Raw genomic sequence first — 57,671 nt, 5'->3', positions numbered from 1 at the left:
GTGGATCACAGCCAGATCGTCAGGATCCCCGAGGCCATGCCGCGCGATGCCGCCTGCCTGCTGTCCTGCGGGGTGATCACCGGAGTCGGGGCGGCGGTGAACGCGGCGCAGTTGCGCGCCGGCCAGGACGTGGTGGTGATCGGCGCCGGCGGTGTCGGGCTGAACGCGATCCAGGGCGCGCGCATCGCCGGCGCCCGCCGCATCGTCGCCGTGGACATGACCGAGGAAAAACTGGAGATCGCCAAGAGCTTCGGTGCCACCGACGGCGTCCTCGCCACCGACCCCAAGCCCTGGCGCGCCGCCTACAAGGCACTGGGCGGGCGCGGCGCGGACGTGGTGATGATCACCGTGGGCGCGATCCCGGCCTATAACGATGCGCCGCGCTACCTGGGCTGGGGCGGCAAGGCGATCATGATCGGCATGCCGCATTCCGGCACCAAGGCAGAGTACGACCCCATGGGCATGTCGTTCCAGGGTCAGGGGTTGATCGGCTCCAAGATGGGCGACACGGTGATCCAGCGCGACATCCCGTGGATGATCGACCTTTACGAGCAGGGCCGTCTGAAACTGGACGAGCTGATTTCGGGCCGCTGGAGCCTGGAACAGATCAACGAGGCGATCGCCGACACCAAGACCGGCAGCGCCAAGCGCAACGTGATCCTGTTCGATCGCTGACGCAGGCCGGCCCCGGCCCGGCACCACAAATGGGAACCGCACGATGAAACTCGCCGATCTCGACATCATCGTCACGGCACCGCCGGCGCCCGGCTGGGGCGGCCGCTACTGGATCCTCGTGAAACTCACCACCGACACCGGCATCACCGGCTGGGGCGAATGCTATGCCTCTTCGGTCGGGCCCGAGGCAATGGGTCACGTGATCCGCGACGTGTTCACGCGCCACATGGAGGGCACAAACCCCGAGGATATCGAGCTGATGTTCCGCCGCGCCTATTCCAGCGGTTTCACCCAGCGCCCCGACCTCACCGTCATGGGCGCGTTTTCCGGACTCGAGATCGCCTGCTGGGACATCCTCGGCAAGGATCGCGACCGGCCGGTGCATGCCCTGATCGGCGGACGGATGAACGACCGCATCCGCGCCTATACCTATCTCTACCCGCTGAAACAGCACGATCTGGCCGAATTCTGGACCTCGCCCGAACAGGCCGCCGAGGCCGCCGCCGACTGCGTCGCGCGCGGTTTCACGGCGGTGAAGTTCGATCCGGCCGGGCCCTACACCATGCGCGGTGGGCACATGCCGGCGATGTCCGACATCTCCATGTCAGTCGCCTTTTGCAAGGCGATCCGCGGCGCGGTGGGCGACCGCGCCGACCTGCTGTTCGGCACCCACGGGCAGTTCACCACCGGCGGCGCGATTCGCCTGGGTCAGGCGCTGGAGCCCTATTCCCCGCTGTGGTTCGAGGAACCGATTCCGCCCGACAATGTGACCGAGATGGCCCACGTTGCCCAATCGGTGCGCATCCCCGTTGCCACCGGCGAACGGCTGACCACCAAGGCCGAATTCGCCGCCGTACTGCAGGCGGGGGCGGCCACCATCCTGCAACCGGCCCTGGGCCGTGCCGGCGGGATCTGGGAAATGAAGAAGGTCGCAGCCCTGGCCGAGGTCTACAACGCCCAGATGGCGCCACACCTTTACGCCGGGCCGGTGGAATGGGCCGCCAATATTCAGCTTGCCGCCTCGATCCCCAATATCCTGATGTGCGAGACCATCGAGACCCCCTATCATGATGCGCTGATCAAGGGGACGATCCGGGTCGAAAATGGCTTCATCACCCCGCCCGAAACCCCCGGCCTCGGCATCGAGGTGGACGAGGATCTGGCCCGCGCCCACCCCTTCACCGGCGACGGGTTGCACCTGCAAATGCAGGACGCGCCCTGCGATTATGTCAACGCAAACGCCTTTCAGGGCGGGGCGCCGGCAACAGAGGGATGACTTGACGGCAGGAATTGAGGCATTATGTCCCCATTAGTTAATTTGGGGTTATCCGCACCGTGACCATTCAAACCGCACAGACCGTTCAGAACCTGGCTCCGGAAACACCCGTCGACATGGCCACACAGGCCAGCGATGCCGCGTCCTTTCTCAAGACTCTGGCACATGAAGGTCGGTTGATGATCCTGTGCCACCTGGGCACCGGCGAGAAATCCGTGGGCGAACTGGAAGACCTCCTGAGCATCCGTCAGGCCGCGGTGAGCCAGATGCTCGCGCGGTTGCGCGAAGAGGGGCTGGTTGCCACCCGGCGCGACGGCAAGACGATCTATTACTCACTGGCCGACAGCAATACCGAGCAGGTGATCGCGCTGTTGTACTCGCTGTTCTGCGGCAAGGATAAAGCAGCCCCGCAAAGTTAAACCGGAGCGAAGCCTCAGTTCGAGACGTAGCCGGCAACCACCTGCAACAGCTTGAAGGCGGTCGCCGCGTCGTTCTCCACCACCGCGAGGAATTCCTCCTCTCCGATCCGCAGGCAGGTCAGCTCGGTTTCCGCCGCCATGCTCAGCGCCCGAGGCTCCTTGCGGATCAGCCCCAGCTCCCCCACCAGCGTGCCGGGACCGACCTTGGCGATCAACTGGTCCTCCTCCCCCTCCTTGGGAAGATAAAGCCCGGCCTCGCCTTCCAGGATCATATAGGCGCCATCCTTTGGCTGGTCGCCCTTGAGAAAGATCACCTCGCGCGCCGCCGCATTGTACCAGCGCGCGCCAAAGGCCAGCAGCCGCAGCTGCTTGCGGTTGAGCCCGGAAAACAGCGGTGTCTGTTCCAGCGCGCGCACCTTGCGGGCCAGATCGGCACTGGCGCCGCTGTCCTCTTCTCCCTCGGCGTCCTTGTCCTCGCTCACGATCCGGCCTTGCCGCACCTCGAGCAAGAGGTCAAAGACCTCCTCGTTCTCGAACCCGTCGTTGATGTAGATCAGCGTCGTTTCCGGCAGCAGGGTGCGCAGGTTCTTGAACACCGCCTCCTGGGTTTCCACGTCGTAGCTCGCCAGCGCCCGGTCGAGGATCAGGATGTCCGGTCGCTTGATCGTGGCCCGGCTGAACGACAAGGGCTCGGCAAAGATCGCCGGCAAGTTCTGCCCGCCCAGCGCGATCGGCACGTCATAGATCAGCTCAATCACCAGATCCTGCGCGCCATTCTCCTCCATGACCCCGGCAACCACCCGGCGCAATTCATCGCCCTTGCTGCCGGCCACCTCGGAATTCTTGCCGAACATCGCGTTCTCCAGCACCGTGAACCCGGGCGCGAAATTGCCCATGTCCAGGGGCGAGAACAGATCGCCAAGGCTGTCCTGCAACTCGCGCGCATGGCTGTTGCGCAGTTCGACGATCCGGGCCTGCAGATCCGCCGAGAACGCCGGCCCGATCTGTTCCGCCGAAATCCGGAACGGCACCGTCAAAAGCAGCGCCATGTCACCGCCGCTCAGCGCCTCCGCCCCGCCGCTGCGGGTCTTCTCCACCAGTTCCACCGCGGTCTCATAGGTTGCGGGATCGATCCCCAACTTGCGAAACAGCGGGTGATCGGTGCCGTCCAGCCCGAAGATCTGGCGCAGCATGTCGATCACGTCGCGTGTCAGGTCCAGCAGGGTCCGGTCCAGCCCGATCGCGCGCAGCTGCGCAAGAAAATCCGCCTGTTCGGCCAGCAACTCGCGGGTGATCGGCTGGCGCGGCGTGGCGAACAACAGGTTCTCGCCCACCGGCAGGGCCGGGTTGTAAAGCTCCGGCTTGCACAGGAACGCGTATTGGCGCAGCCCCGCGTCGCGCACCGCCTGCTGCACCTTGGGACGAAGTTCGACCAGCTTCTCGGCCAGTTCCGGGTGATCGGCGGGATCGAACTTCTGATCCAGCCCGCGCCGGAACAGAGCCGAGCCGGTTCCCATCCCCTGCACCAGCCGCAACCACCAGGCCCGCAGCGCCTGCGGATCGTCCAGACCGGCCAGTTTCGGGTCGAGCCATTCGGCGTCATAGGGATCGGCACTGTTGCCGGCACGCTGTGCCTCGGCGAAATGCTCCGCCTCCGACTTGTCCGTCTGCGGCCGCATCCGCAGCGGCATCATCACGTTGTCGCCAAAGGTGCCCTGGAACAGGACCGGACGCGACGACGCCCGCCCGATCCGCGCCGCGATCACCGCCTGGTGCAGCGTCGACAGGTCCCGATCCCCGATCCGGACCTTGCCGGACCCCGGCAGCAACTCGCGCGTCAGCAGATCGGAGAGCGCGCGGCGATCCTCCTCGCTGGGCGCCGCGATGCCGATCACCGATCCCCCCGGCAGCGTCGCGTTGAGATCGTCCAGCACCTGGTTGCCATCCGCATCGCTCACCGTGACCCCGTCCAGAACGATGTCCCCGTTCAGCGTCGGGGTCTCCTCGGGATCGCCGGAGAACAGGCTTTCATCGACCATTCCCGGCGGCGCGAACCGCTCGTTGATCACATCCCAGCGCAGCGCCATGTCCTGGGTCTGGTTGTAATAGGCCAGCAGTTCCTTCCACGGGCTCGACAGGTCCTTGTAGGCCGCCAGCGCCGCCACCAGCGCACCCAGCGACACCGCCCCCTGCAACACCAGGTAACCGCCGATCGAAAAGAAGAAGAACGGCGTCATCTGCCCGATGAAGTTGTTGAGGAACTTCATGAAGAATTTCTTCTGGTAGATCTCGAAGCGGATGTCGAACAGCCGGCCCAGCTGTTCGGTGACCGCCGCCATCCGGTACCGCCAGCCGCCGTTGACGCGCAGCGCGCTGGCGCCCGCCGCGCTTTCGCCGATCGACGCCGCCAGAACCCGCACCTCCTGGATGCGCTTCTTGTTCAGCAGGTTGATCTGGCGCTGCAGCTTGGGGATCAGCCAACCCTGCAACGGGATCATCGAAACCGCCGCCACCCCGAACCAGAAGCTTTGCAGAAACAGGAACCCCAGGATGGTGATCATCTGCCCGGCCTGCAACACCGGCTGGCTGATCGCATCGCCCATCAGCCCGCCCATCGGCTCGCTCTCGGCGGTGATCATCGAGACCAGTTCGCCCTGGCTCACCCGCTCGAAATAGGGCTGGGGAAACCGCAGGATGCGCGCGATCAGTTGATAGCGGAACCGGCGCAGCATCCTCTCCGACAACACCCCCTTCATGGTGTTGATGCGCATCTTCAGCAGCCCGTGGCCCAGCACCGCCAGCAGGAAGGCGGTGCACAGGACAGCCAGGAAGGTGACCTGCGCCATGTCGACGCCGTAAAAAGTGACAATCTCGGTTTGCGAGCCGATGGCGTCGTTGATGATCCTCTTGGGCAATTCCAGCGTGAGATAGAGCATCGGGAACAGCAAAGAGGTCACGGCCAGCAGAATCAGCTGATCCCGCTTCGAATACTTCCAGATGAAGCCGAAGAGCGTCTTTTCGATGGTCCCGGTCCCACTACGAATGGATGAAAACACTGGCCTTTGTGCCACGATAAGAGGCAAGGTCAAACCTGACAAGCCGCGCGATCCCAACCAGGCAATTGCAGCGTTGGGACGAAACCCCTAAGGTTTTCCTGCACGGCTATTGGAGGGCCCACCCGTGACAGCGACCGTCGGCACGCTTCTGCTCTTGTTCTGCCTCTTGCAGATCAAGCACATGTTTGCCGATTTCTACCTGCAGACCCCGCGGATGCTGACTGGCCGGGGCGAGTACTGGCACATGGGCCGGGCGCAGCATGCCGGCGTTCACGCCGTGGGATCGGTCATCGTCTTTGCCGTGATCGGCGCCCCGGCGCTGTTCATCGCGGCCGTGGTCGCGGCGGAGTGGGTGGTGCATTTCCATATCGACTACTGGAAGGGCCAGCACTGCGACCGCAAGGCGCTCGACCCGTCCAAGGCCGCGTTCTGGCGGGCCACCGGGGCCGATCAGGCGATGCACCAGCTGTCCTATGTGGCGATGGCCTGGGCCTGGGTCTATTTCGCCACCTGACCCGGCCTGAGCCGATCCCTCATACCCGGTGCGGTGCAAAGGCCGGAACCGGCGCGGCATACCCCTTGAGCGGGATCGGCTCCAGCGATTCGAAACCGATCCCCTCCAGCCGCGCCGAGGCGTCCCGCGTGGCCTCGTCGATCAGCACCTGCCCCGGCGCCGCCTTGGAACATAGCCGCGCCGAGAGGTTGACGGTCGATCCCAGCACGGTGAAATCCATCCGCGACTTGGCCCCCATCGCGCCCATCACCACCTCGCCCGAGGCGACGCCGATGCCAACATGCAGGTTGTACTCGGGGTACTCCTCCAGCAGGCGCGCCATCGCGTCGGTGATCTCCACCGAGCAGGTGACAGCCCGCTCTTCCATCGCCTCGCCCTCGAAGACCGCGACCAGCGCGTCGCCGACGAACTTGTCGATATCGCCGCCATATTTCTCGACGATGTCGCTCTGGACGTCGAAATAGCTGTTCAGCGCCTCGATCACCACCTCGGGCGGGACCCGTTCGGAAAACTCGGTATAGCCGCGGATATCGGTAAAGATGACCGAGACGCGCCGACGCTCGCCGCCCCGGTGCATGCCGTCCTCGTGGGAACTCTGGATCGCCGAAACGGTCCCGCGCGAGACGAATTTCATCAGCTCCAGCCGCTCGCCCAATTCGCCGATCATGCGGTTGAACCGCTCGGCCAGGTCGCCGATCTCGTCGCGCACGCGCACCCCCTCGACCCGGGCCGCGAAATCGCCCTCCCCGACCCGCTCGGCCACCAGGCCGATCTTGAGGATCGGCCGGGTAAGCTGACGCGCAAAGATCAGCGCACCGAGGCTGGCGATGACAAAGCCAGCAAGACCGACGATCAGGATCTGGCGGGTGATGGCGTTGACCACCGCATAGGCGCTCTCCTCGCTCAACTCCGTGATCACCGCCCAGGGAAACCAGTCCGGAAAGGCATAGGCACCCAGCATCGCGGTGCCGCCCGGGCGCACATAGGGCTCCAGCGCGTCGGCCCGCGCGCCCGCCACGATCAGCGGCATCGCCGAGGCGACGATCTGCCGGTCGCTCAGCAACTCCGACGCCCCGCCAAGAACCGAGCGCCCGGCCTGATCGACCACGCTGATCTCGCCGCGTTGCGAGAACGGATGCCGGCGCACCATCTCGCCCAGTACGGACAGGTCGATCTTGGCCGCCATGGTCACCTGCCGCCCGGCGATCGTGGTGGTCAGCGGCAACGCCAGCGTGGCGATCCAGTCGCCGGTCTCCTCCAGCCGGCTGATCACCGGCCGCCCGAACTGCCCGGTCGCCCCGATCGCCTTGATCAGGTCGGGCGGGGTCGCCAGCGTCCTCACCGGATCCAGCCCGGCCCCCGCCAGCTTGGCCGCGAACCCCTCGTTGGTGACCAGGATCGGCAGATCCGACCCCTGCACCGACAGTTGCAGCGCCACCACCTGCGGCAATTCCTCCAGTCCCAGCGTCAGCAGAGACACCTTTTGCGGCACCCCCAGCTCGTTGCTGTCGATGCCGTTGCGGATCACCATCAACGGCGTCAACCAGCGACCCTGAAACGTGTTGTCGAAGGCCCCGCGCAACTCCGTCGCGACCGTGGTCAGATCCTCGTTCGCGGCACTTTTCAACTCGTCCCGGGTCAGCCGGGTCAGGTTCTGCCCGACCAGCGCCAGCGGCGCCACTGCCAGAAGCGCGGCGAAGACGAAGAACTTAAGGCGAAGGGGAAACCGCATGCGCTGCCTACTCGTCGCGCGGGCGGGCGGTGATCACCGCCGTGTCACGCGCCACACCGCAGACCAGCCCGGTGGTATCGCGGCCCTCGACCGTCACGACATATTCGCCCGGCGCGGCGTAGCCATGCCGCACCACCGCGCCCGAGGCGCCCGCCCCGTCGCCGAACTCCCAGGTCACCTGCACCCCCTGCCCGTCCGGATCGCGCGCGCCGCTGGCGTCGAACCGCACCACGTCATGCGCCGCGCCCACCGGCACTTCGCGGTCGGGTCCGGCATCCACCATGGGCGGCGCGTTGACCAGGATACGGGCGGTATCGCTGCCGCTGTCGCAGCTTTCCGCGCCGCTGTCGTCGCGCACGGTCAACTGCACTTCCAGCGCGCCGGAGGCGTCAAAGCTGCGCTCGACCCGCGATCCTTCCAGCGTCACACCGTCGCTGAATGCCCAGCTATAGCCGGTGAGCCTCCCGTCCAGATCGGCCGAAGGGCCGGCATCGAAAACAACGGTCTCGCCGGGGCAAACCACCCGGTCGGGCCCGGCCAGCGCCGAGGGCGCGGCATTCACCCGGGCATAGACCTCTTCGCTGGAGCGGCTGCTGAGCAGCCCGGCGCCATCGTCGAGTGTGACCTGCACCGGGAACAGCCCGGGACGGCTGAAGGTATGGCGCACCTCTGTCCCCTCGGCCATGCGCCCGTCGCCGAACATCCAGCGCACCGTGGTTTCCGGTGCCGCATCCACCCGCCAGATCACCGGTTCGGCCGGGCAGACCGGCGGCGGCGCGTTGAGGCTGGCCACCGGCACCGGCCGCACGGTCACCCGCGACGTCATCACCACGACGCTGTTTCCGACGCCGGCATCGTCGCGCACGGCCAGTTTCACGTCATAGGTGCCCGGTTCGGCAAAGCTGTGGGCGGCCTGCACGCCGCTGGCGGTGCTGCCGTCGCCAAAGTCCCAGGCATAGCCGATGATCGCCCCGTCGCTGTCCATCGACAGGCTGGCGTCGAAATTCGCCTCCTGCCCGACGGCAAGCGCGACCGGCCCGTCGATCAGCGGCTCCGGCGCGGCGTTGACCACCACGCGGCGGACCGCCTCCAGCGCGCCGCAGCCCTCGCTGCCGCCGTCCAGTTCGGTGCGCAGGGTCACGGTATAGGCGCCCGGCTCGGCCCAGGCATGGTCAACCGCGGCCCCCTCGGCCGTCGAGCCGTCGCCGAAGTCCCACGAGAACCGCGTCGCCGTTCCGCCGCCGGCCTCGCTCACCATCGCGGCATAGGTGGTTGATGCCCCCGCCGCGGTCCGGTCCGGGCCATCCACCGACAGTTCCGGCGCCGGCAGAACCACCACCTCGGCGGTATCGGTGTCCAGCGGGCTGCAGGCGCCCTGCGCCTCGCCGGTGATGGTCAGCGTCACCGTGAAGGTGCCGGGCCGGGAAAAGATATGTTCCGGCGTGTCACCGCTGCCGGTGCCGCCATCGCCGAAGGTCCAGCTGAAGGCGTTGACCGCCCCGTCCGCGTCGGAAGAGCCGGACCCGTCGAAACGGACCTTGGAATTGGCGCAGACCTTCAGATCCTCGCCCGCATCCGCGATCGGCCCTTCGCGCACCAGCGCCGCGATCCGGTCCAGGTCGGTGCCGTAATCGGTGCCGGTTTCGTTGCGAACCCGCAGCGTCACCGGGTAGACACCCGGAAGTTCATAGGTTTTTGTCGGGTTGATCAGGTCGGAGCCGGAATCGTCGCCGAATTCCCAGGAATAGAGCAGCAGCCCACCATCCGGGTCGATGCTGTCAGAGGCGTCGAACAGGATCGGCTCGCCCGAGCAGACATCGCGGTTGCCGCCCGCATCGGCCATCGGCCTGGCGCGGATCTTGACCCTTGTGGCGTCGATCGCCCGCGCGTTGGCCAGCCCGGTGCCATCATCGACCCGTAGCGTCACCGGGTAGACCCCGGGAGAAGGATAGACATGGGTGGCCCGCAGGCCAAAGGCCGGGGCCGAGCCATCGCCGAAATCCCAGCGATAGATCAGCGCGTCGCCATCCGCATCCGACGAGCCGGAGCCGTCGAACTCCACGTAAAGCCGCTCGACCGTCTGCGCCGGGCCGGCCTCGGCCTGCGGCGCATGGTTGACCCGGATCGTCACGTCATCGCTGGCGTTGCCGTTGGCGACGCCGCTGTCATCGGCCACGATAAGCTGCGCCGACCACACCCCCGGCGTCACATAGGCGCGTTCCACCGTCGGCGCCTCCAGCGGGCTGCCGAGGTCGTCGAACTCCCAGCGATAGCTCACCAGCCGGCCATCGGGATCGAACGACTGGCGCGCGTCGAACACCACGCTGTCGCCCGGTGCGATCAGCATGTCGGCGCCCGCCACCGCCACCGGCGGCGCGTTGACGGTGATCATCACCTCGGAATCGTCCTGCGCCGCGCCGCCGCGGAAATTGTCGAGCACGGTCAGCCCGATCCGGTGCAGCCCCGGCGTGTCCAGCGCATGCGCCACCCGCAAACCGCTTTTCTCGCTGCCGTCGGGAAAACGCCAGCGGTACTCCGCGATCTCCCCGTCCGGATCGAGCGAGGCCCGCCCCGAAAGCACGAACTCCTCGCCCGGCGCAACCACCTGCGGCGGACCAGCGTCCGCGATCGGCGTGGCGTTCACCGTTACCCGCATGGTGTCGCGGTTCACGTTGAGCGGCGCGCCGCTGTCGTCACGCACCACCACCGCCACCTCGTAGACACCCGGCCGCTCATAGGCATGCTCCACCCGCCGCCCGGTGGCGCTCGCGCCGTCACCGAACGACCATTCCCAACTGGTCACGCTGCCGTCGGCATCCAGCGAGGCGCCGCCGTCGAACTGCACCACGCTGGCGGTCACGAACTGGTCCGGTCCGGCATCCGCCATGGGCGCCGCATCCACCCGCACCACGCGCGAGACGGTCTGCAGAGCCGAGGCGGTGCCACTGTCGTCGATCACGGTCAGCGTGACGTTGAACTCGCCCGCCTCGGTCCAGGCATAGTTCACCACCTGCCCCTCGCCGGTTGCCCCGTCGCCGAAATCCCAGATGTAGGACAGGATCTGCCCGTCCGCGTCGGACGAGGCCGACCCGTCGAGCGTGGCAAGCTCCGAAACTGAAACAGGCCGTGCAGGAATGTCAAAGCGCGGCTCCGGCGGCGCATTCACCACCACCGCCATGCGGTCGCGCGCGGTGTCATTGGCGACGCCGCTGTCGTCGGTGATCCGCAGCGTCACGGTATAGGCGCCCGAGCCGGTAAAGCGGTGGGTGACGGTCTCGCCCTCCAGCACGGTGCCGTCACCCATGTCCCAGACATAGGCGTCGATCAGCCCGTCGATGTCGTAACTCGCCCCGGCGCTGAAGATCACCTGCTGGCCCACCACGGCCTGCTGATCGGCCCCGGCCTCGGCCACGGGGGGGAAGTTGACGATCACCTTGCGCGTCTCGACCCCGAAGTTGCAGGGGTGGGCAATACCATCCTCGACCCGCAGCACCGCGCGGAACTGGCCCGGCGTGGCATAGACATGGCTGGCGCGCGCGCCCTCGGCCACCGCGCCGTCACCGAAACTCCAGCGATAGCGCGTGATCGGGCTGTCGGAGGGTTGCGAGGCGCTGCCGTCGAAACCCACCGGCTGGCCCGGCGCCACCACGATATCGGGCCCCGGCACCGCGATCGGGGCGTTGCGCACATGCACCGGAAGTTCCAGCGCCTTGCCGCGGCCGGGGCGCGTGCCGTCCTCGACCACCTCCAGCCGGGCGGTATAGCGGCCCGGCGTGCCATAGCGATAGGCGATCACCGGGTCCTGCGAGCTGTTGCCGTCGCCGAAATCCCACAGGTAGGACAGCAACGCCCCCCCGGTCGAGGCGCTGGCATCGAAGGCGACCGAGCGGCAATCGGCCAGCGGCCGGGCGCTGCCCACCGCCGTTGGCCGGGCCGGCACCGGCGCGCGTTCCGGCGGCATCTGCAGCGGTACCGGCGCGCCCTCGGCATCGAACACAGCCACGGTCACGTCATTCGGCGCCTCGAACCCGCCGAGCAGGTTGATCGCCAGATTGCTGTCGGCGGTCTCGACGCTGTCCGAGGTCCAGAAATCCTGCCCCGAGATCCGCAGCCCAAGATCCTCGAAATCGGTGACCACGCTCAGCGCGCCGTTGGCCCCGTCAAAGCTTTGCACCGTCACCGGCCCGCCGGCATGGGTGAACCGCACTCGCGTCGGCGGGTTGGCCGCCGACCAGCGCACGGTCGGGCGATAGGCAAACATCTCCAGCCCCTCGGGCGGGCGGGCGCGGTCGCGCGACAGGCTCACCCCCAGCGAATAGCTGTTGCCGTCGTTACCCTCGGTCCCCTGGATATCGAGCCGGAAATAGGCCCGCTCGCCCACCACCTCGCCCTGTCGCGCCCGCAGGGCCGTCAGCGTGACCCATTGATCGTCGGTTTCCGGCTCGTTACGCCAGCTTTTCTCCTCCAGCAGCTCACCCGGCCCGGTCACCGGGACGAAATCGGGCCGCACCGCGCGCGCGCCGTCCGTCACCGGCTCCGGCCGCTCGGCGGCGGTAAAGGCGCCCTCGCCCCCGAACAGCCGATAGGTGGTCTCCGAATCCGCGCTGCCGCCATAGGTGAAATCCCCCGCGCCGCCGGTCTCGGGATCGTAGAGCCGCAGATAGACCCGGTCCCGGAGATCGGCAGGCAGGCTGAAGAAGATCTGCTCGCGACTGTCGACGTCGCCCTCGCGGGTCGCCGCGCGGCGGCCATAGACCACCAGCAGCCCGTCTTCCACCGGCGCGGCCTGGTCCTGGGCCAGGGCGCCTCCCGCATCGGCCAGCATCGCCAGCCCCAGCAGCGCCGCTGTCCATTTCCGTGCGATCCGCATTCGTCTTCCTCCGTTACCGGTCCGCCTGCGCGACCGGCCAGTCCCTATTCAAATGCCGCGTTGCCGGCATAATCCTCGATGATCAGCTCGATCAGTTCCAACGCCCCCGGCTCGGCCGGCAGGCTGGCGCGGCACAGCCCCGCCGCGCTGTCGCAGCGCAGGAAGCCTTCGATCTCTTCCCCGTCGATGGCGATGACAAAGGGCGCGGCCTGCCGCAGCCCACTGACGTCGCGCGCCTCGGCGACAATCTCGATCGGCCCGTCCGGCCCCTGCGGCCGGCCCAACTCGACCCGCAGGATCTCCGGCGGATCGATGTCATAGAGCGACCGCAGCGGCGCCACCGCCACGTTGCCCACCGCGTCGCTGGCGGCCAGTTCAAAACCGTTCTCGCCCGGTTGCAGGGTCAGCGTCAGGTCGAACCGTCCGCCCGTCAGCGGCACCTCGGTGCCGTCCAGTTCCAGCCGCACCGCGTCGCCGGCGCTGCCGGACACCTGCACCACATCCTCGCCGGTGGCGCGCGGCGGCGGCACGTCCAGCGCAATCTCCGGCGGAATCCGGTCGCTCAGCGCGGTGAACTCCGCCGTCCCCTCGACCGCACCGCCCGGTGCCAGCACCTCGATCCGGTAGGCGCGCGGCGCCTCGTCCACCGGCACGGTGAACCCCAGCCCGCCATCGGCCCCCAGCCGGGTGCGCAGAACCTCCGCGCCGGCCTCGTCGCGCACCATCACCTCGGCGCCGGACTCGCCCGTCGCGCGGCCCAGAACCGACAGCACGTCGGACCGCGCTGCCAGCGCCCCGTCGACCCGCGGAATACTGTCGGACAGCGCGATCTCCACCGCCGCCGCCGGGCGGTAGACCACGCTCAGGCTGCGGCGGCTCTCGTTGCCGGCCGGATCGGTGGCGACGACCGAGATCCGGTTCGGCCCCGGTTGCAGCGGCAGGCCGGCGAGAAAGCTGCCATCGCCCGCCACGTCCAGCGGCGCCCCGTTCAGGCTCAGCCGCGCGTCCGGCTCCGACGCGCCCAGAACCTCGGTCTGCGGCGCGGTCAGGATGATCCCGTCGGCCGGCGACAGCAGCGTCAGGAACGGCGGGGTATCGTCCACCCGCAGGGTGAAATCGCGCGGCGTGCTCCACGCCCCGGGCAGGCCCAGCCGGTCCAGCCCCGCGACCCGCCAGTGATAGCGCCCCGGCGTGAGCCCTCCGGCCACGAACCCCGCCTCCCGGATCCCCCATTCGGAGATCTTCATCTGGTTGAACCCCGGGTCGGCCGCCACCTCCAGCCAATAGCCTTCGGCGCCCTCCAGCGCGTCCCAGTCCAGCGGCGCCGCCGCCGTGTAGAGGATCGCGCCCACCTCCGGCGCCTTCACGATCGGGCTCTCCAGCACCTGCGCCCGCTGCGCCCCGGCCCCGGTCAGCACCACCCCTTCGTTCTCGCCCACGGTCAGGGTCTCCCCGTCCCGCGCGATCTCCAGCCCCGGCGCATCGTAGTTGACGAAACGCGCGCCGCTGGCATCGTTCTTGATCCAGAAGTCCGACGAATTCGTGGTGGTCTCCACCCCCGGCACCTCGATCTCAAAGGCGGTCTTGTCCGACAGCTGGTTCAGCAGCGCATAGAAATCGCCCTCGGCCAGCGAAACCTTGGTCACCTCGCCGCCGGTCAGCGGGTCCGAGCGCATGCGCTGGATGGTGGCGTTGGAATTGGGATTGAGCCGCAACCGGCTGAGATCGCGGAAGGTGACCTGCGTCGTGGAATTCGACAGCGTGCGCAACCGCTCGAATTCCACCAGCACGTCGTTCAGATCACGGTCCGACCAAGTCGGTTCCGCCGGCGACCGCCCCTCGACCCGGCCCTGCACGTCCGACACCACTGCCTCGGCGGCACGGTCGCGCTGGGCGATGGAAATCTCCAGCGCCTCCTCGGCAAAATCCGAGGCCACCCCGGCAAAGCTGACCACCTGCCGCCATTCGCCCTGTTCCCGCTGCGACACGGCGGAATCTCGATTCTCGATGGCGCTGCCGATCTGGGCCGGGGCAAAGATCCGCGCGCCCTCGGCCGTGGCCCGCTGGATCGCCTGCAGCGAGGCCATCAGCGCGCTGTCCGCGGCAAACACCTGGCGCACCGGCAGCGACAACTCGACCCCCGGCACCAGATCGGCGGGCGAGGCGATGTTGTTCAGCGCCAGCACCACCGGCCAAAGGTCCGGATCGCTCAGATACTTGCCGACGATGCCGCGAATGGTATCTCCTTCGGCGAACAGGACCCGCTCCGGCGGGGCATCCAGCGGATCGGTCTCGGCCCGCGCATCGGGCGCAATGGCCATCACCGCCGCGCATACGACCGCAACCGCCAGCAAGCGGCGCTGCGAAAACCACGACGAGACCCCGTTGAATTTCAAGCCCTGCCCCCTAGTTGGGCCATCGGAAACCAATAACTTGCCAATTTGTCGCATCTTCATGCAACGCCCCCGGATGAGGCAAGCAAATTCGGCCGACCCGGCACGGTTGATCGGCCGACTTGTCGAAACCTCAACAACCCGCCCCGCACCTGATCGACTGTTTCGCACACGCGAACAATCCTAACGGGAAACCGGCCGGTTGCGCTTGATCGTGCGCAAAACCACGTTGGTCTGGGCGCTGTTCACTGCCGGCAGACGAAACAGGAACCCCTCCAGAAACCGGTTGTAGGCCTCCAGATCGCGGCACAGCACCCGCAGGTGATAATCGGCTTGGCCCGTGGTGGCATAGCATTCCTGCACCTCAACGCTGGCCTCGACCGCCCGGATGAACTCGACGATCCGCTCCGGGTCATGGCGGGTCAGATGCACATGCACGATCGCCTCGAACCCCAACCCCATCTCGCCGGGATCGACCACCGCGCCATAGCGTTCGATCACCCCGGCCTCTTCCAGCGCGCGTACCCGCCGCCACAGGGCCGAGGCCGACATGCCCACCGCCTCGGCCAGTTCCGCGTTCGAGCGCCTGCAATCCTCCTGCAACAGCCGCAGCAGTTTGATATCTCGCCGATCCAGATCCATACGTGGTTTCCTGTTTCGTCATTAGCCACTTCAATGAATGACTTAACCGAAATTCCGCGAAATACCACAAAATCTGAAACGTTTTTCCGCCACCAGCGGGCCATGATTGCACCGCATCACATTCGCCAGGGGGCACGCGCCATGACCAAGCAGGACACCGGGTTTCGCACCTATCAACTCGACGACCGCTACACCCATACCTCCGGCCGCGTCTTTCTAACCGGAACCCAGGCGCTGGCGCGGATCATGATGGACCAGGCCCGCCGCGACCGCGACGCCGGGCTGAACACCGCCGGGTTCGTGTCGGGCTATCGCGGCTCACCCCTCGGCGGGCTCGACCTGGAGCTGTGGCGCGCGCGCAAACGGCTGGAGGCCGACCGCATCACCTTCATGCCCGCCGTGAACGAGGATCTCGGTGCCACCGCCGTGCTCGGCGCACAGCAGGCCAGCCTTGATCCCGATTGCACCTACGACGGCGTGTTTTCCATGTGGTACGGCAAGGGGCCGGGGGTGGACCGCTCCGGCGATGCGCTGAAACACGGCAACGCCTATGGCAGCGCCCCCAGGGGCGGGGTGCTGGTGGTCGCCGGCGACGATCACGGCTGCGTCTCCTCCTCGATGCCGCACCAGTCCGACGTTGCCTTTATGGCGTGGTTCATGCCCACGCTGAACCCCGCCTCGGTCGAGGAATACCTGGAATACGGCGAATACGGGCTGACGCTGTCGCGCTATTCCGGCACCTGGGTCGGGTTCAAGGCGATCTCGGAAACCGTGGAATCCGCCCGCTCGGTCACGCTGCGGCCCGACCGCGCCTTTACCCTGCCCGCGCTCGACCTGCCCCCCGGCGGATTGCACGTGCGCGCCGCCGACCTGCCCAGCGCCGAGATCGAGACCCGCATCCAGCACAAGCTGCGCGCGGTCGAGAGCTTTGTCGAGGCAAACCCGATCGACCGCGCCCTCTACGGCATCCCCGACGCGCGGTTCGGCTTCGTCACCACCGGCAAAGGGCATCTCGACCTGATGGAGGCGCTGCGCCTTCTGGGTCTGGACGAACCCGCCTGCCGCCGCCTCGGCATCGACATCTACAAGGTCGGTATGGTCTGGCCACTGGCGCGGCGCGACGCGCTGGAATTCGTGCGCGAAAAGCACGAGGTGCTGGTGGTCGAGGAAAAGCGCGGCATCATCGAGAGCCAGTTCAAGGAATATTTCTATGACTGGCCCGGCCACAAGCCCGAGAAAATGGTCGGCAAATACGACAGCAAGGGCGCGCCGCTGATCCCCTGGACGGGCGAGCTTGATCCGCTGATGCTGGCGCCCATCGTCGCGGACCGGCTCGACCGGTTCTTTCCCGACGAGGGCCTGCCGCAAAAGGCCAAGGCGCTTACCGACACGCCGCCGACGCTGCTGAATGTCGCGGGGGCCAACCGCACACCGTACTTCTGCTCGGGCTGCCCGCACAACACCTCGACCAAAGTTCCCGAAGGCTCGCGCGCGGCCAGCGGCATCGGCTGTCATGTGATGGCCAGCTGGATGAACCGCGAAACCTATGGCTATGCCCAGATGGGCGGCGAGGGCGTGCCGCATGTCGCCGCCAGCAAGTTTACCGGCGGCAAGCATATCTTTCAGAACCTGGGCGAGGGCACCTGGTATCACTCCGGCAGCCTCGCCATCCGGCAGGCGGTCGCGGCGAAGACCAACATCACCTACAAGATCCTTTACAACGACGCCGTCGCCATGACCGGCGGCCAGCCCGTTGACGGCCCGGTCAGCGTGCATGGCATCGCCCAGACCTGCCGTGCCGAGGGGGTGCAGCGCATCGCGCTGGTCTCGGACGATATCGGCAAGTTCCGTCCCGGCGATTTTCCCACCGGCACCAGTTTCAACGACCGCGCCGAGATGGACGCGGTGCAGCGCGAACTGCGCGAGATCCCCGGCGTGACGGTGCTGATCTACGAACAGACCTGCGCCACCGAGAAACGCCGCCGGCGCAAGCGCGGCACCATGGACGACCCCAAGCGGTTCGCATGGATCAACGATCTGGTCTGCGAGGGCTGCGGTGATTGCTCGGTCGAAAGCAACTGCCTCAGCGTCGAGCCGCGCGAAACCCCGCTGGGCCGCAAGCGCAGGATCAACCTGAATTCCTGCAACAAGGATTTCTCCTGCCTCAACGGTTTTTGCCCCAGCTTTGTCACCGTCGAGGGCGCCACCCGGCGCAAGCGCGCGGCGGCCGATCTGGATTTCCTCGGGCTTGAGGGCACCCTGCCCGCCCCCGACCTGCCCGCGCTCGACGCCCCGTTCGATCTGCTGGTCACCGGCGTCGGCGGCACCGGCGTGGTGACCGTCGGCGCGCTGATCACCATGGCCGCGCATCTGGAGGGCAAGGGCAGCTCGGTCCTGGATTTCACCGGCTTCGCGCAGAAATTCGGCACCGTGCTCAGCTATATCCGACTCGGGTCCGCGCCCGAGGCGATCAACCAGGTGCGAATCGGCCCCGGCGCGGCGGATGCCGTGATCGGCTGCGACATCGTCGTCAGCTCGGCCCCCAAGGCCAGCGCCCATTACCGCAAGGGTACGAAATTCGTGCTGAACCGGGCCGAGATGCCGACCGGCGATCTGGTGCTGCACCGCGACGCACAGTTGAAACTCGACGCCCGCGAGCAGGTGATCGCCGGCGTGATCGGCGCGCAAAACCTCTCGGCCCTCGACGCCAACGCGGCGGCGGAAAAGCTGTTGGGCGATTCGGTCTTCGCGAACGTGATGATGCTGGGTTTCGCCTGGCAAAAGGGGCTGGTCCCGGTCAGCGCCGCCGCGCTGGGTCAGGCAATCCTTTTGAACGGGGTTCAGGTCGAGACCAACCGCGCCGCCTTTGCCATTGGCCGGATCATGGCCGACGCGCCGGAGCAGCTCGAGGCGGCCTATCGGGAAGAGGAGGCGCCGGAGGAAACCCTCGACCAGATGATCGACCGGCGCGCCGATTTCCTTACCGGTTACCAGGACGCCGCCTATGCCGAGCGCTACCGTACGAAATTGGCCGATTTTCGTACCAAATGCCCCGGCGCCTCCGACGATCTGCTGCGCGCTACGGCCCGGTCGCTGTTCAAGCTGATGGCCTACAAGGACGAGTTCGAGGTCGCCCGCCTGATGGTCGACCCACGTTTTGACGCCGAGCTGAACCAGCACTTCGAAGGCGATTTCAAGATCAACTACCACCTCGCCCCGCCGCTGCTGTCCCGCCGCAAGGATGCCCGGGGGCGCCCGCAAAAGCGTAAATTCGGCCCGTGGATGGGCGCCGGTTTCCGCCTGCTGGCGCGGATGAAGGGGCTGCGGAACACGCCGCTCAACCCCTTCGGCCACCACGAGGAGGCCCGCCTGCACCGCGACCTGCTGGCCTGGTACGAGGGCGCGCTGGACAGGCTCGCCACCCGCTATACCCCTGACCGCAATGAGGAATTCACCGCCGTCCTCGCCGCCCCGATGGAGATCCGCGGCTACGGTCCGCTGCGGATGGAAGCGGCGCAAAAGGTCCGGGCCGAGATTGACGCGAAACTGGATAACCTCGGCTGAACCGGCCCCTAAAGCGCCGCGCTGGGCCGCGCCTTGATCCGCTCGAACCAGTCCAGCGTGGCGCTGTTGTCCTCGGGGATGCGGGTGCGGATGACACGGGCGAAATCGACGAAGACAAAGCCGGTGATATCGGCCAGCGAGAACCGCTCCCCCGCCAGCCAGGGGCTGTGCTGCAACCGCTCCTCCAACTGATCGAAAAAGAACCCGACGCGCGCGCGGCCCCGTTCCGCCAGTTCGGGGATCTGCTCAAAATCCAGTGGGCCGGGGATGGCGCGCCCCTTCATGTGGGGGTTGGTGTTGCGCAAAACCTCGGCGATCGGCATCCCGCCCTGCTGCTCGACGATGGCGTTCCACATCATCACCAGCCCCTTTTCCTCAGGCGACACCCCCATCAAGGGCGGCTCGGGAAACGCGGCCTCCAGATAGGCGGCGATGCCAAGGTTCTCGGCAAGAACCGTGCCGTCATCGGTGACCAGCACCGGGATCGTGCCGCGCGGGTTGACCGCAAGGAACTCCTGCGAAAGCTGCTCTCCCTTCGCGATGGAGATATCGCGGGTCTCGATCTCCAAGCCCTTTTCGGCGATGAACATGCGCGCCCGGCGCGGGTTGGGCGCGGTGGAACAATCGTAAAATATCATGCGGTCTCCTCCTGTTCGGGGCAGGATAGACGCGGGGATGCCCATGCGTAAGCCTGTCTTGCGAAGGTGACGGAACGTCCCGGCGCCATGCAAATGTTGCATTCCCTGTTTCGCCCGGGCACAGGCCGGGATCTATTCCAGCGCGCGGCTCACGGCGCGGGCGATCACCCGTTCCTCGTCGGTGGGGATCACCAGAACCTCGACCGGGCCGGTGCCGATCTGCGTGGCATCCTTGTCATTCGCCCCGGCATCAAGGCCGAGCCCGAGAAACTCCATCCCCTCGATCACCCGGGCGCGGATCGGGGCGGCGTGTTCGCCGATGCCGCCGGTGAACACCACGCCATCCAGCCCGCCCAGAACGGCGGCCATCGCCCCCAGTTCGCGCCGAATCCGAAAGACATAGTAATCCACCGCCTCGGCCGCGCGCGGATCGTCGCTGCCCAGCAGCGTACGCATGTCGTGGCTGATCTCCGACAGCCCCTTGAGCCCGCTGTCATGGTAAAGGATACGCTCGATCTCCGCCGCGCCCATCCCCTGCCCCATCAGGTAGAGCAGCACGCCCGGATCAAGCTGCCCGCAGCGGGTGCCCATCGGCAAGCCATCCAGCGCCGAGAACCCCATGGTCGAGCCGACGCTGTGCCCGTCCCTGATCGCGCACATCGAGGCGCCGTTGCCCAGATGCGCCACCACGACCCGGCCCTTGGCCAGGTCCGGCCAGTCCTTGCGCAGGCAGGAGGTGATGTAATCATAGCTCAGCCCGTGAAACCCGTAGCGGCGCACGCCCTGTTCGTAGAACCGGCGCGGCAGCGCGAAGGCATCATTCACGAACGGATGCCCTCGGTGAAAGGCGGTGTCGAAACAGCCCAGTTGCAGCGCCTCGGGAAAGGCGACCTGCGCCGCGTCCACGGCGGCAAGGTTGTGCGGCTGGTGCAGCGGCGCCAGCGGCTCCAGCGTGCGCAACTGGTCGATCACCTCCGCCGTCAGCCTCACCGGGTCTCCAAAGCTCTTGCCGCCATGCACGATCCGGTGGCCGACGCCCCGCACCTCGCGCCCCTCCAGTACCGGCGCCAGCGCCTGCAGGATGGCGCGCAGCGCCACGGCGTGATCGGCCGGACCGATCTCGCGCGCAGGCTCCCCCTTGACCGTCAGCCGAGCAAGCGGGCCAAGGTTTTCCACCTGCCCCGAGGCCAGCAGCGGCGGCTCGTCGCCGGTCTCGTGCACCCCGAACTTGATCGAGGAACTGCCCGCGTTCAGTGTAAGGATCACGCTCATGAAATGTCTCCTGCGACGTGATCGGCATAGAGCGCGGCCACCGCGCAGGACGCCAGCCGCGCCTGGTCGTCATCGGCCCGGCTGGTCAGGATGATCGGGCATTTGGCGCCCATCACCACGCCGCCGGCCTCGGCATGGGCGAGAAAGGTCAGCTCCTTGGCCAGCATGTTGCCCGATTCCATATTGGGCGCGACCAGAATATTGGCCCGCCCCGCCACCAGCGAGCGGATGCCCTTGGTCGCCGCCGCGCCGATGTCGATCGCATTGTCCATTGCCAGCGGCCCGTCCACCAGCCCGCCGGTGATCTGGCCGCGCTCGGCCATCTTCGACAGCGCCGCGGCATCGAGTGTCGAGGGGATCGCGGGGTTCACCGTCTCCACCGCCGAGAGCACGCCGACCTTGGGCTCTGCCATGCCCAGCGCATGCGCCAGGTCGATGGCGTTCTGGACGATATCGGCCTTGGTCTGCAGGTCGGGGGCGATGTTGATCGCCGCGTCGGTCACCATCAGCAGGTGATCGAGCCCCGGCACATCCATCACGAAGACATGGCTCAGCCGCCGGCCGCCCCTGCGCAGCCCGCCCTCGCGCTTGACCACCTCGCTCAGCAGGATGTCGGTGTGCAGATGCCCCTTCATCAGCGCCGCCGCCTCATGCGCCAGCACCATGCGCACCGCCTCCTGCGCGGCCAGCCGGTGATCGCGCACATCGACGATGCGATAGGGGCTCAGGTCGATTCCCACTTCCGCCGCCGCCTCGGCGATGCGCTCGGCATGGCCGATCAGGATCGGGTCGATCAGCGTATGTTCCGCCGCCAGGATGGCGCCGGCCAGCGCATCGGGCTTTTCCGGGGCGACCACGGCGGTGGGGATCGCCGGCAGCGGCTCGGCCATCGCCAGCAGCCGGTCGAAATGCACATGCCGCTGCAGCGTCAGCCCGGGCAGATCCTCGGCGGCAAAGCTCAGCGGTTTCTCCGGCGCATAGACCTGCGCCTCGCCTTCGAGGATGCGGTCCCCGGCGGCGTTCTCGATCCAGGTGTCGAATGTCACCAGCCGGTCGGCGCGCTTCTCGGTCAGCAGCACCTTTACCGTCAGCGTGTCGCCCGCATGGGCCCGGCCGACGAACCGCAGCGTCTGGCTGTGATAAAGCGTGCCGGGGCCGGGCAGATCGCAACCCAGCACGGCCGAGATCAGCGAGGCCACCCACATGCCCGGCGCGATCGCCTCCGGCTTGCCGTCGCCGTCGCCGTCCTCCTCGGGCAGGTGCATCGGGTTCACGTTGCCCGAACTGCTGGCGAAGATGAACAGATCCTCGGCCCGCAGGGTGCGGGTGCGCGTCGCCTCCATGCCGATTTCGAGTTGGTCGAAGGGCACGTTGTGAATGGCTGTCGTGGGCATCTGCTCGACCTCCTGTATTGTCCTGCCACCAGCGGTAGCGCCAGTTTGCGACATGTGAGTTAAAGCGCGGGCCCGAGGCAGGGGCAAGCGCCGGAAGGTCGCGATACGGGCTTGGCTTGACGCGAAGCGGCGCCGTGCCCGATCTATTTGCGATAGATGAAACACCGCCCCGGCACCGCGCCCGCGGGCAAGGGCATCTCTTCCAGCGCGTCGAAATACATCCGGTCCGACGATACCATCAGCCCGCCTTTTGCCAGCAAAGGCTCGATCAGCGGCGAGACCCTGCGCGCAAAGGCATCGTTCTTGGCCAGGTTGTGCCCACCCAGATCGGCGTGGATCAGGCTGGCGGTGGGGCCGAATCGCTCCAGCGTCTGCGGCAGGGTCTCCATCACGTCGCCTAGAATCGTGAACGCCTCTTCCGGCGTCGAATCGGGATGCGAGGCGATGGCCCGCTCGAACACATAGATGTCGCGCCCGGCGATCTTCTCGCGCATGTGGTGATAGGTGCGCCCGTTGCCCAGGCCCAGTTCGAACACCGCCCCCGGCAGCGCGGCGGTCTCGGCAATCGCGTGATCCAGGCAGGCGCGTTGCGACACCATTCGGTCGATGAAAACATCCAGTCGGCTCATCCGGGGGCTCCTTGCGGCGATGACTGCCCCCTCATGCCAAATCCGCCGGCAGATGTGTAGCCCGGGCGCACCGGCATTTGCGACGGTCCTGCGACAAGGGGCAATTGGGGTTTGACTAATCGGGCGCCGTCACGCGATGGTGAGACCAAAAGACCTGTGGGGGTAAAGGTTTGTTTTCACCAATGATCGACGCGGCGGGAAAGACCGGATGACCCCACTGCTTTCCGTCGAGAACCTGAGCATCGGCTTTGGCCGGGACGAGGCGGTGGTCCGCGACGTCAGCTTTCGCGTGATGCCCGGCGAGACGCTGGCGCTGGTCGGCGAATCCGGCTCGGGCAAGACGGTGACCTGCCGCGCGGTGCTGCGCATCCTTCCGCGCAACGCCCAGATCCGCAGCGGAACCGTCATGCTCAACAGCGGCGGTAAGTCGCTGGACCTCACAACCATGGGCGAGCGCCGGCTGCGCGACGTGCGCGGCAACCAGGTCGCGATGATCTTCCAGGAACCGATGCGCTCGCTCTCACCGCTGCACCGGATCGGCAACCAGGTGAGCGAGGTGCTCTGGCTGCATCGCGAAGGCAGCGACAGCGACGCGAAACGCCAGGTGCTCGACACCTTCGCGCGGGTGGGCTTTCCCGACCCGGAGCGCGCCTATCGCTCCTACCCGTTCGAACTGTCCGGCGGCATGCGGCAGCGCGCGATGATCGCCATGGCGATGGTCGCCAAGCCCGATCTGCTGATCGCCGACGAACCGACGACCGCGCTCGACGTGACCACCCAGGCGCAGGTGCTGGGACTGATCAAGGAATTGCAGCGCGAAACCGGCATGGGGCTGATCCTGGTCACCCACGACCTCGGGGTGGTCGCCAACATGGCCGAGCAGGTGGTGGTGATGCATCGCGGCCGGATCATGGAGGCCGGCGCCGCCGAGCCGCTGCTGCGGTCCCCGGCGCACCCCTATACCCGTCAGCTCTTCAACGCCGCCCCGTCGATCCCGGCCGAGGCGAAACCGGCACCGCCCCTGCCCGACCAGGATCTGATCCTGCAGATGAAGGCGGTTTCCAAGACCTACACGATGCGCGCCGGCTCGGCCTGGCGGCCCGATGTGCTGATCCACGCCTGCCGGGGCATCGACCTCAAGCTGCCGCGCGGCAAGACGCTGGCCATCGTCGGCGAAAGCGGCTCGGGCAAGACCACCGCGGCGCGCATCGCGCTGGGGGCCGAACTGCCCGACCCGGGCGGCGAGGTGCTGTTCCGCCCCAAGGACGCCGACCCGATCGCCGTGCACCACATGAGCCGCTCCGAGCGCACCGCCTTTCAGCGCCAGGCCCAGATGGTGTTCCAGGATCCCTATTCCTCGCTCAGCCCGCGGATGCGGGTGCTGGATGCGCTGACCGAACCGCTGGAGATCCACCGCATCGGCACCCGGGCCGAGCGGCGCGACCGCGCCGCCGAGATGCTGCGCCAGGTCGGGCTGAACCCCGACATGCTGCAACGCTATCCGCATGCCTTCTCCGGCGGCCAGCGCCAGCGCCTGTCGATCGCGCGGGCGATGATGCTCGACCCTTCGCTGATCGTCTGCGACGAGCCGACCTCGGCGCTCGACGTCTCGGTGCAGGAACAGATCCTGACCCTGCTGGAGGACATCCGCGACCGGATGGGCCTGTCTTATCTCTTCATCAGCCACGACCTCGCCGTGGTTGCCCGCATCGCCGACGAGGTGGCGGTGATGCGTCAGGGGCTGGTGGTCGAACAGGCGCCGCCCGACACGCTGTTCTACAACCCCAAGCATCCCTATACCAAGGCGCTGATCGCTGCCCAGCCGACCCCGGACATCGACCGCCCGATCGACCTGAAACTGGTGGCGCTCGGCGCCGGTGCCCCGGAAAGCTGGCCCGACGGCTTTCGTTTTTCCGACACCGTGATACCGTCGCTCACCGAATTGGAACCCGGCCACAAGGTACGCTACCATGTTTGACCGCCGCCTGAATCGCACCCGCAACCTCGCCCGGACCGCCGCCGTCGCGCTGCTGGCCGCGCTGGCGCCGCTGGCCGCCGCCGCCCTGCCCCCGCTACAGGAAAGCGCGTTCTGGCAGGAAGAAATAGACAGCGGCGACCTGCCGCCCGTGGCCGAACGGCTCCCCGATGCGCCGCTGGTCGTCGATCTCGAGGCCAAGGGCCGCGAGATGGGCACCCCAGGCGGCACCCTGCGCACCATGGTCACCCGCAGCAAGGACATCCGCCAGATGGTCGTCTACGGCTATGCCCGGCTGATCGGCTACGACGCCGATTACAAACTGGCGCCCGACCTGCTGGAAAGCTTCGAGAACGAGAACAACCGCAGGTTCACCCTGCGCCTGCGCCCCGGTCACAAATGGTCGGACGGCCATCCCTTCACCTCGGCCGATTTCGCCTATTGGTGGGACGACGTGGCCAACAACCCCGCGCTCAGCCCCGCCGGGCCGCCGGATTTCCTGCGGATCGAGGGGGAACTGCCAAGGGTCAGCTTTCCCGACGCCACCACCGTGGTGTTCGAATGGAACGCGCCCAACCCCAGCTTTCTGCAAACGCTGGCCCAGGCGCGGCCGCCCTTCATCTACCGCCCGGCGCATTTCCTGAAACAGTACCACAAGAAATACGCCGACCCCGCCGCACTCGCCGAAGCGGTCGAGGAGGAGCGGGTGAAAAGCTGGGCCGCGCTGCACAACAAGCTCGACAACATGTACAAGTTCGACAACAGCGCGCTGCCCACCCTGCATCCCTGGATGAACGCCACCTCCGGCAAGAAGATCCGCCACCTCTTCGTGCGCAACCCGTTCTTTCATCGGATCGACGCCAACGGCGTGCAACTGCCCTATATCGACGTGGTCGAGATGGAGATCGTCGCCGGCGGGCTGGTCGCCGCCAAGGCCAACGCCGGCGAGGCCGATCTGCAGGGTCGCGGCCTCGATTTCCGCGACATCTCGATCCTGCGCAAGGGCGAGGCGGATGGCGGCAACTACCGCACCCTGCTCTGGCCCACCGGCGTCGCCTCGCAGATCGCGATCTATCCCAACCTGAACGTCAACGACCCGATCTGGCGCGAGGTGCTGCGCGACGTGCGCGTGCGCCGCGCGCTGTCGCTGGGCATCGACCGGGCGACGATCAACCGCGCGCTCTATTTCAAGCTGGCCAAGCCCGGCGCGATGACCGTGCTGCCACAAAGCCCGTTCTTCGATGAAAAACTGCGCGATTCCTGGGCCCAGTACGACCCCGATCAGGCCAACGCCCTGCTCGACGCGGCCGGGCTCGACAAGCGTCTGGGCAATGGCACCCGCCTGCTGCCCGATGGCCGGCCGATGGAATTCGTGATCGAAACCGCCGGTGAGAGGCAAGAGGTCGAGAACGCGCTGCAGATCATCACCGACACCTGGCGCGAGATCGGCGTCAAGCTGGTGATGCGCCCGCTCGACCGCGACATCCTGCGCAACCGGGTGTTCGCTGGCTCCTCCATGGCCTCGGTCTGGTACGGATGGGACAACGGCATCCCCCAGCCCTATACCTCGCCCGACTACCTTGCGCCGCGTCAGCAGGAATTTCTCGCCTGGCCGAAATGGGGCCAGTTCTACCAGACCGGCGGCGAAGCCGGCGAGCCGCCCGACATGGCGCCGGCGCAACGCCTGATGGATCTGGCCCACGACTGGGAACAGGCCAGCACCGACGACGAACGCAGCGCCGCCTGGCGCGAGATGCTGCAGATCCACGCCGACCAGGTCTTTGGCATCGGCATCCTGGCCGAGGCGCCGCAGCCCATCGTGGTGAACAAGCGGCTGCGCAACGTGCCGGAAAAGGGCCTCTGGGCCTGGGATCCGGGGGCGCATTTCGGTATTCACCGGCCGGATGAGTTCTTTTTCGCCAACGACGGCTGAGGGGAGCGCCGAATGCCAATCCTGCGCTACGCGATCTATCGGTTTGCGACCATGTTGCTCACGCTTCTGGTGGTCTCGGTGATGGTCTTCGTGATCATCAACCTGCCGCCGGGCGATTACCTGTCGAACCAGATCGCCGAACTGCGCGCCAGCGGGCAGGAGGCCGGCGTCGCCAAGGCCGAATTCCTGCGCACCGAGTACGCGCTCGACCGGCCGCTGTGGCAGCAATACATGATCTGGGTCGGCTTCATGCCCGGCCCCAACGGGTTCGCCGGGCTGGTGCAGGGCAATTTCGGCTGGTCGTTCGAATTTGACCGCCCGGTCTCGGAGATCGTCGGGGAAAGCCTCTGGCTGACGGTGCTGGTCAACCTCGCCGCCGTGCTCTTCGTCTACATGGTGGCGCTGCCGCTGGGGGTGCTGGCGGCGGCAAAATCGAAGACCTGGATCGATTACACCTCGGCCTTTGTCGGATACCTCGGGCTGGCGACACCCAACTTCCTGCTGGCGCTGATCCTGTTCTACTACGGGCACAAGTATTTCGACCTGCCGATCGGCGGGCTGATGGACCCGGCCTTCGAGGGGCAGCCGATGGGCTGGGACAAGGCCCGCTCGATCCTGATCCACCTGATCGTGCCGACCTTCGTCATCGGCACGTCGGGTGCCTCGGCGATGATGCAGCGGCTGCGGGCGAACATGCTGGACGAGCTTGGAAAACCCTATGTCGAGACCGCCATCGCCAAGGGGATGAGCCCCAGCCGCATGCTGACCAAGTACCCGCTGCGGGTGGCCTTCAACCCCTTTGTCGCCGACATCGGCAACCTGCTGCCGGCGATGGTCTCGGGCTCGGTTCTGGTCTCGGTGGTGCTGGGGCTGCAGACCATCGGCCCGACCCTGCTGACCGCGCTGAAGACACAGGATCAGTTCCTGTCGGCCTTCGTGCTGATGTTCGTCGCCCTGCTGACCCTGATGGGCACGATGATTTCCGACGTGCTGCTGGTCCTGCTCGATCCGCGCATCCGCTATGAAGGGCGCGACGCATGACCCAGCTGCCCGACGGACGCTATGTGGACGACGCCCCCTATGACCCGCAGGCCAGCATCCAGCAGTTGGAACGGCGCGATCTCGACGCGCCCAACTGGCTGCTGATCTGGCGCAAGTTCCGGCAACACAAGCTGGGGCTGTTTTCCGGGATCTTCCTGCTGATCTGCTACCTGATGCTGCCCTTTGCCGGGTTCATCGCCCCCTACACCCCAAATGAGCGACTGTCGGAGCACCTCTATGCCCCGCCGCAAAGCGTGAATTTCTTTCACGAGGGTGCATTCCAGGGCCCCTTCGTCTATCCCATCGTGGCCGAGGCGGATCTGGAAACCTTCCAATGGAAATTCGTGCCGGATGAAAGCCGCCCGATGCCGCTGGAGTTCTTTTGCCCGGGCGGATCCTATCGCCTTGCCGGCCTGATCAAGAGCGACCGGCACCTGTTCTGTGCGCCCGAGGGCGCGACGCTGTTCCTCTGGGGCTCCGACCGGCTGGGACGCGACGTGTTCAGCCGCATCCTCTACGGCGCGCAACTGTCGCTGACCGTGGGGCTGATCGGGATCTCGGTCTCGTTCCTGCTGGGCATCAGCTTCGGCTCTGTCGCGGGCTATTTCGGCGGCAGGATCGACTGGGTAATCAACCGGGTGATCGAGATTCTGCGCTCCCTGCCGGAACTGCCGCTGTGGCTGGCGCTCTCGGCAGCGGTGCCGTCGAACTGGGGGCCGGTCTCGGTGTTCTTCATCATCTCGGTGATCCTCGGGATTCTCGACTGGCCGGGGTTGGCCCGTTCGGTGCGCGCCAAATTCCTCAGCCTGCGCGAAGAGGAATACGTGCGCGCGGCGGAAATGATGGGGGCAAGCTCGGGCCGGGTGATCCGCAAGCACCTGCTGCCCAACTTCATGTCCCACCTGATCGCCAGCGCCACGTTGTCGATCCCGGCGATGATCCTGGGCGAAACCGCGCTCAGCTTCCTCGGGCTCGGGCTGCGCGCCCCGGCGGTAAGCTGGGGGGTGATGCTGAACGACGCGCAGAACCTCGCCTCGATCGAGATCTATCCCTGGACCGCGATCCCGATGCTGCCGATCATCGTCATCGTTCTGGCCTTCAACTTCCTCGGCGACGGGCTGCGGGATTCGCTGGACCCATACGAAAGCTGACGGAGGCCGCGGGGGCGCCATGAGCAAGAGGTATTCCGCCCTGAGCCTGCTGCGCGAGGGGCTGCACGGCCATCGCGGCTGGGCCCCGGCCTGGCGCACGCCGGATCCGAAACCGCGCTATGACGTGATCGTCATCGGCGGCGGCGGGCACGGGCTGGCCACCGCATACTATCTTGCGAAGAACCACGGTCTGAAAAACGTGGCCGTGCTGGAAAAGGGCTGGCTCGGCGGCGGTAACACCGGGCGCAACACCACGGTGATCCGCTCGAACTACTATTACCCGGCGAGCACGGATCTGTACGATCTGTCGGTCAGATTGTACGAAACCCTGTCGCGTCAGCTGAACTTCAATATCATGTTCTCGCAGCGCGGCATGCTGGTGCTGGCCCATTCCGAACCGGAAATGGAACTGGCCGCGCGCCAGGTCAACGCGATGCAGCTCAACGGCGCCGATGCCGAGCTGCTGAGCGCCGACGAGGTCCGCAAGCGCGCGCCGCTGCTGAACTTCGCTCCCGATGCCCGCTACCCGATCCACGGCGCCACCTGGCAGGGCCGCGCCGGCACCGCGCGGCACGATGCGGTGGCCTGGGGGCTGGCGCGGGCCGCCGACAGGCTTGGCGTCGACATCATCCAGAACTGCGAGGTCACCGATGTCATCACCGAGGCCGGCCGCGCCGTGGGCGTCGCTACCACGAAGGGTGAAATCCGCGCGGATCGCATCGGCGCGGCGGTGGCGGGCCATTCCTCGGTGCTGGCAAATCTGGCGGGCTACAGCCTGCCGATCCAGTCCTATGCGCTGCAGGCCTTCGTCACCGAGCCACTGAAACCGGTGATCGACACGGTCGCCTTTTCGCCCGCCTGCGGCACCTATTTCAGCCAGTCGGACAAGGGCGGGCTGGTGATCGGCGGCGGGCTCGACCGGGTGCCCTCCTATGGCCAGCGCGGCAATATGCCGATGCAGGAGGCGGTGCTGGGCGGCTTGTGCGAGATGGCACCGATGCTGGCCAAGGTCAAACTGCTGCGCCACTGGGCCGGGATCGTCGATGTCACGCCCGACAGTTCGCCCATCATCGGACCCTCGGGCGTCGACGGCCTTTATGTCAACTGCGGCTGGGGCACCGGCGGGTTCAAGGCGATCCCGGCGGGCGGTTACCTGTTCGCCCATCTGCTCGCCACCGGCCAGCACCACGAGATTTCGCGCCTCTTCGACAAGGGCCGCTTCACCACCGGGCACCTGATCGACGAGGGCGCGGCCTCGGGCATCGCGCATTAGAAAGGACCGGTCATGCAGCTGTTCCCCTGCCCCTTCTGCGGCGCGCGCGACGAGCGGGAGTTTCATTTCATGGGCGAGGCCGGCAAGACGCGGCCCGACACCCAGCAGCCGGTCAGCGACGCGGACTGGGCCGCATACCTTTACGACCAGCGCAACGACAAGGGCCGGGTGCGCGAGGTCTGGATGCACCTGCCCTGCCGCGAGGTCTTCGGGATGCAGCGCGACAGCGTGACGATGCAGGTGCTTGGCACCACCGCGTTCAGAAAGGCGGGCGCATGAGCGGTACACGAACCGAGACCGGCGGGCTGATCGACCGCACGAAGACCCTGCGCTTTCGCTTTGACGGGCGCGGTTACGCGGGCCATCCCGGCGATACGCTGGCCTCGGCGCTGCTGGCGAACGGGGTGCGGGTGCTCGGGCGCAGCTTCAAGTATCACCGCCCGCGCGGGGTTTGGGGCGGCTGGTTCGACGATCCCAATGCGATCCTTGACGTCGGCCTTGATGGGAACGCGATCCCCAATTGCCAGGCCACCACAACGCCGCTGCTGGATGGCATGGAGAGCCGCGCCGTTAACGCCTGGCCCAGCGCCGCGCGCGATGTGAAAGGCGGGCTGGACCTGCTGCACCGCTGGCTCGGGGCCGGGTTCTACTACAAGACCTTCATCTGGCCTGACTGGCACCTGTTCGAACCGACGATCCGGCGCATGGCGGGGTTGGGCGCGGTGGATGGCAAGACGATCCCGGACTATGTGGCCGATCAGATCCATGACTCCTGCGACCTGCTGGTGGTGGGCGGCGGCGCGGCCGGGCTGGCGGCGGCGCGCGCGGCGGCCGAGGCCGGGCAGGACGTGGTCCTGGTCGAGGATCATGCAGACCTGGGCGGCGGTCTCTACCGGCGCGGCGGCGAGGTCGAGGGACGCTCCCCGGCAGACTGGTTGGCCGAACAGCGCGCAGCCATCGAAACCGCCGGCGGGTGCATTCTGAGCAGCACCACGGCCTTTGGCGTCTACGATCACGGACTGGTCGGGCTGGCCACCGATCGCGGTTTCGCCCGCGCGCCGCGGCTCACCCGGATGCGGGCGCGGCGCACCCTCATGGCGACCGGCGCGCTGGACCGCCCCCTTACCTTTGCCGACAACGACCGCCCCGGCGTGATGTCGCTGCAGGCGGCGGCGGAGTACCTGGGCCGATACGGCGTGTTGGTGGGCCGGCGCATCGTGGTCCTGTCCAACAACAGCGCCGGGCAATCCGCCGTTGCGGCGCTGCGTGCGGCCGGGGCCGAGGTGGTGGAGGCCGATCCGGCAGACGGCCCGATCCGCGCCCTCGGCGGCGCGCGGTTGAACGGCGTGCAGGTCGGCGACAGGCAGCTTGCATGCGACAGTCTGCTGGTCTCCGGTGGCCTCACCCCGGTGGTGCATCTGTGGCGCCATGCCGGCGGCAAGCTGGACTGGAGCGAGACCGCCAACGCCTTCCTCCCCGGTGCGGCCCCGGAGGGGATGGCGGCCATCGGCGCGGCGAACGGGACCTTCAACCTGCAAGCGGCGCTGGAAGAGGCCCGCGCGGTGGCTTTGGGCAAACCACCCGCCCCCTCCGCCAGCAGTTACACGATCCGCCCGCTCTGGCCGGAGCCCGGGGCAAAGGGGCGGCAATGGATCGATTTCCAGCATGACGTCACGCTCAAGGACATCGAACTGGCGGCGCGGGAAAACTATGTCTCGGTCGAGCATCTGAAACGCTACACCACGCTGGGCATGGCGGCGGATCAGGGCAAGACCTCCAACATGGCCGGCCTCGCCGCCATGGCCGCGATCCAGGGCAGGCCGATCCCGGAGGTGGGCACGACAACCTTTCGCCCGCCCTTCGTTCCAGTACCGCTGGAGCTGTATCACGGGGCGCGGCGCGGCCAGCTTCTGAACCCGCTGAAACGGCTGGCGCTGGAGCCGCAGCACCGGCAGGCCGGTGCGGCGCTGGGCGAATACGGCGGCTGGCTTCGGCCGGGCTGGTACGGCGGAAAACCCGCCCGCGACGCGATCCGCGACGAGGTGCAAATGGCACGCAGCAGCGCGGGGATCTTCGACGGCTCCCCCCTGGGCAAGATCGAGGTGATGGGGCCGGACGCCGCCGCCTTTGTTGATTTCGTCTATTACAACACCGTCGCCACGCTGAAGCCGGGCCATATCCGGTACGGTTTCATGCTGACCGAAAGCGGCGCGGTCTACGACGACGGGGTGATCGCGCGGCTGGGGTCGGAGCATTTCGTGATCTCCTGCTCCTCCTCCCATGTCGATGGGGTCGAGACGATGCTGGAAAGCTGGCGGCAGGATGGCAACGATCCCGACCGTATCTTCGTCCATGACGCCACGCAGCACTGGGCCACGCTGGCCGTCACCGGCCCCAAGGCGCGGGAAATCCTCGGCGCGCTGGTTCTGGACCTCAACCTTTCGCGTGACGTCTTCCCGCATATGAGCTTTCGCGAGACCATCTTCGCCGGGACGCCGTTGCGCATTGCGCGAGTGAGCTTCACCGGCGACGTGAGTTTCGAGCTGTCGCTGCGCACCGCGAAGGCCGCCGATCTCTGGGCCGCGCTGACCATGGCCGGGGCGGAACACGGTGCCGGGCCGATCGGGATCGAGGCGCTCTCGGTGCTGCGGGCGGAGAAGGGATTCATCATCATCGGCAAGGACACCGACGGCGAGACCATGCCGCACGACCTGGGCTTCGGCGGGCCGCGGCAGAAAAAGAAAACCGCTTTCGTCGGTGACCGGGGATTGCACAGCGAGGCGGCCAATGCGCCCGACCGGCGGCAACTGGTGGGGCTTTCGGTGCCCGAAGGCTCCCCGGCGCTGCCCACCGGCGCGCACCTGGTGACCGGCGACAAACCGCGCTCCGAGGGGATCGTGACGTCGAGTTATATCAGCCCGACGCTGGATCGCCCGATCGCGCTGGCGCTGCTGGCGCGCGGCGCGGCGCGGCACGGCGAGGTGCTGCGCGTCTGGCACATGGGACAGGTCCGCGCCGCCACTGTCACCCCGCCCTGCGCGCTTGACCCGAAGGGGGCGCGGCTCGATGCGTGACGATGGCCGGAAATGGGATGCGCCGCCAGAGTACAGCCAGCCGCTGACCGGCGCGGGCGTGCGCGCGGCACGGGTGTGGCCGCAGCGACAAGTTCTGATCAGCGCCCCGGACGTGCTGGCGCGGATCGAGGCCGCAGGCTGGCCCGGCGTGGTACGCGGCGATTCCTATGCCCTGTCCCTGCGCCGCGACCGGGTGCTGGAGGTCGACGGCCCGCCCCGGGACGAGGGCTGGGATGGCCGCCAGGCGGTGACCGAGGTAACGGACGCTTACGCCGTGATCCAGATCGAGGGGCCGCAGGCGCTGGCGCTCTGCCGGCGGGGAACCGAACTGTCGCTGTCGCACCCCTCGCGCTCGGTTGCCCGGCAGATGTTCGGCCTGCCGGTGTTCCTCTACCGCTGGCAGACCGAGGATCGGTTTCGCCTCCATACGCCCCGCGGTTACGGACAGGCGCTGTGGCAAACCCTGGCGGCGCATATGCGGCAGATGCGACCCTAACGGTCGTCGCCGCCCAGGTCGCCCCCGCCGCCCCCGTCCAGCATGTCCTCGTCGATGGCCGCCTGCACCGCACCCAAGGCCGCCTTTTTCTGCAGCGGCGTCGCCGTATCGTCCTGATCTCCGGCCAGCCGCACGGTGACCTCGCGGTGGGCGAACTTGACTCCCTCCCGCGCGAACAGCTCGCGGATCTCCTCGAAGACCTTCTTGCGCACCAGCCACTGGTCGCCCGGCTTGGTCATGAACTTGACCCGGATAATCATGGCGCTGTCCTGCATCTCGATCACGCCCTGGGATTTCAGCGGCTGGATGAAATTCTCGCCGATCACCGGATCGGACAGCAATTCCTGCCCCAGCTTCTTGATCAGCTTGCGCACCTTTTCCACGTCGGTGTCATAGGTCACCCGCAGCGGCAATTTCATGATCACCCAGTCGCGGGAATAGTTGCTGAGCGTTTTGATCTCGCCAAAGGGGATGGTGTGCAGCGCGCCCAGGTGGTGGCGCAACTGGAACGACCGGACCGAGATCTTTTCGACCGTGCCCTTCACCTCGCCCAGGTCGATGTATTCGCCCTTGCGAAAGGCGTCGTCGAACAGGAAGAACGCGCCGGAGAAGATGTCGCGCACCAGCGTTTGCGCGCCAAAGCCCACGGCCAGCCCGACCACCCCTGCACCGGCGAACAAGGGGCTGACGTTGACCCCCAGTTCCAGCAGCGCGATCAGCGCGACCGAGACCACCACCACCGCCAGGATCGCGCCGCGGAACAGCGGCAGCAGCGTGGCAAGACGGGTCGCGCCGGTGGCGCCCCCCTCATCGCCCAGTTCGCCCGCCTCTTCATCGCCGGTCTCCTCGGCGATGCGGCTGTCGATCCAGATCCGGAACAGGTGATAGACGATGTAGCCGATGAACAGGATCACGGTGACGTCCAGCGCGCTGCCCACCACCGAGTTGGACATCAGCCGGTTGTCGGTGCCCCAGATCAGCGCCAGCGCATAGATCCCGGCGACAAAGGCCAGGACGCCCGAGACCCGCCGCGCCAGCGCCTCATAGGTGGTGATGGCATGGCGGGGGCGCGTCGGCGCCGGCTCTCCCCTCTCGGTCTCGCGCGCCTCGGCCTCGGCCATCTCCTCGTTCAGCGCATCGCGACTGCGGGTTCGGGCGAAATACTGCTCGATCGCGTAGTTGATGACGCCATAGACCACGATGATGGCGACGAAACTGGAGTAGGCCGCCGCGATCGGCGGGATGCCGATCGGACGTTCGAGCACCAGCGCGAACGCCAGCCGCAGCCAGCCGTAGATGAAATAGCCGATCATCACCGGCGCCCAGGCGTAGGACACCACGCGCGTCAGCCAGGGCACATCGACGGCCGCGCGCCCGCTCCGGATCGCATCGGTGATCGCGCGCCCGTTCCAGACCAGCATGACGATGTTGGCGATTGTCGCAACCAGAGTGAGCGTCCCGTGCAGAAGCGCGTAGACGTTGTAGTTCAGCCCGAAGTCCGCGATCCAGGTGCTGAACACGATCGAGACCACGTTGAAGGCGATCAGCACCGACGCCCAGTAATACAGCCGCTGCGCGTCCCGGTCCGAGAAATGCGGCATCCGGTACTGACCGAGGAACGGCGACAGGATCATCCGCCACAGGTCGGACACTGTGCGCGCGATGAAGAAGGTGGCAAAGATCGCCGTCACCGTGAACTGGATCGACAGGTCATCGGGATACTGCGCCACCAGGGCGCCCAGGATCAGGGCGGTCAGCAGAACCAGCAGCGTCCCGACGACGCCGGCGGAAAACCGGAAGACGAGGAAGGGCATCTTTTCCAGATACCCCTGCGGATTCTCCTTCACCCGCGGAATGACGAACCGGCCGGCGATCTTGGGTCCGTAGATGAAGCGCGCGAAGAGAAAGCCCACGAACAGGAACGCGATGTTCCACAACAGCACCTCGACATAGGTCATGATGCGCCCGTCTGGGCTGGTGGCCCGAAGGATGAAACGCACCTCGTTCAGCGAGTTCGGCAGCGCGTCGAGCCGCTGGCGCAGGGTCTCGCGAAAGGTCTCGACCTGCGCCTGCGCCTTCATCAGGGCCGAGGCCCCCTCCATCATCGGGTCCTCTTGGGCGGTCTCATTGCTGTCGGTGCGTTTGCCCGAGGCGGTTCCGATCAGGTTGCCGGCGTCGTCCAGAACCACGACGCTGACGCCGGCCTCGGCGGCCTGTTTCAGCGCCTCGGCCATGTCTCCGGCGGTGTCGACCGAGGCGGGCTCCGACCCGCCCAAAGACAGCAACGATTGAGCCTGCACCGCCACGGGCGCCAGGACGAACAGCCACAGGGCCAGCGCCAGGCGAAACAGAGTCTTTGTCATTTTTTTGCCGCCCCGAGCGAATGGATCGGACGCAGGCTACAAGAGCGTCATGGGCAAGGCAAACCCGCAGATTCCGCCCGTGGCGTTGCGCCGGTGATTTCCCGCGCGGCAGAAACCTGTTTGCATTCGGGTCTGATTTCACTAGTAGGGGCTTGTCCGGATTGGCGACAAGGCACTTGCGGACCGGCGGCCCGCGCGGGTGCACGAAACAGAGACGGGCGATGACCAGGCAAGGCATTCAGGACAGGATCGCGGTGCTGGGTCTCGGCTATGTCGGGCTGCCGCTGGCGGTGGCGCTGGCGCGCGGCGGATACGATACGCTGGGCTTTGACACCGACACCGCCCATATCGCGGCCCTGCGCGACGGGCAGGATCGCAACGGCGAAGTCTCGGCGCAATCGCTGGCCGCCGCTGGCGCCCGGTTCTCGGACGATGCCGGCGACCTGGCCGGCTGCACGGTGTTCATCGTCGCCGTGCCCACCCCGGTCACCGATGCCAAGACCCCGGACCTGGAGCCCCTGCGCGCCGCCTGCCGCACCATCGCGCCGCATCTCGTGCCCGGGGCAATGGTCGTGGTCGAATCCACCGTCTATCCCGGCGTCACCGAAGAGGTTTGCGGCCCGGTGCTGGCGGCGGGCAGCGGCCTGACTCTTTTCGACGAGATCAAGCTGGCCTATTCGCCCGAACGGGTGAACCCCGGGGATGCGGAACATTCGCTGGAAAACGTGGTCAAGATCATCTCGGCCCAGGACAAAGACACGCTGGACCGGGTCGCGGCGCTTTATGCGCCGGTGGTCAGGTCCGGGCTGCACCGGGCCAGCTCGATCAAGACCGCCGAGGCCGCCAAGGTGATCGAAAACACCCAGCGCGACCTGAACATCGCGCTGGTGAACGAGTTTTCGCTGATCTTCTCGCGGCTTGGCCTCGACACGCTGGAAGTGCTGGAGGCTGCCGGGACCAAGTGGAACTTCCTGCCGTTCCGGCCCGGCCTGGTCGGCGGGCACTGCATCGGCGTCGATCCCTATTACCTGACCTACCGCGCCGAACAGCTGGGCTATCACCCCGAGGTGATCCTGGCCGGGCGCCGGATCAACGACCAGATGGGCAAGCATGTCACCCACGAGCTGATCAAGGCGCTGTTGGCGCGCGGCACCGACCTTGCCGGGGCGCGGGTGCTGGTGATGGGCTTTACCTTCAAGGAAAACTGCGCCGACACCCGCAACACGCGGGTGGCCGATATCGTGTCGGAACTCAGCGCCTATTCGATGAAGCCGGATGTCTACGACCCCTGGGTCGATGCTGCGGCGGTGCGGTCAGAATACGGTATCGCCCCGGTGGCGTCGCCCGAGGCCGGGGCCTATGATGCCATCATCGTGGCCGTGGCGCACAGGGAATTCGTCGATATGGGGTCTGCGGCCATTCGAACCTTGGGCAAACCGGCGGCGGTTCTGTACGATATCAAGGGTATTTTCGGCAAATCGGGCGCGGACCTGAGGCTTTAGCGATATGATGAGCGGCGCGACATTCTCTGGCAAGGCGCAGCGCATGGACCGTGCGCCCCGTGTCATGCTCTACAGCCACGACACCTTCGGGCTGGGTCACCTGCGCCGGTCGCGGGCGCTGGCGGGGGCGATCACCCGGGCCGACCCCACCGCCTCGGCGCTGATCCTCACCGGATCGCCTGTGGCCGGGCGCTTTGCGTTTCCGCGCCGGGTCGATCATATCCGCCTGCCCGGCGTGACCAAGCGCAGCGACGGCTCCTATGTGGCACAGACATTGGGCATGGACATCGAGGAAATCACCGAGCTGCGCGCTGCGCTGATCGAAACCTCCGCGCGGCAATACGACCCCGACATCCTGATCGTCGACAAGGAACCCTCCGGCTTTCGCGGCGAGCTGCTGCCGACGCTGCAGTGCCTGCTCGAAGGCGGCCGGGCGCGGCTGGTGCTGGGGCTGCGCGACGTGCTCGACGACCCCGACCTGCTGGCCGTCGAATGGGCGCGCAAGGGCGCGGTCGAGGCGATGCGCAGCTATTACGACGAGATCTGGGTCTACGGGCAGCACGATTTCTACGACCCGGTCGCGGGTCTCGAGCTTGGCCCCGAGGTGCGCGCGCGGATGCACTGGACCGGCTATCTGCGGCGCGAGCTTGGCCCCTCCGAACCCCCGGCCGAGGACAGTCCCTATATCCTGATCACGCCGGGCGGCGGCGGCGACGGCGAATTCATGGTCGATCTCGTGCTTTCCGCCTATGAGCGCGACCCGGCGCTGGCGCCGCGCGCGGTGATCGTCTACGGCCCGTTCCTGTCGGGCGAGACCCGCGCCGATTTCGAGGCGCGCGTCGCCCGGCTGGAGGGCCGCGTCACCACCGTCGGCTTCGAATCGCAGATCGAGCCGCTGTTCGCCCATGCTCAGGGCGTGGTCTGCATGGGCGGCTACAACACCTTTTGCGAGGTACTGTCGTTCGACCAGCGCGCGGTGATCGTGCCGCGCACCGTGCCCCGGCTGGAACAGTGGATCCGCGCCAGCCGCGCCGAGGAACTGGGGTTGGTGCGCATGCTGGAGAACGGCCGCGACGGGCTGACGCCCGAGGCGATGATCCGCGCCATCCGGAACCTGCCCAACCAGCCGCTGCCGTCTCAGGCGATGCACGACGAGCTGCTGGGCGGGCTCGACTACGTCACGCGGCGGGTCGGCATCCTTCTGGCCGAACGGCGCGGACAGGCCGCGGAATGAGCGCGACATCGCCGCTGGCCGTTCTGGTCAAGGGCTGGCCGCGTCTGTCGGAGACCTTCATCGCGCAGGAACTGGTGGCTTTGGAGCAGGCCGGGCTGCGCTTTGACATCTGGTCGCTGCGCCACCCCACCGACACCAAGCGCCACCCGCTGCACGACCGGCTGCGCGCAAGGGTGCGCTACCTGCCCGAATACCTGTTCGACGAACCCGGTCGCGTGGCCCGCGCCCGCGACGCCGCCCGCGCCCTGCCCGGCTATGGCGCGGCCTATGAGGTCTGGCGCGCCGATCTGCGCCGCGATTCCACCCGCAACCGGGTGCGCCGCTTTGGCCAGGCCTGCGTGCTGGCGACCGAACTGCCCGAGGACACGCGCGGCCTCTATTCGCATTTCCTGCACGCCCCCTCCTCGGTGGCGCGCTATGCCGCGATCATGCGCGGGCTGCCGTGGAGCTATGCGGCCCATGCCAAGGACATCTGGACCTCGCCCGAGTGGGAAAAGCGCGAAAAGCTCGCCGGTCCCCATGCCGCCGCCTTCGGGGTCACCTGCACCGCCTATGGCGCGCGGCACCTGCGCGACCTGGCGGGCGACGCGGGCAAGGTCGACCTGATCTATCACGGGCTGGACCTGTCGCGGTTCCCCGATCCCCCGGCGCGGCCCCTGCGGGCCACCGGCGGCCCGCTGCATCTGCTCTCGGTGGGGCGGTTGGTGGAGAAAAAGGGATTCGACCGGCTAATCGCCGCGCTGGCGCTGCTGCCCGGAGACCTCGATTGGCGCTGGACCCATATCGGCGGCGGCGATCTGCTCGCGGCGCTGCAGGCACAGGCGCAGGCGACGGGCATCGCCGACCGGATCGACTGGCGCGGCGCCTGCGACCAGCCCGAGGTGATCGCGGCGATGCGGGCGGCCGATCTCTTCGTGCTGCCCAGCCGGATCGCCGCGGACGGCGACCGCGACGGGCTGCCCAACGTGCTGATGGAGGCGGCCTCGCAACTGCTGCCGATCCTCTCCACCGCCGTGGCCGCGATCCCGGAATTCATCGTGGGCGGCACCCACGGGCTGCTGGCCGGGGACGACCCCGAGGATCTGGCCGGCGCCATCGCCACCATGGCGCGCGACCCCGCGCGCGCGCAAGCCATGGCCGAGGCCGCCCGCGCCCGGCTGATCGCGGAGTTCACCATGCAGCCCGGAATCGACCGATTGGCCGCCCGGCTGCGGCAGATGATCGGCGCGCCCGCGCCATGACCCGCGTCGCCTTCTACGCGCCGATGAAACCGCCCGGCGATCCGACCCCCTCGGGCGACCGGGAGATGGCGCGCAACCTGATCGCCGCCATCGGTGCCAAGGGGGCGCAGGTCGAGGTGGTCTCGGACCTGAAGCTGCACGAGAAATCCGGCGATCCGGCCCGGCAGGCGGCGCTTAGACAGGCGGCGGCGGCCGAGACGGCGCGACTGAGCGAAACGCTTCGCGACAGGGGGGTCGCCCTCTGGGTCACCTATCACAATTACTACAAGGCCCCCGACCTGATCGGCCCTGCCACCTGCGCCGCGCTGGGGCTGCCCTATGTCCAGGTCGAATCCACCCGCGCGAAGAAACGCCTGACCGGCCCCTGGGCGGATTTCGCGCGCGCGGCGGAAACCGCCTGCGACGCGGCTGCGGTGATCTTCTACCTCACCGCCAACGACCGGATCACGCTGGACCGGCACCGCGCCCCGGGGCAGCGGCTTGTTCACCTGCCGCCGTTCCTGCCTGCCGACACCCTGCCACCCGCCTCCGCCTGCTCCGGTCCGATGCTGACCGCCGGGATGATGCGGGCGGGGGACAAGCTGGCCTCTTACACCATCCTCGCCGAGGCGCTGGCGCAGGTGCCGGGCGACTGGCGGCTGGAGATCGCCGGCGACGGCCCGGCGCGGGCGCAGGTCGAGGCGCTGATGGCCCCCTTTGGCGACCGGGTGCGCTTTCTCGGTCAGCTCGACCGCGATGCGCTGGTACGGGCCTATCAACGTGCGTCGCTGTTCGTCTGGCCCGGCGTCAACGAGGCCTTCGGCATGGTCTACCTCGAGGCGCAGGCGGCCGGGTTGCCGGTGGTGGCCCAGGACCGCCCCGGCGTGCGCGACGTGCTGCTGCCGGGCGATTACCCCGCACCCGGGAACGGCCCGGTGGCGCTGGCGGCGCAAATCACCGCGCTGCTGGGCGACCCGGAGTTGCGCAGGACCCGCGGCACGCAGGCCCGCGAAATGATCGCCAGATCCCACCTGCGCCCGGCAGCGACCGATCGCTTCTGGACCGCCGTCACCCCGCTGCTGGAGGGCACCGCATGATCCGCCTCGCGCTGATGCGTCACGGGCATACCGACTGGAACCGCGCGGGCCGGATCCAGGGCGCCAGCGACATTCCGCTGGACGATCAGGCCCGTGCCGAGCTTTCTGCCCTGCGCCTGCCCGCCCCCTGGGACGCGGCCGAGTTGTGGTCAAGCCCGCTGCAGCGCGCCGCCGAGACCGCCGAACTGGTCGCCCGCCGCGCACCGCGCACCGCGCCGGAGCTGACCGAGATGAACTGGGGCGACTGGGAGGGGCAGCGCGGCACTGACCTGCTCGCCACCCCCGGCAGCGGCTTTCGCCATATCGAGGACTGGGGCTGGGACTATCGCGCGCCGGGGGGGGAAAGCCCGGGGGAACTCTGGACCCGCCTGCGCCCCTGGCTCGCAGGTCTCGACCGCGATGCGCTGGCGGTCTGTCATATCGGCATCATGCGGGTGCTGCTGGCCCGCGCCCACGGCTGGGATTTCGCAGGCCCCGCACCGTTCAAGGTCAAGCGCAACCGGCTCTATGTGCTGCACATCGACGGCGACACCCTGACGCCGGAGGGCGAGCCGACCCGCCTGATCCCGGCGGAGACGGCGCCATGAAGGTGATGATCACCGTCACCCACCTGCTCGGCACCGGCCACCTGAGCCGCGCGCTGACGCTGGCCCGTGCCTTCGACGCCGCCGGGCACGAGGTTCTGCTGGTCTCCGGCGGCCGCGCGGCGCCGCATCTGCACCCGGGGCACCTCGGCTGGCTGCAACTGCCGCCGCTGGCCTCGGACGGCACTGATTTCACCCGCCTGCTGACCGACGCGGGAGCGGAGGCCGACGCGGAATACCTTGAGGCCCGCAGGATCGCCCTGCGCCACGCGCTGACCGGCTTCGCCCCCGACATCCTGATCACCGAGCTCTACCCCTTTGGCCGCCGCGCGCTGGCCGGGGAATTCCTGTCGCTGCTGGAAACCGCGCAGGACCAGACCCCCCGCCCCGTCGTGCTGTCCTCGATCCGCGATATCCTCGCGCCGCCCTCGAAACCCTCCAAGGCCGGGCGCGCCGAAGAGATCGTGACGCGGCTCTACGACGCCGTTCTGGTGCATTCCGACCGCCACGCCACCCGGCTGGAGCAAAGCTGGCCAGTCACCCCGGCACTGGCGGACAAGCTGCGCTATACCGGCTATGTCGCCCCCCCTGCCCCGGTGCCGCACCCGCAGGGGCTCGGCGCGGGCGAGGTTCTGGTCAGTGCCGGTGGCGGCGCGGTCGGCGGGCCGCTGTTTCGCGCCACGCTGGAGGCCGCCCGTCTGCGCCCCGCGCTGCATTGGCGCCTGCTGGTGGGCGGCAGTGATCCGGCGCTGCTCACCGAGTTGCAGGCCATGGCCCCGGCAAACGCCACCGTCGAAGCCGCCCGCCCGGAGTTCCGCCAGATGCTGCCGCACTCCGCCGCCTCGGTCAGCATGTGCGGCTACAACACCGCGATGGACCTGCTCCAGACCGGCACCCCCGCCGTGCTGATCCCCTTCGACGCCGGCAAAGAGGAGGAGCAGAGCCTGCGCGCCGAAAGCCTTGCCAGGCTCCCGGCGGTCGAGGTGCTGCGCAGCGCCGATCTGACGGCCCCGGCACTGGTCGCCGCACTTGACCGCGCCCTCGCCGCCGGTCCCCGCCGCGACAGCGGCCTGAAATTTGACGGCGCGGCACAATCCGTGGCAATCGCCACCCAGATGGCAAAGGCACGCGCATGACCCTGGACTGGACCCCGCTCGACCGGGAGTTTGACCGCTGGCGGCAGGCAGGGATGACCCTGCCGCTGTGGTGGCGCGACGACGATGCGGTGGCCCCCAGTGCGGCGCTCGACAGGCTGACCGCGCTGGCCACTGAGGTCGGGCTGCCAGTGCATCTGGCCATCATTCCCGCCCGGGCCGCCCCCGACCTGGCCGAGGTGGTCGCGATCCACCCCCGGCTGATCCCGGTGGTGCATGGATGGGCGCATGAAAACCACGCCCCCGAGGGCGCGAAAAAGGCCGAGTTCGGCGCCCATCGCCCCCTGCCCGACATGGCGCGCCAGGCGCGCGACGGGCTGCTGCGGCTGCGCGCGCTGATCGGCCCGGCGGTGCAGCCGATGTTCGTGCCGCCCTGGAACCGCATCGCGCCGGAACTTCCGCCCGCTCTTCCAGGGCTGGGATACCGCATGATCTCCACCTTCACCCCGCGCAAATCGGCGCTGGTCGCGCCCGGGCTGGTTCAGATCAACACCCATCTCGACCCGATCGACTGGCGCGGCAGCCGTTCGCTCGCCGATCCGGGCGCGCTGATCGCGCAACTGGCCGCCCAGCTTGCCGACCGCCGCGACGGCCATACCGACAGTACCGAACCCTACGGGGTGCTGACCCACCATCTGGTGCATGACGCGGCGATCTGGGACTTCACCCGCGCGCTGCTGAGCCGCCTGTGCGCCGGGCCCGTCACCCCCTGGACCGCCGCCACCGAACCGAAGGACATGACATGAGCCGACTGGATTCCATGCTGCGCCGCCTCGCCGCGCAACGCGACGGGCTGAACTGGGCCGCCGAAAAGATCGCCGGGCTGGAGGGCGACGTGGTCGACCTCGGCCTCGGCAACGGGCGCACCTATGACCACCTGCGCGAGATCCTGCCGGAGCGCCGCATCTGGGTGATCGACCGGGTGCTGCAATGCCACCCCTCCTGCACCCCGCCGGAGGCGGATTTCCTGCAGGGCGAGGCCGAGCCGATGCTGCGGGAACTGGCCGCGAAAGGCGCCCGCATCGCGCTGGCGCATTACGATTTCGGCTTCGGCATCAAGCAAAAGGATGTCGCCGAGGCCGCCCGCCTGTCGCCGCTGATCGCCGATGTGATGCAGCCCGGCGGGCTGATCGTCTCGGGCCAGCCGTTGGTGGGATTCGAACAACTCACGGGGCCGGACACCATCGCCCCCGACCGCTACCTGTTCTACCGGGCCTGAGCGGGCACTCCCGGCCCCGGTCTTTTCTGGCCGAAAATACTCCCGCCGGAGGCACGCGCCAAAGGCGCATCCCCCTCTTGCCACCGGGTCAGGCCACCCGGCGGCCGCGCGACCACACCCCGGAGAGCGCCGGCACCTCGCCGCGCAGGCGGAACCGGATCAGGTCGGCGCGCTTGCCCGGCGCCAGCGTGCCGCGATCCTCGAGCTTGACGGCCCGCGCCGGGGCCTCGGTGACCGTGGACAGCCCGCGCGCCATGTCGCCCCAGACCTGCCCCAGCCGCACCGCCGCGTAGAGCAGCGCAGAGGGCACGTAGTCCGACGACACGATATCCAGCAGGTCGCTCTCGGCCAGCTCCGCCGCCGCCACGTTGCCCGAATGCGACCCGCCCCGCACAAGGTTTGGCGCGCCCATCATCACCGCGATACCATGGGCGCGGCAGGCCCGAGCCGCTGCGATCGTGGTGGGGAACTCGGCCAGCCGGATGCCGTAGCCGGCCGATGTCTCGACCTGCGCCCCGGTGGTGTCGTCATGGCTGGCCAGAACCGCGCCGAACCGCCGCGCCTGCGCGACCGCGCCGATTTCATGCGCGTCGCCGACCTTGCCCCGCAGCGCCGTCAGCTGGGCGACATGGCGACGGAAATCGTCCTCGCTCATCGCGTGCTTGCCCTTCACGTAGGCCTCGAACTTGGCAAGGTCGCGAAACTGCCGCTGGCCCGGCGTGTGATCCATAAGGCTGACCAGCCCGACCCGGTCATCGGTGCCGAACTCCGCCAGTTCCTCCAGCAGGGTCTCGGAACAGACCTCGGCGCGCAGGTGCAGGAAATGGCTGATCTTCAGGGCCTCGGCGGCGCGCAGCTCCAGCAACTCGCTGGCCAGCCCGCGCGCATATTTCAGGTAGCGCCCGGTGCCGGAGGGGATCGATCCGACCCGCATCGCGTCGAACACCGTGGTGATGCCGGCGCCGGCCAGTTCGGCGTCATGCGCCATGATCGCCGCCGCATGCGGCCAGTCGACCCTAGGGCGCGGCTGGATGTGGCGTTCCAGGTTATCGGTGTGCAGCTCGATCAGGCCGGGGGCGACATAATCGCCGCCGCAATCCACAGCGCCCGTCGGAACGGCGGCGCCGCTGTCGATCGCGGCGATGGTGCCACCGGTCACCCGAAGGCTGCCGCGCAGGGTTTCGCCGGGCAGGACCAGCATGGCATTGGCAAGGCATAAGTCTTCTGTCATCTGAACATCGCATGATTTGAGGAACGGGACAGCCAGCCGGAGCCGACATGAACATCGCGGGTGATTTTCAACGTTACGCCATCTATTATTCGCCCCCCGCCGATGCGGCATGGGCCCGGTTCGCCACCCACTGGCTGGGCTGGGACATGGAGACCGGGGCAAAGGTGCCGCACCGGCCGGTTTCCGGCCTGCCGCTGCCGGTGCAGGAGATCACCGAAACGCCGCGCAAATACGGGGCGCACGCCACAATCAAGCCGCCGTTCCGGCTGGCCGGGGGCATGACCCGCGAAGGGCTCGAGGCGGCCTGCGCCGCGCTCTGCGCCGCGCAGGCGCCGCTGCGCATGGACGGTCTGGCGCTGACCCGGCTGGGCCGGTTCCTGGCCCTGCGGCCCGTGGGCGACACCGCCGCGCTCGACGCGCTGGCCGCGCGCGCGGTCGCGGCGCTGGACCCTTTCCGCGCGCCTGCGCCGGAGGCCGAGCTGGCCCGCCGCCGCGCCGCCGGCCTCTCGCCCGCGCAGGAGGAGAACCTGGCGCGCTGGGGCTATCCCTATGTCATGGGCGAGTTCCGGTTTCACATCACCCTGTCGGGCAAGCTGCCGAAACCCGCGCTCGGTGCGGTCGAGGCGGCGCTGACCCGGGATCTTGTGCCGTTGCTGCCCAGCCCGTTCGAGATCGGTGAACTGGCGCTGGTGGGCGAGGATGCGGAAGGGCGGTTCCATCTGATCCATCGCTACGCGCTTTCCGGCTGAAGCCGGGCCAGCACGGTATCGACCGTGACCTCGATCGGCCCGCTGTTGTCGACCTCGATCACCCGTCGCAGCCCTTCGGGCAGCGGCGCGCCGGCGCGGTCGAGACGCCGGGCGCGGTCAGCGGCATCCTCACGCCCGCGCGCCGCGAGCCGCCCGGCCAGAACCTCCGGCGCGGCGATCAACGACAGCACGATCAGGGAACCAAACCGATCCTGCGCAGCGCGCAGGACCCCGCGCGACAGGTTGACCAGCACCGCCCGCGCGCCCCGGCGCAGATCGTACACTTCGACCGGGATTCCGTACGAAAGCCCGTGCGCCTGCCAGTGCAGCGCGAAAGCCCCCGCCGCCGCCATCTGCGCGAAAACCTCCGGCGTCACCCCGGTGAACGCCTCGCCGCCCGCATCCTCGGGCCGGGTGATCACCCGGCGCTGGATGCGAAACCCCGGGTCGCGCGCGGCCAGCGCCGCCATAACGCTGTCCTTGCCCACGCCCGAGGGGCCGACGACAGCGATGATCGGCGCGAAGGGGGCCGGATCGTTCATGCCGCCGCCTGCGGGGTGAAGGCCGAGACATCCGCTTCCCGATCGCAGACCCGCGCCCGCGCCGCGTCGTCGTGGAAGATGCCGACGATCGCCGCGCCGCGCGCCTTGGCGGCTTCGATCAGCTCCAGCACCACGGCGCGGTTGACGGGATCGAGGCTGGCGGTCGGTTCGTCCAGCAGCAGCGCGGGATAGTCATGGGCAAATCCGCGCGCGATATTGACCCGCTGCTGCTCGCCGCCGGAAAAGGTCGTGGGCGATAGCGACCACAGCCGTTCGGGGATATTCAGTCGCGCCAGCAGCTCCGCCGCCCGCACCCGCGCCTTTTCCTCGTCCACGCCCAGCGCCAGCAGAGGTTCGGCCACCACGTCCAGCGTCGGCACCCGTGGCACCACCCGCAGGAACTGGCTGACATAGCCCAGCACCTCGCGGCGCAGCGCGATGATATCGCGCGGCTCGGCGCGGGCCACGTCGGTGCCGCCCACCAGGATCCGGCCCGCGTTGGCGCGGTAGTTGCCGTAGATCATCCGCATCAGGGTCGATTTCCCCGCCCCCGAGGCGCCGGTCAGCGCCACGCATTCGCCCGGCGCCACCCGCAGCCCGGCCCCCGCCATCACCGGAATCACCGCGCCGCCCTGGTTGTTCAGAACAAAGCTCTTGGCCACGCCGGACAGGTCGATCATCGCGCTCTTCTTTTCGCCTGAAATACTCATAATCCGCCCTTCACACCTGCAAGACCGAAGAGACCAGAAGCTGGGTATAGGCATGCTGCGGATCGTCCAGCACCTGGTCGGTCAGACCGCTTTCCACCACATGCCCGTCCTTCATCACCATCAACCGGTCGGCCAGCAGGCGCACCACCGCCAGGTCATGGGTGACGATCAGCGCGCTCAGCCCCATCTGCCGCACCAGCCCGCGCAGGAGATCGAGCAGGCGGGCCTGAACGCTCACGTCGAGCCCCCCGGTCGGTTCGTCCATGAACACCAGCCGCGGCTCTGTCACCAGGTTGCGGGCGATCTGCAACCGCTGCTGCATCCCCCCCGAAAAGGCGCTGGGGCGGTCATCGACCCGGTTCTCGGCGATCTCGACCCGGTCCAGCCAGTCCACCGCGCGGGCGCGGATGTCGCCGTAGTGGCGCGCGCCCACCGCCATCAGCCGTTCGCCGATATTGCCGCCGGCGCTGACGTTCATGCGCAGCCCGTCCCGGGCGTGCTGGTGGACAAAGGCCCAGTCGGTGCGCCCCAGCATGCGCCGCGCGGGCTCCGACATGGTGACGGTATCCACCGGCCCGTCGGCCCTAGTGTCGAAGATCACCTGCCCCGCATCCGGTTTCAGATGACCCGCGAGGCAATTGAGCAGGGTCGACTTGCCCGAGCCGCTTTCGCCGACGATTCCCATCACCTCGCCCGGGTAGAGATCGAATTCGACATCCGCGCAGCCGATCCGCGCGCCATAGCGCTTCTCGATGCCCCTCACTTGCAACAGCGGCGTCATTGGCTTCCCTCCTTGCAGGAAATTCCAACGCCCGGAATTTTCGAAAATTCCGGACAAAATTCTTCTAAGAATTTTGCACATTCACACATCACGCCGCCTCCTCGCCCAATCGACCCACATGACCCGCCTCGCGCCGCGACCGGCAATAGTCGGTGTCGGAGCAGACGAACATCCGGTTGCCGGCGTCGTCGAGGATCACCTCGTCGAGGTAACTGTCCTCGGCGCCGCAGAGGTCGCAAGCATGATCGGCCTTGGTCGGCTCAAACGGGTAATCCTCGAAATCGAGGCTCACCACCTTGGTATAGGGCGGCACCGCATAGATGCGCTGTTCGCGCCCGGCACCGAACAGCTGGATCGCCGCCATTTCCAGTTTCGGGTTGTCGAATTTCGGGATCGGCGAAGGGTCCATCACATAGCGATCCGACACCCTGACCGGGTAGGCATAGGCGGTGGCGATGGCGCCGTGCTGGCTGATGTCCTCGTAGAGCTTCACATGCATCAGCCCGTATTCCTGAAGGCTGTGCATCTTGCGCGTCTCGGTCTCGCGCGGCTCAAGGAACCGCAGCGGTTCCGGGATCGGCACCTGGTAGACAAGGATCTGATCCTCTCGCAGCGCCGCCTCGGGGATGCGGTGGCGGGTCTGGATGACGCTGGCCTTTTCCGTCTCCTCCGTCACTGCCACGCCGGCGGTCTTTTCAAAAAACTTGCGGATCGACACCGCGTTGGTGGTGTCGTCCGAGCCCTGGTCGATCACCTTGAAGGTATCCTCGGGCGTCAGCGTCGCCGCCGAGACCTGCACGCCGCCGGTGCCCCAGCCATAGGGCATCGGCATCTCGCGGCTGGCGAAGGGCACCTGGTAACCAGGCACCGCCAGCCCCTTGAGGATGGCGCGGCGGATCATCCGCTTGGTCTGCTCGTCCAGATAGGCGAAGTTGTAATCTTGGGTCATTCCGCCGCCTCCCTTGTCGCGTCCGCCCCGGCCTCGCGGCGCAGTTTGCGCACCAGTTCCAGTTCGGACTGGAAATCCACGTAGTGGGGCAGCTTGATATGCTCCAGGAACCCGGTGGCCTGGATATTGTCGGAGTGGCTGAGGACAAACTCCTCGTCCTGCGCCGCCGCGCCGAGATCGTCCTCGCCCAGCTCGCGCCAGCGCAGCGCCCGGTCGACCAGCGCCATCGAGATCGCCTTGCGCTCGGTTTGGCCGAACACCAGCCCATAGCCACGGGTGAACTGCGGCGGCTCGGTTTTCGATCCCTTGAACTGGTTCACCGTCTCGCATTCGGTCAGTTCGACCTCGCCGATCTCGATGGCGAACCCCAATTCGGGGATCTCCATTTCGACGGCCACGGTGCCGATGCGCAACTCGCCGACAAAGGCGTGATTGCGGGCGTAACCGCGCTGGGTCGAGTACGCGAGCCCGAGCAGAAACCCCTCGTCGCCCCGCGTCAGCGATTGCAGGCGGATGTCGCGCCCGGCGGGAAACGACATCGGTTGGCGGGTCAGGTCGCCGGGCGCGGCCTCGCTCTCCGGTTCGCGCTGGATGATGTCCTCGCCGGCGAGGAATTCGGTGATATGCGGCGTCGGCTGATGGCGCGGCGCGGCCTTGGGGGCCTCTAGCGACTCTCCCCCCTCGGCGGCGAGTTTGAAATCCAGCAGCCGGTGGGTGTAATCGAAGGTCGGGCCCAGCACCTGCCCGCCCGGCGCATCCTTGAAAGTGGCGCTGATGCGCCGGTCGCAATCCATCGCGCCGGTGTCGACGGGTTTCGTCGCGCCAAAGCGCGGCAGGGTGGTGCGATAGGCCCGGATCAGGAAGATCGCCTCGATCAGATCGCCCCGCGCCTGCTTGATGGCCAGCGCCGCCAGATCGGGATCATAAAGCGACCCCTCGGCCATCACCCGGTTCACCGCGAGGGAAAGCTGCTCGCGGATCTGGGCGAGGCTGAGCTCGGCCACGTCGCCGTTGCCACGCCGTTCCTCGGCCAGCCAGGCATGGGCATTCTCGATAGCGCGTTCGCCACCCTTCACGGCGACATACATCGGCCTAACCCTCCGAAATCTGCGTGCTGCGCGGCAGCGCGGCGATCCGCCCGCCGCAGGTGAAAAAGAAATCCAGCCCCAGCGGGTAGAGCATGGCATTGCCCGCCAGTGCGGCCGGATCGGGCAGCGAGAGCGCCGCGCTGTCCTTGATGCCGGGGCCGCGCAGGCTGGCGCCGGCCTGTTGCAGCGCCTCCAGCTCGACGATCAGCGTGGCGGAGCGGTCGGGGTATTCCGGCGTGCCGATGCGGAAACGGTCCAGCGGCAGCAGATCGGCCCAGCGCCCCACGGCAAAACCGGCCCGATCCGCACTGACCACCGGCGCGCCGGTATGAAAGGCGAGCCAGCCGCGCATCTCCGCGCTGTCGCAGGCCCCGGCGAGATGCACGCCGGTTTCCGGATCGCAGAGCGTCAGCAGCAGCGTACCGGCGGCGGCAGAGAGCGGCGCCGGCGGCCGGGCCATGTCCAGGTCGCGGATCTCGCCCGGCCGGGCCATCACGTTCATCGCGGCGCGAAAGGCGCGGGCCGACTCGATCGCCGGATCGGAAAAGCCGCCCGCGATGGCGGTCGTTGCGGTCGCGGTCATCAATCCTCTCCCCGCACCAGAGTGAAGAAATCCACCTTTGTCGCGGCGGCCTTGGCCGCCCGGGCGGTGCGGGCCGTCTGCATCGCCTCTTCCAGCGGGTCGAGAATGGCCGCGCGCACCGCGCCTCCCGCCTCGGTCTGCATCAGCGCGTCGATCAGCGCCGCCGCCTCGGCCCGCGCCGCGCCGCGCCCCTGCACGTATCCGTGCCCGACCGCACCCTCGGCTAGCGCCAGCGAACAGCGCGTGACCGTCATCTCGCCCAGGTTGAAGGGGGCGCCGGTGCCGCCCATGCGGCCGCGCACCATCACTGCGCCGGTTTCCGGGCGCCGCAGCCAGTTGAACTCCGGTCGCGGCGAGAACGCATCCCAGAGCGCCATCAGCCGGCGCTCTGGCGCCCGGGCCAGAAGGCTCATCCATCCGCGGCGCGCCTCGGTGCCGTTTATCCCAGTTTCGTCCATGAACGCCTCTTGGCCGGGTTGTCTATTTATACTATACAACTATACAAATAATAGCCGGAGCACGCTTCCGGCGCAATTGCCCTGATGTGAATATTTGGTGACATGGCCCGCACACCGCTCTGGAAATCCATCGCCATTGCCCTGACGGCGGATATCGCCGAACAGCGCTATGACACCGGCGACCAGCTCCCTACCGAGGCGCAGCTGGCGGCGAAATTCGGCGTCAACCGGCATACCGTGCGCCGGGCGCTGGCGGAAATGGCCGAACAGGGCCTGGTGCATGCGCGGCGCGGGGCCGGGGTTTTCGTGGCCTCACGCCCGACGGACTACCCGATCGGCAAGCGGGTGCGGTTTCACCGCAATGTCGCGGCAGGCGGCCAGTTGCCGGCCAAGAAGCTGCTGACGCTGGACATCCGCGCCGCCGACAGCCGCGAGGCCGAGGCACTGGACATCGCGCCCGGGGATCCGGTTCTGGTCTATGACGGGTTGTCGCTGGCCGACGATGCGCCGATCGCGCTGTTCTGCAGCACCTTCCCGGCCGGGCGGTTCCCGGGCCTGCGCGACGCGCTGAGCGCGACCCGCTCGGTAACCGAGGCGCTGGCGCGCTGCGGCGTGCCCGACTACACCCGCCGGCAGACCCGGATCACCGCCAAGCAGGCCAATGCGACCCAGGCGCTGCACTTGCGCGTGGCCGAGGGCGCGCCGATCCTGCGGACGGTCGGGGTGAATGTCGATCCAAAGGGGCGCCCGGTGGAATACGGCCGCACCTGGTTCGCCGGCGACCGGGTCACGCTGACCGTGGACGGGACGTGACCAGGGCAATCTATTCGTATTTTTCCAGAAACGCCTCGGCGCTCAGCGCCCGGAAATCGGGCAGTTCGGCGCGCAGCCGGTCATGATCCCAGTCCCACCAGGCCAGCGCGATCATCCGCTCGGCGACCTTGGGCGGCTGGCGGTGGCGGATCACCTTTGCCGGCATCCCGGCGACGATGGCATAGGGCGCGACATCCTTGGTCACAACCGCGCCCGAGGCCACCACCGCCCCGTCGCCCACGGTCACCTCGGGCTTGATGATACAATTGTGGCCCAGCCAGGTGTCATGGCCGATCCTGGCCCGGCGCGACGCGCGATGGGCAAAGAACTCGGGATCGAACGCCTCCCCGTCCCAGTAATCCGCCGAACGGTACAGGAAATGATGCAGGCTGGCGGTGTGCAGCGGGTGGTCGGTCGGACCGACGCGCGCGTAGCTGGCGATATTGGCAAACTTTCCGATGGTCGCATTGGCGATGTCGGTGGCGCGGTCGGTATAGGAATAGTCCAGGAATTCCGAGTTCTGTACCCGGCTGCCGCTGCCCAGTTCGCAATAGGCGCCGAAGGTTGTGTTCACCACCTCGCAATCGGGATGGATGACGGGGTCAGTGGGGCTGAGGCGGGGCATGGCAATAATCCTTTATTGCTAGACAGTTTATGCGGGCGCGGGCATCTTCTTCTCGTTTCCATATACTCCCGCCGGAGGCGGACCGGAGCCCTCAGCGCCCGCTCTCGTCGCCCGCGATCAGCCTCCGCCGCAACCAGCCCGAGAACCAGTCCATCACCATCACCATCGCGATGATGAGAATGATGTAATAGGCCACCTCTTCCCAGTCCTTCTGGGTGATGATCGCCTGGGTCAGCAAGAGCCCGATGCCGCCCCCCGTGATCGCACCGATGATCGTCGCCGACCGGGTGTTGGATTCCAGGTAATACAGCACCTGGCTCAGCAGCACCGGGGTGATCTGCGGGATCACGCCGAACCGGTAGCGTTGCAGCGGCTTGGCCCCGGTCGAGGCGATGCCCTCGATCTGCTTGTTGTCCACGTTCTCCAGCGCCTCCGAGAACATCTTGCCGAAGCTGCCGGTATCGGTGAGCAGAATGGCCAGCGACCCGGTCAGCGGACCGGGGCCAAAGGCGCGCGACAGGATGATCGTCCAGATCAACCCGTCGACCCCGCGCACGAAATCGAACAGGCGACGGACCCCGAACCGTGCGGCAGCGACCGGGGTAAAGTTCCTTGCCGCAAGGAACGCCAGCGGCAGGGCTACGATGGCCGCGCCCATGGTGCCGAGAAACGCCATCAGCACGGTTTCGAAGATCGCCCACAAGACATCCTTGTGGCGCCACATGGCATTGTTCCAGACATCGTGCACGATCGCGGCGAGGTTGCTCTTGTCCGCCACGACCCGGTCGCCGGACAGGGCAAGCCTCAGCAATTCTGTCGGCAACTTGCCATAGAACGGACTGTCCAGGGTGAACCAGAACAGCTCCCACCCGAAGGAATAGCGGAACACCTCGGTGCGGGCGCGGGTGACGCTGGCGCGGCCCCCCTTGCCGGAGATCGTCACCCGCGAAGAGCCCGCACTGATCCAGTCGGGCACCGCGCCGTCCGGGGTTTCGAGCAGGATCTCGCGGCCCTCCACCGTCGCCGTGACGGTGCCGTAGCCCGGCACTGTATAGCGCAACGTCGGCCCGTCGATCTCGGCGTTTTCCCCGGCGGTCAGGACGACGCGCGCCGTGCTTTCGCCGGTCAGCGTCACGAAGTCCGGGGTCATGCCCTCGGGATAGGTGCCCTTGTTCTCGCCCTCGATGGCGATGCTCAGCCCGCCGGTGCGATTGTCATGGGTGATGTGGGTCTTGTGGCTGTAGCTGTCGGCGACCAGAACCGCGGCATTGTCCATGCGCGCGCGCTCGAGCAGATCGGGAATGTCGAAGGCGAAGAACAGGTAGACGAAATAGGCGAGGATCACGACCGGCGCGGCAAAGGCGACCAGACGCTTGCGCGCGAGCAGCGCGGTGGCGGCGTCCTTTTGCCGGGACAGGGCGGGGATATCTGCAATCGCGGTCATGGATCAGGACTTTCCGACAAGCTTGTTGCGGTAGTGGCTCGACAACTGGTCGAAGAAAACGATGGTCAGGAACAGCAGGATGAAGATCGCGGCCACCTCGTCATAGCGGCCCTGCCCCCAGCTGAAAGCGTTCTTGAGGTCATAGCCGATGCCGCCCGAGCCCACGAAGCCGAGGATGGCAGAGGCGCGGATATTGATCTCGAAGCGCAGCAGCGCATAGCTCAGCCAGTTCGGCGCCACTTGCGGCACCACGCCCAGCAGCATGCGCTGGGTCCAGCTTGCGCCGACCGAGGCCAGGCCCTCGATCGGCTTGAGCGAGGCGTTTTCGTTGACCTCGGAGAACAGCTTGCCGAGCGCGCCAGTGGTGTGGAACGCGATGGCGATCATCGCGGGTACCGGGCCGCCGCCGAGCACAAAGATCAGCACCAGCGCCACGACGATCTCGGGCACCGCGCGGGAGATGTCCATCAGCCGGCGGAACAACGGGATCAGCCGCGGAAACCGCGCCAGCCCGCGGGTCGACAGCAGCGACAGGACGATGGCCGCCAGGGCACCCACCAGGGTCGAGGCCGCGGCGATGTTGACCGTCTCGATCAGCGACGGAAAGAACTTCACCATCAGCGCGGGAAGCAGCGCCACCTTTTCGGCGGCCTCCGACACCACCTCGCCGGGGAAGATGAAGATGTTCAGGATGCCGCCCCAGAACCCGCCCGCATTGCGGCTGTCGGCCAGCATGAACCCCGATGTCATCATGGCGACGAAGACGATCAACACGATCCCGCCGTACATCTGCCTGGTGCGGGTCATCGCCGTGTAGGCCTCGCGCAATTTCGGGCTTTCTGCGTCGTGACCCAGCGCGGTTTCGGTCATGTGGTCTGCTCCTGAAACGGAAGATCCGGGTCACCCCCGGAAAAATGGCCGGCCCTGCGGGGGACCGGCCAAAGATGCAGCGCGAGGCTTACATCTTGGATTTGCGCGCCTCGATGATCGAGAGGTAGGCGTCATGGTTGATCGGCATCAGGCCCAGCGCCTCGCCGGCCATGAAGTTATAGGCACAGTCGGCATCCATGTAGGGCAACGACGCGATCAGCGCGGTCATGTCGATCTTCACGCGCTCCGGCAGGTCCTTGCGCAGAACGATCGGGCCCTCCGGGATCGGCTTCGACTTCCAGATTTCGACCAGGTCGTTCATGTCGACCAGGCCGGCATCCGATGCCTTGCGCAGGGCGCCGGAGTTATAGCCGTCTTCCCAGTTGCCCAGGCCGTCGGCCCAGGTCACGCCGCCATCGACGTCGCCGTTGTTCACTGCAACGATGGTCTGCTCGTGACCGCCGGTGAACTTCACTTCACCGAAGTAGTCGCCCGCCTCCATCGAGGCACCGGTGGTTTCCGGGATCTCGATCGAGGGGATCAGGTAGCCCGAGGTCGAGTTGGGATCGCCGAACCCGAACACCTTGCCCTTCATGTCCTCCAGCGAGGTGATGCCGCTGTCCACACGGGCGAAGCCGACCGAGTGATAGCCGTAGGAGCCGTCGACGTTGACCTTGACCAGAACCGGTTCGACCGCGTCGGGGTTGGTCAGCCAGGTCTTGGCATAGCCCGAGGCGCCCAGCCAGGCCATGTCGATGGTGCCGCCCAGCAGGCCCTGGATCACGCCGTCATAGTCGGCCGGGGTGAACAGCTTGGTCGGAACACCCAGCAGGGCCTCGGTCTTGGCGCGGAAGCACTCGTTCGAGGTCATGCGGTCCTGGGCGTTCTCGCCGCCGAGGATGCCGATGCGGAATTCGCTGATGCCTTCGGCCAGGGCCGGGGCGGTCAGCGCGGTGGTCGCAACGATGGCGGCAAGCAGTTTCTTCATCTTTCACTCTCCAGGTTGTTGGACCCGGCCCCCTGCGGACCGGGCGTGGAAATTCTCAGATCAGCACCTCGGCCCGGGGTTTCGCCGTCAAGGCGGGGCCGTCGAGCGCGTCGATCTCGGTCGAGGTCGCGGCCTCGGAGAAGCTGGCATCGGCGCCGTAGATCTCGCGCGCCACGCCGGTTGTCAGCTGCTCGGGCAGCCCGTCGAACACGATGCGCCCGTCGCGCATCCCCACCACCCGGTCGCAATAGCGCCGGGCGGTATCCAGCGTGTGCAGGTTGCAGATGACGGTGCGGCCGTCTTCTTCGTGGATGCGGCGCAGCGCCTCCATCACGGTCTGGGCGTTCATCGGGTCGAGGCTGGCGATCGGCTCGTCGGCCAGGATCATCTTGGGGTCCTGCATCAGCGCGCGGGCGATGGCGACGCGCTGCTGCTGCCCGCCCGACAGCGCCTCGGCGCGTTTCGGCGCGTGCGCGGCGATGCCCAGCCGGTCGAGGATGTCGATGGCCCGATGGATGTCTCCGGTCGGGAAAAGGTTGAACATGGTGGACAGCGTCGAGCGGCGGTTGAGCGTGCCGTGCAGCACGTTCGAGACCACGTCCATGCGCGGCACCAGGTTGAACTGCTGAAAGATCATCGCGCAGTCGGATTGCCAGGCGCGCTTGTCCTTGCCGGTCAGCGTGGTCACGTCGCGCCCGTCGAACAGGATCTGCCCCTCGGTCGCGTCGGCCAGGCGGTTGATCATCCGCAGCAGGGTGGATTTGCCAGCGCCCGACCGTCCGATGATGCCGATCATTCCGGGCTTGTCGATATGCAGCGTCGCGGTATCCACCGCGGTGTTCTCGCCGAACCGTTTGGTCAGTTTCTCGATGCGCAGCACGGGCTACCCCTTGTTCTGTCGGGGTCTGACCTAGCGGCGCTGTTCAAAAGCTTTGTGTCAGCGTGGTGAATGTTTCGTGACGCCCGGATCGCGCCCTCTCGTCAATTCGCCCTACCCACCGGGGGCGCGGGCACATATATGCAGAGCAGGCCAAGCGGAGATATACCGATGAGTTTCGACCGTTCCATCAAGATCGCCCCCTCAATCCTGTCGGCCGATTTCGCCGATTTCGGGCGCGAGATCCACGCCATCGAGGACCAGGGCGCCGACTGGGTGCATGTGGACGTGATGGACGGCCATTTCGTGCCCAACCTCACCTTCGGCCCGCCCGCCGTCAAAGCCTTCCGACCGCATGTGAAAACCGTGATGGACGTGCACCTGATGATCGCCCCGGTCGACCCCTATATCGAGGCCTATGCCGAAGCCGGCGCCGATGTGATCACCGCCCATTTCGAGGCCGGACCGCACCCCCACCGCACCCTGCAGGCGATCCGGGCGGCGGGCTGCAAGGCCGGGCTGGCGCTGAACCCCGGCACGCCGGCCTCTGCCGTCGAATACCTGCTCGACATG

Annotated in this window: 47 protein-coding genes (1 of these 47 running past the window's edge); 24 read left to right on the top strand and 23 right to left on the bottom strand. The window is 67.5% G+C overall.

Going from position 1 to position 57,671, the window contains the following annotated elements; translation table 11 throughout:
* From P1U75_RS04545 to P1U75_RS04535, 3 genes are all read left to right on the top strand, one after another.
* On the top strand, positions 1-675 hold the 3' portion of the coding sequence (locus P1U75_RS04545) for a Zn-dependent alcohol dehydrogenase (protein WP_300240322.1). The gene continues 417 nt to the left of window position 1, outside the view; 675 of the gene's 1,092 nt are visible here — the last part of the coding sequence; the start codon falls outside the window, past its left edge; the stop codon is at positions 673-675.
* A gap of 43 nt (positions 676-718) precedes the next feature.
* Positions 719-1,951: a mandelate racemase/muconate lactonizing enzyme family protein gene (locus tag P1U75_RS04540; RefSeq protein ID WP_300240320.1), complete on the top strand. Its 1,233-nt coding sequence runs from the start codon at positions 719-721 to the stop codon at positions 1,949-1,951.
* A gap of 116 nt (positions 1,952-2,067) precedes the next feature.
* A complete protein-coding gene (locus P1U75_RS04535; RefSeq protein WP_300240336.1) occupies positions 2,068-2,370 on the top strand; it encodes a metalloregulator ArsR/SmtB family transcription factor in 303 nt (100 codons plus the stop codon).
* A gap of 14 nt (positions 2,371-2,384) precedes the next feature.
* Here P1U75_RS04535 and P1U75_RS04530 read toward each other — a convergent pair whose 3' ends face one another.
* Positions 2,385-5,306, bottom strand: a complete 2,922-nt coding sequence (locus P1U75_RS04530; protein WP_300240333.1) for an ABC transporter transmembrane domain-containing protein — start codon at positions 5,304-5,306, stop codon at positions 2,385-2,387.
* A 244-nt stretch (positions 5,307-5,550) separates the two neighbouring features.
* Between P1U75_RS04530 and P1U75_RS04525 the strand changes: the two genes are divergently transcribed.
* Entirely contained in the window at positions 5,551-5,940 is a 390-nt protein-coding gene (locus tag P1U75_RS04525; RefSeq protein ID WP_300240317.1) for a DUF3307 domain-containing protein, read from the top strand.
* Between the two features lie 19 nt (positions 5,941-5,959).
* Here P1U75_RS04525 and P1U75_RS04520 read toward each other — a convergent pair whose 3' ends face one another.
* The 4 genes from P1U75_RS04520 to P1U75_RS04505 form a co-directional block, all read right to left on the bottom strand.
* Positions 5,960-7,672, bottom strand: a complete 1,713-nt coding sequence (locus P1U75_RS04520) for an adenylate/guanylate cyclase domain-containing protein (RefSeq protein WP_300240315.1) — start codon at positions 7,670-7,672, stop codon at positions 5,960-5,962.
* Between the two features lie 7 nt (positions 7,673-7,679).
* Positions 7,680-12,542, bottom strand: a complete 4,863-nt coding sequence (locus P1U75_RS04515) for a PKD domain-containing protein (protein WP_300240313.1) — start codon at positions 12,540-12,542, stop codon at positions 7,680-7,682.
* Between the two features lie 44 nt (positions 12,543-12,586).
* Positions 12,587-14,938, bottom strand: coding sequence for a FecR domain-containing protein (locus P1U75_RS04510; protein WP_300240311.1), 2,352 nt, complete (start codon positions 14,936-14,938; stop codon positions 12,587-12,589).
* 180 nt (positions 14,939-15,118) lie between these two features.
* The gene (locus P1U75_RS04505; protein WP_300240308.1) at positions 15,119-15,577 is read right to left on the bottom strand and encodes an Lrp/AsnC family transcriptional regulator; all 459 of its coding nucleotides are present in this window, start codon (positions 15,575-15,577) and stop codon (positions 15,119-15,121) included.
* 141 nt (positions 15,578-15,718) lie between these two features.
* Here P1U75_RS04505 and P1U75_RS04500 point away from each other — a divergent pair, with 141 nt between their 5' ends.
* Entirely contained in the window at positions 15,719-19,141 is a 3,423-nt protein-coding gene (locus P1U75_RS04500; RefSeq protein WP_300240305.1) for an indolepyruvate ferredoxin oxidoreductase family protein, read from the top strand.
* Between the two features lie 8 nt (positions 19,142-19,149).
* On the opposite strand, the gene P1U75_RS04495 is transcribed toward P1U75_RS04500, so the two are convergent.
* From P1U75_RS04495 to P1U75_RS04480, 4 genes are all read right to left on the bottom strand, one after another.
* Positions 19,150-19,779: a glutathione S-transferase gene (locus P1U75_RS04495; RefSeq protein WP_300240302.1), complete on the bottom strand. Its 630-nt coding sequence runs from the start codon at positions 19,777-19,779 to the stop codon at positions 19,150-19,152.
* Positions 19,780-19,911: 132 nt separating this feature from the next.
* Positions 19,912-21,051 carry an acetate/propionate family kinase gene (locus tag P1U75_RS04490; protein WP_300240300.1) on the bottom strand — a complete coding sequence of 380 codons (1,140 nt, stop codon included), beginning with the start codon at positions 21,049-21,051 and terminating at the stop codon, positions 19,912-19,914.
* Positions 21,048-22,445 carry a bifunctional enoyl-CoA hydratase/phosphate acetyltransferase gene (locus P1U75_RS04485; RefSeq protein WP_300240297.1) on the bottom strand — a complete coding sequence of 466 codons (1,398 nt, stop codon included), beginning with the start codon at positions 22,443-22,445 and terminating at the stop codon, positions 21,048-21,050. Before P1U75_RS04485 ends, P1U75_RS04490 begins: the two co-directional genes overlap by 4 nt.
* 143 nt (positions 22,446-22,588) lie before the next feature.
* The gene (locus tag P1U75_RS04480) at positions 22,589-23,074 is read right to left on the bottom strand and encodes a class I SAM-dependent methyltransferase (RefSeq protein ID WP_300240295.1); all 486 of its coding nucleotides are present in this window, start codon (positions 23,072-23,074) and stop codon (positions 22,589-22,591) included.
* Between the two features lie 208 nt (positions 23,075-23,282).
* Between P1U75_RS04480 and P1U75_RS04475 the strand changes: the two genes are divergently transcribed.
* The 8 genes from P1U75_RS04475 to P1U75_RS04440 are packed head-to-tail and all read left to right on the top strand — an operon-like array spanning position 23,283 to position 34,017.
* Positions 23,283-25,052: an ABC transporter ATP-binding protein gene (locus P1U75_RS04475; RefSeq protein WP_300240293.1), complete on the top strand. Its 1,770-nt coding sequence runs from the start codon at positions 23,283-23,285 to the stop codon at positions 25,050-25,052.
* Entirely contained in the window at positions 25,045-26,982 is a 1,938-nt protein-coding gene (locus tag P1U75_RS04470; protein WP_300240290.1) for an ABC transporter substrate-binding protein, read from the top strand. The genes P1U75_RS04475 and P1U75_RS04470 overlap by 8 nt, the downstream gene beginning before the upstream one ends.
* A 12-nt stretch (positions 26,983-26,994) precedes the next feature.
* Positions 26,995-28,023 (top strand): ABC transporter permease, encoded by a 1,029-nt coding sequence (locus P1U75_RS04465; RefSeq protein WP_300240287.1) that lies wholly within the window; start codon positions 26,995-26,997, stop codon positions 28,021-28,023.
* Positions 28,020-29,174, top strand: a complete 1,155-nt coding sequence (locus P1U75_RS04460) for an ABC transporter permease (RefSeq protein ID WP_300240285.1) — start codon at positions 28,020-28,022, stop codon at positions 29,172-29,174. The genes P1U75_RS04465 and P1U75_RS04460 overlap by 4 nt, the downstream gene beginning before the upstream one ends.
* A gap of 19 nt (positions 29,175-29,193) precedes the next feature.
* Entirely contained in the window at positions 29,194-30,447 is a 1,254-nt protein-coding gene (locus tag P1U75_RS04455) for a sarcosine oxidase subunit beta family protein (protein ID WP_300240283.1), read from the top strand.
* Between the two features lie 12 nt (positions 30,448-30,459).
* Positions 30,460-30,726: a sarcosine oxidase subunit delta gene (locus tag P1U75_RS04450; RefSeq protein ID WP_300240281.1), complete on the top strand. Its 267-nt coding sequence runs from the start codon at positions 30,460-30,462 to the stop codon at positions 30,724-30,726.
* Positions 30,723-33,521 (top strand): 2Fe-2S iron-sulfur cluster-binding protein, encoded by a 2,799-nt coding sequence (locus P1U75_RS04445; RefSeq protein ID WP_300240278.1) that lies wholly within the window; start codon positions 30,723-30,725, stop codon positions 33,519-33,521. The genes P1U75_RS04450 and P1U75_RS04445 overlap by 4 nt, the downstream gene beginning before the upstream one ends.
* Positions 33,514-34,017 carry a hypothetical protein gene (locus tag P1U75_RS04440; protein WP_300240276.1) on the top strand — a complete coding sequence of 168 codons (504 nt, stop codon included), beginning with the start codon at positions 33,514-33,516 and terminating at the stop codon, positions 34,015-34,017. Before P1U75_RS04445 ends, P1U75_RS04440 begins: the two co-directional genes overlap by 8 nt.
* Here the strand turns inward: P1U75_RS04440 and P1U75_RS04435 are convergent.
* Positions 34,014-36,380, bottom strand: a complete 2,367-nt coding sequence (locus tag P1U75_RS04435) for a mechanosensitive ion channel family protein (RefSeq protein ID WP_300240273.1) — start codon at positions 36,378-36,380, stop codon at positions 34,014-34,016. The genes P1U75_RS04440 and P1U75_RS04435 overlap by 4 nt on opposite strands.
* 221 nt (positions 36,381-36,601) lie before the next feature.
* Between P1U75_RS04435 and P1U75_RS04430 the strand changes: the two genes are divergently transcribed.
* The 8 genes from P1U75_RS04430 to P1U75_RS04395 are packed head-to-tail and all read left to right on the top strand — an operon-like array spanning position 36,602 to position 44,390.
* Positions 36,602-37,882, top strand: a complete 1,281-nt coding sequence (locus P1U75_RS04430) for a nucleotide sugar dehydrogenase (protein ID WP_300240270.1) — start codon at positions 36,602-36,604, stop codon at positions 37,880-37,882.
* A gap of 43 nt (positions 37,883-37,925) precedes the next feature.
* Positions 37,926-39,116: a hypothetical protein gene (locus tag P1U75_RS04425; RefSeq protein ID WP_300240267.1), complete on the top strand. Its 1,191-nt coding sequence runs from the start codon at positions 37,926-37,928 to the stop codon at positions 39,114-39,116.
* The gene (locus P1U75_RS04420) at positions 39,113-40,357 is read left to right on the top strand and encodes a glycosyltransferase family 4 protein (RefSeq protein ID WP_300240265.1); all 1,245 of its coding nucleotides are present in this window, start codon (positions 39,113-39,115) and stop codon (positions 40,355-40,357) included. Before P1U75_RS04425 ends, P1U75_RS04420 begins: the two co-directional genes overlap by 4 nt.
* The gene (locus P1U75_RS04415) at positions 40,354-41,433 is read left to right on the top strand and encodes a glycosyltransferase family 4 protein (protein WP_300240262.1); all 1,080 of its coding nucleotides are present in this window, start codon (positions 40,354-40,356) and stop codon (positions 41,431-41,433) included. Before P1U75_RS04420 ends, P1U75_RS04415 begins: the two co-directional genes overlap by 4 nt.
* Entirely contained in the window at positions 41,430-42,020 is a 591-nt protein-coding gene (locus P1U75_RS04410; protein ID WP_300240260.1) for a histidine phosphatase family protein, read from the top strand. Before P1U75_RS04415 ends, P1U75_RS04410 begins: the two co-directional genes overlap by 4 nt.
* Positions 42,017-43,153 (top strand): glycosyltransferase, encoded by a 1,137-nt coding sequence (locus tag P1U75_RS04405; protein ID WP_300240257.1) that lies wholly within the window; start codon positions 42,017-42,019, stop codon positions 43,151-43,153. The genes P1U75_RS04410 and P1U75_RS04405 overlap by 4 nt, the downstream gene beginning before the upstream one ends.
* Positions 43,150-43,917 (top strand): polysaccharide deacetylase family protein, encoded by a 768-nt coding sequence (locus P1U75_RS04400; protein WP_300240254.1) that lies wholly within the window; start codon positions 43,150-43,152, stop codon positions 43,915-43,917. The genes P1U75_RS04405 and P1U75_RS04400 overlap by 4 nt, the downstream gene beginning before the upstream one ends.
* Positions 43,914-44,390, top strand: a complete 477-nt coding sequence (locus P1U75_RS04395; RefSeq protein WP_300240252.1) for a class I SAM-dependent methyltransferase — start codon at positions 43,914-43,916, stop codon at positions 44,388-44,390. The genes P1U75_RS04400 and P1U75_RS04395 overlap by 4 nt, the downstream gene beginning before the upstream one ends.
* Before the next feature lie 88 nt (positions 44,391-44,478).
* Here P1U75_RS04395 and P1U75_RS04390 read toward each other — a convergent pair whose 3' ends face one another.
* Positions 44,479-45,621, bottom strand: a complete 1,143-nt coding sequence (locus P1U75_RS04390; RefSeq protein WP_300240249.1) for an alpha-D-ribose 1-methylphosphonate 5-triphosphate diphosphatase — start codon at positions 45,619-45,621, stop codon at positions 44,479-44,481.
* A 47-nt stretch (positions 45,622-45,668) separates the two neighbouring features.
* Between P1U75_RS04390 and P1U75_RS04385 the strand changes: the two genes are divergently transcribed.
* A complete protein-coding gene (locus P1U75_RS04385) occupies positions 45,669-46,370 on the top strand; it encodes a DUF1045 domain-containing protein (protein ID WP_300240246.1) in 702 nt (233 codons plus the stop codon).
* On the opposite strand, the gene phnN is transcribed toward P1U75_RS04385, so the two are convergent.
* From phnN to phnG, 7 genes are all read right to left on the bottom strand, one after another.
* On the bottom strand, positions 46,352-46,912 hold the full coding sequence (gene phnN / locus P1U75_RS04380) for a phosphonate metabolism protein/1,5-bisphosphokinase (PRPP-forming) PhnN (protein WP_300240243.1): 561 nt from the start codon (positions 46,910-46,912) through the stop codon (positions 46,352-46,354). The two genes, P1U75_RS04385 and phnN, sit on opposite strands and share 19 nt — an antisense overlap.
* Entirely contained in the window at positions 46,909-47,592 is a 684-nt protein-coding gene (gene phnL / locus P1U75_RS04375) for a phosphonate C-P lyase system protein PhnL (RefSeq protein ID WP_300240331.1), read from the bottom strand. Before phnL ends, phnN begins: the two co-directional genes overlap by 4 nt.
* Before the next feature lie 40 nt (positions 47,593-47,632).
* Complete coding sequence (gene phnK / locus P1U75_RS04370; protein ID WP_300240241.1) at positions 47,633-48,403, bottom strand: phosphonate C-P lyase system protein PhnK; 771 nt, start codon at positions 48,401-48,403, stop codon at positions 47,633-47,635.
* A gap of 88 nt (positions 48,404-48,491) precedes the next feature.
* On the bottom strand, positions 48,492-49,352 hold the full coding sequence (locus P1U75_RS04365) for an alpha-D-ribose 1-methylphosphonate 5-phosphate C-P-lyase PhnJ (protein WP_300240240.1): 861 nt from the start codon (positions 49,350-49,352) through the stop codon (positions 48,492-48,494).
* The gene (locus P1U75_RS04360) at positions 49,349-50,440 is read right to left on the bottom strand and encodes a carbon-phosphorus lyase complex subunit PhnI (RefSeq protein WP_300240239.1); all 1,092 of its coding nucleotides are present in this window, start codon (positions 50,438-50,440) and stop codon (positions 49,349-49,351) included. Before P1U75_RS04360 ends, P1U75_RS04365 begins: the two co-directional genes overlap by 4 nt.
* A 4-nt stretch (positions 50,441-50,444) precedes the next feature.
* Positions 50,445-51,023, bottom strand: a complete 579-nt coding sequence (phnH, locus tag P1U75_RS04355; protein WP_300240238.1) for a phosphonate C-P lyase system protein PhnH — start codon at positions 51,021-51,023, stop codon at positions 50,445-50,447.
* Positions 51,023-51,481: a phosphonate C-P lyase system protein PhnG gene (gene phnG / locus P1U75_RS04350; protein ID WP_300240236.1), complete on the bottom strand. Its 459-nt coding sequence runs from the start codon at positions 51,479-51,481 to the stop codon at positions 51,023-51,025. Before phnG ends, phnH begins: the two co-directional genes overlap by 1 nt.
* Before the next feature lie 102 nt (positions 51,482-51,583).
* Between phnG and phnF the strand changes: the two genes are divergently transcribed.
* A complete protein-coding gene (gene phnF / locus P1U75_RS04345; RefSeq protein ID WP_300240235.1) occupies positions 51,584-52,294 on the top strand; it encodes a phosphonate metabolism transcriptional regulator PhnF in 711 nt (236 codons plus the stop codon).
* A gap of 10 nt (positions 52,295-52,304) precedes the next feature.
* Here phnF and P1U75_RS04340 read toward each other — a convergent pair whose 3' ends face one another.
* From P1U75_RS04340 to phnC, 5 genes are all read right to left on the bottom strand, one after another.
* Entirely contained in the window at positions 52,305-52,919 is a 615-nt protein-coding gene (locus P1U75_RS04340; protein ID WP_300240233.1) for a DapH/DapD/GlmU-related protein, read from the bottom strand.
* 91 nt (positions 52,920-53,010) lie between these two features.
* On the bottom strand, positions 53,011-54,363 hold the full coding sequence (phnE, locus tag P1U75_RS04335) for a phosphonate ABC transporter, permease protein PhnE (protein WP_300240232.1): 1,353 nt from the start codon (positions 54,361-54,363) through the stop codon (positions 53,011-53,013).
* A gap of 3 nt (positions 54,364-54,366) precedes the next feature.
* Positions 54,367-55,233 (bottom strand): phosphonate ABC transporter, permease protein PhnE, encoded by an 867-nt coding sequence (gene phnE, locus P1U75_RS04330; RefSeq protein ID WP_300240231.1) that lies wholly within the window; start codon positions 55,231-55,233, stop codon positions 54,367-54,369.
* Positions 55,234-55,321: 88 nt separating this feature from the next.
* A complete protein-coding gene (gene phnD / locus P1U75_RS04325; RefSeq protein ID WP_300240230.1) occupies positions 55,322-56,221 on the bottom strand; it encodes a phosphonate ABC transporter substrate-binding protein in 900 nt (299 codons plus the stop codon).
* Between the two features lie 55 nt (positions 56,222-56,276).
* Positions 56,277-57,101 carry a phosphonate ABC transporter ATP-binding protein gene (gene phnC, locus P1U75_RS04320; protein ID WP_300240229.1) on the bottom strand — a complete coding sequence of 275 codons (825 nt, stop codon included), beginning with the start codon at positions 57,099-57,101 and terminating at the stop codon, positions 56,277-56,279.
* Positions 57,102-57,269: 168 nt separating this feature from the next.
* Here phnC and P1U75_RS04315 point away from each other — a divergent pair.
* Positions 57,270-57,671, top strand: a 402-nt coding sequence (locus tag P1U75_RS04315) for a ribulose-phosphate 3-epimerase (protein WP_300240227.1), incomplete at its 3' end; no start/stop codon positions are given.

The sequence above is a fragment of the Antarcticimicrobium sp. genome (assembly GCF_029212575.1).
GTDB lineage: Bacteria > Pseudomonadota > Alphaproteobacteria > Rhodobacterales > Rhodobacteraceae > Antarcticimicrobium.
The sequence above is the reverse complement of the archived record's forward strand: the minus strand, read 5'-3'. Positions and strand labels throughout refer to the sequence as shown.

Bases quoted from the DNA above. Each gene is read 5' to 3' on its own strand.
- P1U75_RS04460 (WP_300240285.1), top strand. From the start codon at position 28,020: ATGACCCAGCTGCCCGACGGACGCTATGTGGACGACGCCCCCTATGAC.
- P1U75_RS04455 (WP_300240283.1), top strand. From the start codon at position 29,194: ATGAGCAAGAGGTATTCCGCCCTGAGCCTGCTGCGCGAGGGGCTGCAC.
- P1U75_RS04505 (WP_300240308.1), bottom strand. From the start codon at position 15,577: ATGGATCTGGATCGGCGAGATATCAAACTGCTGCGGCTGTTGCAGGAG.
- P1U75_RS04425 (WP_300240267.1), top strand. From the start codon at position 37,926: ATGGACCGTGCGCCCCGTGTCATGCTCTACAGCCACGACACCTTCGGG.
- P1U75_RS04385 (WP_300240246.1), top strand. From the start codon at position 45,669: ATGAACATCGCGGGTGATTTTCAACGTTACGCCATCTATTATTCGCCC.
- P1U75_RS04410 (WP_300240260.1), top strand. From the start codon at position 41,430: ATGATCCGCCTCGCGCTGATGCGTCACGGGCATACCGACTGGAACCGC.
- P1U75_RS04495 (WP_300240302.1), bottom strand. From the start codon at position 19,779: ATGATATTTTACGATTGTTCCACCGCGCCCAACCCGCGCCGGGCGCGC.
- P1U75_RS04515 (WP_300240313.1), bottom strand. From the start codon at position 12,542: ATGCGGATCGCACGGAAATGGACAGCGGCGCTGCTGGGGCTGGCGATG.
- phnD (WP_300240230.1), bottom strand. From the start codon at position 56,221: ATGAAGAAACTGCTTGCCGCCATCGTTGCGACCACCGCGCTGACCGCC.
- P1U75_RS04535 (WP_300240336.1), top strand. From the start codon at position 2,068: ATGGCCACACAGGCCAGCGATGCCGCGTCCTTTCTCAAGACTCTGGCA.
- P1U75_RS04420 (WP_300240265.1), top strand. From the start codon at position 39,113: ATGAGCGCGACATCGCCGCTGGCCGTTCTGGTCAAGGGCTGGCCGCGT.
- P1U75_RS04435 (WP_300240273.1), bottom strand. From the start codon at position 36,380: ATGACAAAGACTCTGTTTCGCCTGGCGCTGGCCCTGTGGCTGTTCGTC.
- P1U75_RS04400 (WP_300240254.1), top strand. From the start codon at position 43,150: ATGACCCTGGACTGGACCCCGCTCGACCGGGAGTTTGACCGCTGGCGG.
- P1U75_RS04365 (WP_300240240.1), bottom strand. From the start codon at position 49,352: ATGACCCAAGATTACAACTTCGCCTATCTGGACGAGCAGACCAAGCGG.
- phnN (WP_300240243.1), bottom strand. From the start codon at position 46,912: ATGAACGATCCGGCCCCCTTCGCGCCGATCATCGCTGTCGTCGGCCCC.
- P1U75_RS04465 (WP_300240287.1), top strand. From the start codon at position 26,995: ATGCCAATCCTGCGCTACGCGATCTATCGGTTTGCGACCATGTTGCTC.
- phnE (WP_300240231.1), bottom strand. From the start codon at position 55,233: ATGACCGAAACCGCGCTGGGTCACGACGCAGAAAGCCCGAAATTGCGC.
- P1U75_RS04445 (WP_300240278.1), top strand. From the start codon at position 30,723: ATGAGCGGTACACGAACCGAGACCGGCGGGCTGATCGACCGCACGAAG.
- P1U75_RS04440 (WP_300240276.1), top strand. From the start codon at position 33,514: ATGCGTGACGATGGCCGGAAATGGGATGCGCCGCCAGAGTACAGCCAG.
- P1U75_RS04405 (WP_300240257.1), top strand. From the start codon at position 42,017: ATGAAGGTGATGATCACCGTCACCCACCTGCTCGGCACCGGCCACCTG.
- phnL (WP_300240331.1), bottom strand. From the start codon at position 47,592: ATGATCGACCTGTCCGGCGTGGCCAAGAGCTTTGTTCTGAACAACCAG.
- P1U75_RS04530 (WP_300240333.1), bottom strand. From the start codon at position 5,306: ATGCTCTATCTCACGCTGGAATTGCCCAAGAGGATCATCAACGACGCC.
- P1U75_RS04415 (WP_300240262.1), top strand. From the start codon at position 40,354: ATGACCCGCGTCGCCTTCTACGCGCCGATGAAACCGCCCGGCGATCCG.
- P1U75_RS04485 (WP_300240297.1), bottom strand. From the start codon at position 22,445: ATGCCCACGACAGCCATTCACAACGTGCCCTTCGACCAACTCGAAATC.
- phnK (WP_300240241.1), bottom strand. From the start codon at position 48,403: ATGACGCCGCTGTTGCAAGTGAGGGGCATCGAGAAGCGCTATGGCGCG.
- P1U75_RS04470 (WP_300240290.1), top strand. From the start codon at position 25,045: ATGTTTGACCGCCGCCTGAATCGCACCCGCAACCTCGCCCGGACCGCC.
- P1U75_RS04540 (WP_300240320.1), top strand. From the start codon at position 719: ATGAAACTCGCCGATCTCGACATCATCGTCACGGCACCGCCGGCGCCC.
- P1U75_RS04450 (WP_300240281.1), top strand. From the start codon at position 30,460: ATGCAGCTGTTCCCCTGCCCCTTCTGCGGCGCGCGCGACGAGCGGGAG.
- P1U75_RS04390 (WP_300240249.1), bottom strand. From the start codon at position 45,621: ATGACAGAAGACTTATGCCTTGCCAATGCCATGCTGGTCCTGCCCGGC.
- P1U75_RS04340 (WP_300240233.1), bottom strand. From the start codon at position 52,919: ATGCCCCGCCTCAGCCCCACTGACCCCGTCATCCATCCCGATTGCGAG.
- phnF (WP_300240235.1), top strand. From the start codon at position 51,584: ATGGCCCGCACACCGCTCTGGAAATCCATCGCCATTGCCCTGACGGCG.
- phnH (WP_300240238.1), bottom strand. From the start codon at position 51,023: ATGACCGCGACCGCAACGACCGCCATCGCGGGCGGCTTTTCCGATCCG.
- P1U75_RS04480 (WP_300240295.1), bottom strand. From the start codon at position 23,074: ATGAGCCGACTGGATGTTTTCATCGACCGAATGGTGTCGCAACGCGCC.
- P1U75_RS04475 (WP_300240293.1), top strand. From the start codon at position 23,283: ATGACCCCACTGCTTTCCGTCGAGAACCTGAGCATCGGCTTTGGCCGG.
- P1U75_RS04490 (WP_300240300.1), bottom strand. From the start codon at position 21,051: ATGAGCGTGATCCTTACACTGAACGCGGGCAGTTCCTCGATCAAGTTC.
- P1U75_RS04500 (WP_300240305.1), top strand. From the start codon at position 15,719: ATGACCAAGCAGGACACCGGGTTTCGCACCTATCAACTCGACGACCGC.
- P1U75_RS04395 (WP_300240252.1), top strand. From the start codon at position 43,914: ATGAGCCGACTGGATTCCATGCTGCGCCGCCTCGCCGCGCAACGCGAC.
- P1U75_RS04520 (WP_300240315.1), bottom strand. From the start codon at position 7,672: ATGCGGTTTCCCCTTCGCCTTAAGTTCTTCGTCTTCGCCGCGCTTCTG.
- phnG (WP_300240236.1), bottom strand. From the start codon at position 51,481: ATGGACGAAACTGGGATAAACGGCACCGAGGCGCGCCGCGGATGGATG.
- phnE (WP_300240232.1), bottom strand. From the start codon at position 54,363: ATGACCGCGATTGCAGATATCCCCGCCCTGTCCCGGCAAAAGGACGCC.
- P1U75_RS04430 (WP_300240270.1), top strand. From the start codon at position 36,602: ATGACCAGGCAAGGCATTCAGGACAGGATCGCGGTGCTGGGTCTCGGC.
- P1U75_RS04360 (WP_300240239.1), bottom strand. From the start codon at position 50,440: ATGTATGTCGCCGTGAAGGGTGGCGAACGCGCTATCGAGAATGCCCAT.